Here is a 57,671-nt window from a genome sequence, read left to right on the forward strand (position 1 = left end):
CCGCATCGACACGACCGCGATGACCGCCGACGAAGCGGCCGACGCGATCATCGCAAGGCTGATCCCGTGAGCGCGGCCGGCATCGACCTCGGCGACGATGTCGCGCTGGCGCGGCACATTGCAGACACCGCCGGAGAGCTGCTGCTGACGCTGCAGCGCTCCGGCCTGTTCGAGGGCAAGGCGCTGGGCCGCGCGGGCGATCGCACCGCCAATGCCTTCATAATCGAGGCGCTGCGGCAGAATCGGCCCGACGACGCTATCCTTTCCGAAGAGGAAAAGGATAGCGACGCGCGTCTGTCCGCCAGCCGCGTGTGGATCGTCGATCCGCTCGACGGTACGCGCGAATATGGCGAGGCGCGGGCCGACTGGGCGGTGCATATCGCGCTGGCGGTGGACGGGGTCGCGACGATCGGCGCGGTGGCGCTGCCGGGCGTGCCGGTGACGCTCTGTTCCGGGCGGCCGCAGCCGGTGCCGCCCGCGCCTGAGAAGCTGCGCATGCTGGTCAGCCGCACGCGCCCCGCCAAGGAAGCGGTGGCGGTGGCCGAGGCGCTGGGGGCCGAGCTGGTGCCGATGGGATCGGCCGGTGCCAAGGCGATGGCGGTGCTGCGGGGCGAGGCGGACATCTACCTCCACACGGGCGGGCAATATGAGTGGGACAATTGCGCCCCCGCCGCCGTTGCGCTCGCCGCCGGGCTGCATGCCAGCCGGGTGGACGGCACGCCGCTCGTTTACAACCAGGCGGACACCTACCTGCCCGACCTGCTGATCTGCCGGCGCGACATGGCGGACAAGGTGCTCGCGCTAATCGCAGGACAGTCGAACAAAGCCGGTTGAACAGCGACGGGTGCTGCTCAGCCGGTGGTCTGGCCGCCGTCTATAGTGAGCACCGTACCCGTCGCGTAGCGCGCATCGTCGGACGCCAAATAAGCGATTGCAACGGCGATCTCCTCGGGCGTGCAGGCCTCGACACCGGCAAGCTTCGGCATATTGCGCGCGGACGCTTCTGCCAGCACGGCCATATCGAAATCTGCGGCGCTCATCGTCTTCTCGTGCATCGGAGTCGCGACCCCGCCGGGGCAAACTACGTTCGCGCGCACACCGTGCCGACCCATCTCCAAGGCTGTGCTCTTTGTAAGCGCGATCACCCCCGCTTTTGCAACGCCGTAGGCTACCGTTCCATAGACCGGATGGTGACCGCCGGCGGACGAAACGTTGACGATGCAGCCGCGGCTCTCGACCAAAATCGGTATGGCGGCTTGCGTGAGATAGAAGACCGCACTCAAGTCGATGTCGAGCGTGCGTTGCCAACTCGCAACGCTGGTGTCCTCGACCCGTCCCCAAGTCATGATCCCTGCAATGTTTAGCAGGACATCGATTCCGCCGAGGATCGTGCTGCACCGCTCGACAAGCGTCTTGCCCGCGGCTGGATCGCTTGCATCATAGAAGACGTGATGGCCGCCCAGCATTGCTGCGACTTTACTGGCTCCTGCCTCGTCGATATCACCGATAACAACGCGCGCGCCCTCCGCGGCAAAACGCTTTGCTGTCGCACGGCCAATCCCCGATGCGCCGCCAGTAAGCAGGACACGCTTTCCTTCGAACCGCTTGTTCATCACCATTCCTAGCCTAACACCGAAGCACGCACAGCCGCCGCTGGTCGCAAAATGATCAGCAAACCGCCGATCACTAGGATGATAGCGCCCAGCGCAACGAACGAGGCGGAGACGCCGAACCATGCACGGAGCGGCGCCATCACGAGCGGGTTGACGAACTGACCGGCGTTCAACGCGCTGACGATCAGCCCCATCGCGACGGCGTGCACGTAAGCCGGCGTGCGATCAAAAACGATCGAGGCAATGGCCGGCTCGGACATGCCAGCCCCGATCCCGACGAGCGCACACCCCAGCAATGTGCCGCCGGCACCGGGCAGTATCGCAACCGCCAATATGCCGCAGCCCATGCAGAGCGCATCGATGATGAGGAAGCTCTGCGTATCAATCCAGCGGCGCAATGGGCCATAAAGCCCGGCCGACACCATCGCGACCACTGACGTCACGGCGACGATCATTCCCTGGGTCTGCGCACTGGTGACACCCCGTTCTTCCAGCAGGAACGGCACCTGGATCGCGGGCGTGAACATCGCCACAGTGAGCAGCATCAGCAGCAGGTAATATGGTGCGACACCTGCAAGCGGTGACAGATCTGGTCTCGATCGGCTGACTGGCACAGACGACGTCGATGATGTGCGCCCGATGGCACACCAGCCAACCCCGAACACTGGGAGCGCGAACATGTAGAGTGCGAACGGCGCACGCCAGCCGGCCGCATCGACCAAGCTGCCGCCAAAGACGAGTGCAAGGGCTGCAATCGCCGAGGAGAGCGACGTCGCCAAGCCAAGCACCGTCTCGCGAGCCGCATCCTCGAAATATTCGCCAATCAGCGTCAGCGACGACGTTAGCAGCCCACCCCCAGCCACGCCGAGGAGCAGCCTCAGTGCGATGAGGTGCTCCCGGCTGTCGACGAGCAACACCCCTGCACCGGCGACGACGAACAGCAGGAGAGACAGCAGCAGGGTTGCACGCCTGCCAATCCGCGCAGCAAGCAATCCAGCGAACGGCGAGCTCACGATCAACATGATGGCAGGTGCTGTCATCACCAGTTGAGCGAAGAGCTGCCCGTCACCCCCGGAAGCAAAGCGTGCGGCCATGCTGGGCATTGCGGGTGCCGCCGCCATCGGGATCAACGACACCAGCGCTGGTCCAGCGATGCAAACGCCCGCCACCACCTTGCTGGCGGGCTTCCGCTCCTGGGTCATATTGTCTGAACGGCCAACGCGGCATCGCGCATCGCGCCCTCGATATAGCCGACACCCGTGCAATCGCCCACGGTCGCAACCGGATATCCGAGCCGCTCGATCGCTTCTGCAAGGGAAAGGTCGCCCGTCGCTCCCTTTGCGACAATCACCGTGTCCGCCGCGATCGTGCGCTGCTGCTGATCCTCGTTCGTATAGGTCACGAGATGATCGCCGATGCGGACGTCGGAAACCTGCGTCAGCATCGCGACACCTAGATGGCGACACTCATCGATCACCCTGAAACGCCGCACCAACTGCAGCCCCTTGCCTACCCGTGTTCCTTCCTCGAGGACGGTGACGGTCCGATCTCTTGCGGCCAGGAACTCCGCCAACTCAAGGCCAACCAGCTCGCCCCCGATGATCACCACCCTCTTGCCGATCGGCATCCAGACCTTGGAAGCACGGCGCAGGACCTCAAGCTTGCCTGTAGCACCGGTGATGGCCCCCATTTTCATCGCGGTGCGTGTGATACCGGACGTCTTTCCACGCAGGCTCTCAAGGTTCTGGCCCAACACCAGATTGCGCATGTCGTCACCCGAGAAGACGAAATCTCGATTTCCACCCGGAATCGCTGGCATTGTCCGCTTTGCACCAGTGGCGACGATCACCTGATCCGGTTTGAGTGACGCGATCAGCTCAGGCGTGACCCGGGCATTGAGCCTCACATCGATGTCGGCCCTGGCGACCTCATTCTTGAGCCAGTCGACAATCCGCTGGTTCGGCTCGTAGGCAACAGACGCGAACTGAGCAGTTCCTCCAAGGCGGCTGGACGCCTCGCAGAGGATTACCTTGTGGCCCTTGTTGGCCAGCAGGCGCGCGGATTCTAAGCCTCCAGGCCCACCGCCGACGACGACTATCGTCTTGCGGCGCTCCGCCGGGTACTGAGCGCGCTCCCTTTCGTATCCGGTAAGCGGATTTACCGCACAGATGACGTGCTTCGAGTTGAAGATGTTACTGATGCACGTATAGCAGTAGATGCACGGACGCACCTTGTCGGGCGTGCCCGCAGCCAGCTTGTTCGGAAGATGTGGGTCGGCCAGCAGCTTTCGGCCCATAGTCACAAAGTCGAGCTTGCCCTCCGCAATAAAGCGATCCGCGTCTTCCGGCTCGATCCGCCCCGGACAGATGACTGGAATGGATATCGCCGCTTTGATTGCAGCAGCATTGGCGACGAAGCCGTTGCGAATGTCTGTCGCATGGCCGGTGGAGTATGTAGCGCCACGATTGCCGTCACCGTGAGCGCTGACGTGAATAGCGTCCAACCCAGCGCGCTCCGCCAGCAGGGCAACGGCCTTGGCATCCTCGACCGTGATGCCGTTGTCCATCAGGAACTCCTGACTGTCGAACCGCATCCAGACCGGATAGTTCGGACCAACAGCCGCGCGGATCGCTTTGATGGTGTCGAGAAGAAAGCGCGCGCGGTTCTCGACGCTGCCGCCATATTCGTCCGTGCGCCGATTGTAAGCGGGAGACAGAAAGCTGGAGAAAATGTAGCCGTGTCCCGCATGAACTTCGACAGCATCGACACCCGCGCGCTTTGCGCGATCGGCTGCGTCGGCGAACATCTGGACGATGCGCTCGATCTGCTGTGCGCTCAATGCATCATACTTCACCTCGCCCATCGTCGCATACGGCTCGAAGAAGCGGGCCTGCTCTTCCTCCAACATTACATCTACGAAGTCGCCACTGTCCTTCGAAGCTTGTGGAGGCGAGGGACATGCTAGCGGTCGCCCCTCGAGCATGTCGTGCATGGCAAGAAGACCGGCGTGATGCAGTTGCACCGCCAGCTTTGCACCATGCGCGTGCACGGCATCGGCAATGGCCCGGATGCCTGGTATGTAGCGGTCGTCCGAAATGGCTTCCTGCCGCCAATTGCTGGCGCCTTCGGGGTAACCGATCGACACCGACCCCATCGTTATCAGCGCTGCACCGCCGCGGGCGCGCTCCTCGTAATAGTCCTTCAACTTCTCGCCCGAGAAGCCGCCCTCTTCTGCGAGGTTCGACCCCATTGGCGTGAAGAAGATGCGATTACGCAAGGTCATGCCGTTGATCCGGCCAGGACTCAGCAGGTGACGAAAGGCGGGCATATGGCGTCCGTATGATAGAGCTGAGACAGGATCAGTCGGCATGCCGCGGGCTTACACACCGCCGTAGCGACCACGTGATCGCGCGCGGAGCAAGCTCCTCTCGTTCAATCATCAGCCTCTCCTAGACAGCGCGCCGCCGCTTATGCGATTCGGCAAATCGTGTGATTGACGGTGGCTTTTGACGCTTTGCGTACGACAGCGCAACCAGGAACACGCATAACAGCCACCGTCGCCAGAGGGGCGCCCCTATGCGGTAGGGGGCAATTCCGCCCCTCATGCCACACTACCTACATCTCTGCCGAAACTTAGCGGCGACAGCTCGTATGCCGCTCCGCAGCGCCAGAGACCTACGCATTTCGACACTATGAGTTGACACTTTCGGTGATTGCGTAGCACTATCTACCGCAATCGTGGAATTCGCCGAAGCCCATACGTCCATCTCGCCCCATGACTCCCGTACGTGCTGTTGCGCAGGATGAGGATCAAACGCCGATGACCGTTACACCACACACGGCGAGCAAGCGTGATCTGCGCTTCGTCATCATCGGTGCCGGCATGGCTGGCCTGCTGGCCGGGCTCAAGCTGCAGAGTTCAGGCACACAGAGTTTCACGATCTACGAAAAGGGTGCAACGGTAGGGGGCACCTGGCGCGAGAACCGGTACCCAGGTTTGACTTGCGACGTTCCGGCGCATGCCTACACCTACTCGTTCGAGCCAAATCCCGACTGGTCTCGCTTCTACGCACCGGGTCCTGAGATTCAGCGCTACTTCGAAACTGTCGTCGATCGGCACAAGCTCCGCAATAGGATCCGCTTCAATACGGAGGTGACAGGCTGTCATTGGGATGGCCTCCGATGGAGGCTAACGACGGCGGGCGGGGGCGAGGACGTCGCAGACGTCCTAATCGCGGCCACCGGTGTTCTGCACCACCCCAATATTCCAGCTATCCTCGGCCTAGAGTGTTTCGCTGGTGAGACGCTGCACAGTGCGCGATGGAACGACGATGTGGTGGTAGATGGCCGCAGATTGGGCGTGATCGGCAACGGCTCCACTGGCGTCCAGATCGTGGTTGCCTTGGCCGAGCGCGCGCGCGAACTGGTTCACTTCCAACGTTCACCGCAGTGGATCATGCCGGTGAATGACTTCGCTTACTCAGACGAGGAACGAGAGGCCTTTCGAGAGGATCAGGCGAGGATAGACGCCATACGCTTCGGTGAGGATTATTGGTCCGGGATCCGACGCTTCAATGAGGCAATCATCGAGCCGGACTCCCCGGCCATGAAGGAAATCGAGCGGATCGTCCTTGAAAACCTTGAGCGGAATGTGGCAGATCCCGCACTTCGCGAGCAGCTCAGACCGGATTACAAGCCCGCTTGCAAGCGGCTTGTTTACTCCCCCAGTTATTATCAAGCCGTCCAGAAGCCCGGTGTCAGGGTCGAGCGGGACCGCATAGCGCAGGTCGAGAGAAGCGGCGTGCGCATGGAGCACGGCGGTATTCATCCCCTTGATGTGCTGGTTTTAGCCACCGGATTTCAGACCGATCGATTCGTTCGACCAATCAAGATCGAGGGCCGGAACCACGCAACGCTTGACGAGGCGTGGCGAGTTCGGCCGACCGCCTATTACGCGATCTCCATACCGGATTTTCCGAACTTCTTTATGCTCAATGGGCCGACCGCACCCGTCGGCAACTTCTCCTTGATCGATATCGCGGAAAAGCAGTGGGCCTATATCGAACAGCTCCTCGCACCACTACGCGATGGGCGGGCGACAAGCGTGTCGGCTCGCCACGATGCGCTCGCGGAGTACGAGTCGCGGCGGATAGCAAAGGCGCGCACCACGGTGTTCGGCTCAGGTTGCACAAGCTGGTACCTAGATGCGGAGGGCGTCCCGCAGACATGGCCATGGACGTACGACCAGTTCGCCGATGCCATGCTCCAGCCAGACATGGCGGCATACGACATCCGCTAGCGACCATGGACTGCCAACACCGCGCAATGGGCATTAAACCGACCGCGTTTTTGCATTATCATGACCTTCTACTGTGTACGCATAGGCGGTTTTATCCGCCTTGCTTTCCTGTTTTGCGTGATCCATACGCGGCTTCGAGCCGGGAGCGAACTCGGCCAAGCTGATCGCAAGTTCGGGGAGAGACGTATGAGGTTTCGTTGCGCGCTGCTCGCTTGCTCGGCGACCGCTGCCATGTTACCGACCGTCGCCCTTGCACAAGCTGACACAGCGACTCCGGGCACCACAGTCACGAGCAACACGTCAGCTCAACCGACCGGCGGGATTCAGGACATTGTGGTGACGGCTCGCCGTACCGAGGAGCGTTTGCAGAACGTTCCAGTCGCCGTCACGGGCTTCAGCGCATTGCAGGTGCAGGCGCTCGGCATCACCAACTTCGGCGACATTGCTAAGGGCATCCCGAACTTGGAAGCGCAGCGCCAGTTCGGCTCCGCGAGCTCGCCACAGTTCTACCTTCGCGGCGTGGCCACCGGCACGCTGAAGTTCGAAGCGGATGCGGGCATCGGCCTCTATATCGACGGCGTGTATCTGGGCCGTCCAGCGGGCGCCGCCTTCGACCTCGCCGACATCCAGCGCGTTGAAGTCCTCCGCGGACCGCAGGCCACCTTGTTCGGTCGCAACTCAACTGGAGGCGCAATCAACTATATAACATCATCACCACGCGGAGAGCTGGGCGTCAGAGTCGATGGCACTCTCGCCAACTATGATCGCCGGAAGGGCAAGATCTCGATAGACCTTCCCGCGCTCGGCCCGCTCTCTGCGCGGATCAGCTATCTACACGACGAGTTTGACGGCTTCGTTCGCAATCTAACGCCTAGCCGCAGCTTCCAGTTTACCGAGCCCTTTGGGACAATCCGGTCAGCGAAGTCATTCGGCGGCGAGAATACCGACGCTGTAACAGCTGCGCTCCGACTTGATCTCGCTGCGCTCGTGGTGGATTACAAGTTCGATTACACCAACAAGGTATCTACTCAGCTCGGTCAACAGTTGCTAGGCTTCAATCCCACGTTCGCGCCGACCGGCTCGCTCATAGTCAACACGCCCGGCGCTGTGGTTGTGGGGCCGTCGACGCGACGCCAGAAGGCGCTCGCACTCGACTTTACGACGCCCTCGCACCTGAAGATTCAGGGACACAGTGTGACGGCGAAGTACGAGATGACAGACGACGTCTCGGTCAAGAGTATCACAGGCTTCCGCAAGCTGGACGAAAACGTCGGTGGCAACGACATCGACGGTGGTGCGTTGGTCGATCCATTCACGGGATCGGGCGCGCCGTTCACCTACATCTCCTCAGTCGAGGACCGTCATCAGAAGCAGTTCAGTCAGGAACTGCAGCTGCTTGGAAGGATCAGCAGTCTCGATTTTGTGCTTGGCGGGTTCTTTTTTCGGGAAACCGGCCGAGATAACAATCCCGTCTTCGTCGGCTCGCTGCTCCCGACAAGTGGCGTGATTACACCCAGTACTGGGCCGGGCACGGGAAGTACGATCAACCTGTTCGGCGTGCCGAGCGACTATCTGGCAGGCTCCAATGTTACAGTTCGCAACCGCTCAGTCGCGGGTTACGGGCACCTTGCCTATAAGGCCCAACGCTTCGAACTTGCCGGCGGCATCCGTTACAGCAAGGACAACCGGCGCGAGAACTTGCTCGCTGCCGGCTTGGTCCCATTCGTGACCCCGTCGCAGGTGTACAAGGTGACGAACGACCACTGGGACTTCGACGCCACCTCCACGTTCATTTTCAATCCTAATGTCCGCGCATATGCTCGCTTCGCGACCGGGTATATTTCCGGCGGCGTGCTCGGCGGCATCGCTTTCAAGTCGGAGACGATCAAGAGCTATGAAGTCGGCTTCAAGGGCGATTTCTTAGATCGCACAGTCCGCCTCAACCTCGCAGCCTTTCACTCGGATCGCCGCAACGTCCAGACACTTAGTTTCAGCGCGGCGTCCGGCACCTTCATCGTGTCGTCCCCTAAGGCCAGCGAGAACGGCCTTGAGGTAGAGGCTACTTTGGCGCCCACCGGAGGCCTCACATTCACAGGCTCGTTCGGCTATCTTGACGCGAGCCTGGCCGACGATCCGGTCTCGGGTGCGCCCGTACGCTCGCTCGCACCCCGGTATACTGCCGGAGTCTCTGGTCAATACGAGTTCCCGAAGTTTGGCAACGAGAGCTTCGTAACCGCCCGAGTGGACGGCTTCTTCAAGGGCAAGCGCGCCAGTGACCCGCTCGTGAACGCTTCGACACAAGCCCTGACCGAGTTGCCGTCGCGCTTCGACGTCAACGCGCGGATCTCGCTGGTCGACCTGCCTATCGGAGGCACGAAGGTCCGCGTGTCGGCGTGGGCCCAGAACCTGACCTACAACAAAAAGCTTGAGTTCGCGCGCGACCTCTCGACTGCTGTCATCGGCGTGTTCCAGGTTCCCCGCACCTACGGCATAGATCTGGGTTTCGCTTTCTGAGTAGCGGCCGTCCATGACCGAGGTCGGCAACCTTCGCGGAGCACGGCGCCAGGTCTGCCTGGCGGCGCTAGCCCAGAACGTCGCGACAGGCCTAACGTTCGGGACTTTCGGTACGCTGGTGTTGGCGATCGAACGCGATCTCGGTATGAGCCGCACCGCCTCGGCACTGACTATGTCGGCCATGGTGCTGACGCTTTCCTTGGTCGCTGCGGCGCTCGGTCGCCTTCTTGAGCGCTACTCTCTTCGCGCGACGATGCTATCAGGCTCGCTAGCCGGCATCTGCGGCTTCTTCGTGCTGTCGCTCGTGAAAGAGCCAGCGCTCCTAGTGGTCATATACGCCCTGGTCCTTGGACCCGCTACCGCGATGCTGGGGGTACTGCCCTCCAACACGCTCGCCACCCGATGGGCACCGGCCGAGTGGCGGGGGCGAGCGCTTGGCCTTGTGAACACCCCCGTCCTTGTGATGGTCGCTCCGCTCGCGGCTGGTTGGATGCTTTCGAACTACGGGCTACGCGCGACATTCCTGACGCTTGCCCTTGCGCAGCTATGCATAACCCCGTTCTTTCTTGCCGTTCGGGACGGCGATGAGGGGCAATTGGCCAGTCCTGACCCGACGCAAAGCACCCTGAAACATCCGGCCATCCTCTCTCGGCCCGCCTTCTGGATCATGATTGTTGCGACGGGCCTGATCGTCGGGGCGGGCACGATGAAGATAGCTCATCTCGTCCCGCTTTTGACCGAGCAGAAGCGGACCTTCGCGGAAGCCAACCTGCTGCTCGCGTTGTCGGGTGGCGCCGGGCTGCTCGGATCGTTGACCTTTGGCACGCTTGCCGACCGATTTGGCGCGGCGCCCGCGCTAATAGCCAACGCTCTACTCCAAGCCGGGATGTGGACAATTTTTCTTGCTCCGGTCGGCCTCGGGTGGCTGATCGCCGACGCTGTTGTGGTGGGAGCCTGTGGTGGCGGCGTACAAAGCGCCTTCGGCGTGCTGTTGAGTAACCTTTTCGGTCGCGAGGCTTTCGGCCGGGCTTTCGGATTGGCTTCACTGTTCACCTTGCCATTCCTCTTCGGCCTTTCCCCGCTCGCCGGGCTGCTGCGCGAACGAACGGGCGATTACCACCTTCCGATCGGCGTCATCGTTGGAGGCTTTATCGTGGCCGGGCTTTTGCTGGCCGCCCTTGTCCGCAGCGAGCGGCATGGCCGCTCGCTGATTATTCAGAGGAGGCATGAAGATGCTTGAGCAGAACTGTTTAGATGCTTCGGCGAAAGAGCCACACACAAACCGAACGATCAGTGGTCGATGGTAAGCCGCTATGCGTAACGTGAAGCTGCGCGCTGGTGTTTTCCTCGCGCCATTCCACCCACTCGATGAAAGCCCTACGCTCGCGTTCGAACGCGATCTCGAACTGGCAGAATATGCCGACCAACTCGGCCTTGCGGAGTTCTGGTATGGCGAGCACCATACAGGCGGGTACGAGAATAGCGCATCCCCAGAACTAATGATTGCCGCCGCTGCGCAGCGGACGAAGCGCATCAGATTAGGTACCGGCGTCGTATCGCTGCCCTACCATAATCCGCTGATGACCGCGAATCGCGTCGCCCAGCTTGATCACCTCACCTTCGGTCGGCTGATATTCGGCGCAGGACCGGGCCTGCTGGTGAGCGATGCGCACATGCTCGGGCTCGACGCCCGTTTATCTCGCGACAAGCTGGATAGCGGCCTATCCCTCATCACCCGTCTTCTGCGTGGTGAGTGGGTGACGGAGGCGCATCCGGGCTGGTACGACCTGCACGATGCCCACTGCCAGGTCCTGCCGTACCAGCAGGAGCTGGAAGTGTGCGTCGCGAGCACCTTCTCCCCAAACGGAGGCGTGCTGGCGGCAAAGTACCGGGCGGGCATGCTCTGCCTCGCGTCCACGATGATGGGCGGCTTCGACGCGCTCTCGACCAACTGGAAGATCGCGTGCGAAGAAGCGGCGTCAGAGGGCTGGCGGATGAACCCCTCAGGCATTCGTTGCGCCACCGACATCCACATCGCTGAAACACGAGACAAGGCGATGGATCAGGTCCGCCGCGGTTATGAGCGGTATCTTCTCTACATCAAGAACCAGTCGGAACAGCTCAAGGAATCGCCTGCGCACAAGACGTTGGAGGAGCTCATCGAGGCGAACGAGATCGTAGTCGGCACACCGGACGATGCGATTGCACAGATAGGACGACTGGACCAGAAGGTACCTGATTTCGGCTGCTTACTGGTGCTCGACAAAAACTGGGCGGATACGCCGGACAAGAAGCGCTCGCTTGAGATGCTCGCCCGCTACGTTCTGCCCGAGGTCAACGGCGAAAACACGAACAGGATGAGGTCGTTCGACTGGGCGCGAGAGAATCGGGACGGCTTTATCGACGTGATTCGGACATCGACGCAACGCGCCTTCGACAAGCACGCCGCAAACAAGCCAACGTCAGCCACTGTCGGACAGGAGGGGTGAGCATGCGTACTGCGAACTATATCCGGCCAGGGGCTATCGAGTTTCGTGAGGACGCGACGTGCCCGACGCCCGCGGCGGGCGAGGTCCTCGTGACGGTCGAAGCTTGCGGCATCTGTGGGTCGGATCTGCACATGTATCGCAACGACACTTATCGGGAGAGCCTCGTACGCTCGACACCCGAGGGTTACGAAGTTCCGGGACACGAGTTTGCGGGACGCATTGCCGCTCTTGGCGAAGGCGTCACGGAATGGACGATTGGCGAGCGGGTCGTCGGCGTAACGGGGCTCGGGGGCGGCATGGCCGAGCTCGTCGCTGTGCCAGTAAACCCGTTCCAGCTGGTCCGCATCCCGTCGGAGGTCAGCGCGCCGGAAGCGGCAACGACGGAACCGCTAGCCGATGCTCTGCAGATGGTCCGCAAGGCAGAGATTAAATCTGGGGAGAACATCCTCGTCTTTGGTGCGGGCATCATCGGCCTTGGCGTCATCCAGGCGATCCGCGCAAAGGGAATAGAGGTCGGCAGAGTCGTCGCAGTCGATGTGCACGATCGTCGCTTGGAAAAAGCGCTGGAAGTCGGGGCGACGGACGTCCTCAATCCGAAAACGTGCGATGTATTCGAAGCTGCGGCGGCGATCTGCGGCCGAGAAGATGATTATCGCGGCGAATCGGCGAACGTCTCCGTCGTGTTCGACTGTGCCGGCTACATCAAGCACATACCCGGACCGCCACCGCTCGAAGTCGCGCTACATCTGATCGCCAACCGTGATGGGAGGATCATTTGCTTTGGCGGCTACGAGGATCGCATGCTGATTGATTTCGGATACATGATTCAGAAAGAGCCCGTCATCATAGGCTCTAACGGCTATGCCGCGGAGGAGCTCGTCGAGGCATTGGAATTGATGCGGACAGGCGCAGTCGACCGGCGCACGCTGATCTCCCACCGGTTTCCCCTGGATCAGGTGAGTGAAGCGTTCGAAGCGCAGGGCCGGCCTGATGCAGTGAAGGTGATGCTGACGGTCACTCCTGAGGCGGCGGTGGCGCGTTGACGCGCCGCCGCCGCCCTGGCTGTCTCAGGGGGCCATCCACTCGCCGCCATTCACATCCAGCACCGCACCGCTGACCATCTTTGTATAATCCGACACGAACATCAGGACCGACTTGGCGCACTCCTCCTCCGGTGGAATCACGCCCAGCGCGATGCCTGCGGAAACGCCGGCTACCAGCTCGTCCATCGAGGTTCCGTTGGCTGCTGCGATCCCCTGAAGGGCGTTTCGCACCGGCTCGCCCCAAAGCCACCCCATGCGCGTGGCATTGACCCTGATGTTGTGCTGCCCGAGTTCCGCAGCGAGCTGCCGTGATGCTGTCACGAGCGCTCCCTTGGCGATGGCGTAGGAGAGCGAGCCGCCCGGCAGATGCTTCTGCGCCTGCATCGTGGCCACGTTCACGATTGCACCGCCGCCATTGGCCTTCATGTGTGGCAGTACCGCTTGCGCCATGCGAGCCGAACCGAGACACGCCACGTCGATGGTGTTCGCCCACCCTTCGACATCCGCATCCTCGAAGGCGCCGTTCTCACCCGGCGCGTACGCGCTGTTGACGAGTCCGTCGATCCGGCCAAACCGTTCCGCCGTCGCGTTCGCCAACGCGACGCACTGATCGGACTTGGTCACGTCGGTCGACAGCGCGATGGCCTCTCCGCCGGCGTCCGTGATCTGACGAGCGACCCCGTCTATATAAGCCTGGTTGCGCGCGCCCAGTGCCACCTTTGCACCCTCTCTTGCAGCAATGATCGCCATCGCCTGCCCCATGCCAGGCCCGACACCGACGACGATCACCACCTTGTCTTTAAGAAGCACCAGCTATCCTCCCTCTGCTAAGCGTGTGCGCCGCCTGCCTCTACCCGCCCGGACCAAGACCTTGCGGGACCTACTCGGCGGCGACTTGGGCACTCGGGTGCGGTGCCACGCCTACTGTGGCATGCACCCCGTCGGCGCGCGCCTGATAATCGCCCGCGCGCGCGCGTGGATTATAGAATTGGCGATACCAAGTGCGGCTTCTGTGGAACGGCCCGTCGGTCGGCAATCGCAGGATAGTGATGGCTGCCTCCTTGGTGCGCCAAATCTCAAAATCCTGCGAGAAGGCGGCAAGCCCCACGTCATGGTAGCCTTGCTGAACCGCAACGTCCTCCGCCGTCGGGGGGCTGTTGCGCGCCTTCGTCAACAATCCGTGCCAAATCTGGGTGACGCCGTCTTCCTTGGGCGTATGCAGGACGATCTGTACCGCGTCAGTCGTGCCGGCATAGCGCGCGACGAGGATACCAGGACCAGTGTAAAAGGCGTCGACGTCCATCACGCTGTCGCCGACCGCCATCGTCTCGTGACCTCCGCCGGATCGCTGCCGGCCGATCACACCATCGAACGTGGTATCGAAATAGACCAGCCTCTGCCCGTGGATCGGACCGAAGTGCTGCGTGTCGCCAAGATTGTCGATGATCTCCTGCGGATGCACCGCGATCGCGCCGAGATCGTCATACTCGCCCCGCAGCCACTGCGGGTCGTCCCACTCGGGGAGGCTGGGCAAGTCATAGTCCGGTGCGCCCTCCTCCGTATCATGCCAGACGAAGATACAGCCGAACCTCTCTTCCACAGGGTAAGCGCGGACGCGGGCGGCATGCGGGATCGGTCCGTCGAAATACGGCACGTGATCGCACCGTCCATCGGGACCGAAACGCCAGGCATGATAGGGGCAGCGGATCGCGTCGCCCTCGATCCGCTTGGCGGCAGCCTCGTCGCTCTGCGGTGCAGCGAAATGCGCGCGCATGTGCGGGCAATAGGCATCCAGCAGCACCGCCCGCCCCGATTGTCCGCGATAGAGAACAAGATCGCGGCCCAGCATGCGGAGTGCCACAGGCACTTTGCCGATGTCGGTCGAGCGCGCCACCATGAACCAGCCGCGTGGGAAGGTGAACTCGCCCAAACCGTAGCTCGCCGTCGTCGCCACAGCCAAACTCCTCCGATATGCTCTGCGGGCATGCCGGTGGGGACCGCACCCGGCAACCGGACTGTTAGAGAATCCTTCACCTCGTGATAGAGATCAATCGTGTGATGATATGGGCTGAGGCATGATCGAACCGCGGCATTCAAGCGTGCTCGCCATCGTGAGCAACCTGAAGCGCGAACTGAAAGCGCGCGGCGTCAGGGTACGGCAACTCGCCGAAGAGCTGGGCGTCGCCGAGCCGACGGTTTGGCGTTGGTTGCGCGGCGAAGGTCTAACCCTGGTGAATTTGGATGCGATCTGCACAGTTGCAGGGCTGGACCTGCGCGACGTGGTCGCGCGGGGCAGCAGCGACTTGCAAGACAGCTTCACGCCTACGCAGGAGAGGGTTCTCGCTGCGGATCGCGGATTAGCGCTGGTCTTCTTCTCGATCGTCAACGGAGCGCAGCGCGAACAGATCACGCGGGAGTTCGGGCTTGCGGCCGATCGGGTGGGCTCACACCTCGATCGGCTCGTCCGCTTAGGCCTCATCGACGTAACAGCGAATGGCAGAATCCGGCCGCGCACCTCGCGCTTGGTTCGCTGGCGCCGCGGCGGGCCACTTGCGACGGCCTTCGAGAAGACTGTGAAGTCGCTGTTCTTGTCCATGGATTTCAGCAGCTCGGACGCGCGCTACGTGTCGGACATGGTCTCCTTGACCGAGACCGGCCTCGCCCGCGTACACGCGCTGTTCGAGGCGCTGCGGGAGGACGTTCACCTGATCGGCCGCGAGGAGGAGGCCGCAGGGCTGTCGGATCGCGTCTGGAGCGGCGTTCTGATGATGGTGCACCCTTTGCAGATGAGCGAAGTGACGAATGGTCTGGTGCCCGGCGCTGAATAGCAGGCTCGGCGTTACTTTTCCGCTCCCTATCACCTGACGATAGATGGCCCATCGCGTGCCGATTGGGTCTACGACAGTCAGATTGACGCTTGCGGCTAGAGCGAGGCAGCGGCGGGCGGACGCGATTATGATCCTGCCGCGCCCGACAGATGGAGCTTGCATGACCGATATTTTCCCCGAGGGCGCGGCGCTGATATTCGGTGGTAGCGGCGGCATCGGCCAAGGCGTGACCATGGAGTTTGCGAAGGCCGGCACAGATGTGGCGATCTGCTATCGCTCCAAGCGGGACGCAGCCGAGAAGACGGCGGAAGCGGTACGGGCCGAAGGGGTCAATGCATCGATCCATCAGGTCGATGTGCGCGACCCCGCGCAGGTCAAGGCAGCTGTTGCTGCGGCAGTCGCGGGGCACGACCGGATCCACAGCATGATCTGGGGAGCCGGGCCGCTGGTTCCGCAGATCCACATTTCTGACTGGACGCCCGATCATTATCGCAACGCGATCGAAGTCGAGGTTCTCGGCTTCTTCAACGCGGTTCAGGCGCTACTCCCCCACTTCCGCACCTCAGGAGGCGGCTCATTCGTCCATCTCGGCTCGGCAGGACATGATTGGTGGCCGGCCATGGACGGCCTGTCGGTGGCGCCGAAGGCGGCGAACGAGGCCCTGATCAAGGGGATCGCGAAGGAAGAAGGCAAATACGAGATCCGCGCCAATTCGGTGCTGGTGGGCGTGATCGACGCGGGCATGTTCCACGAGCTTTCCAGGCAGGGCGTGTTCGACGAGGCTTGGGTGAACGAAACGCAGAAGCTCCTGGCCTTGAAGCGTTGGGGAGAGGCTGCCGATATCGGACAGGCAGCCGTATATTTCGCGTCAAGCCGAGCACGCTATGTGACCGGTCAGACAATCTCGGTTTCCGGCGGCTTTGGAGTTTGACGATGAGCAACAACAGCGCTCCCTCTCTCCGGGCCCACGCATGGACGCTGCAGGAGATGCTGGATAAATCAGCGCTCGAAGAGCTAGCAATGGCATATTGCCACGCGGTTGACCGACAGGATTACGTACTGCTGCGCAGTCTTTATCACGATGATGCGATCGACGACCACGGCCCCATGTTCTACGGCAGCCCCGACGAGTACGTGGCGTGGCTTCCATCTATGCTTTCCAACTGGTCGGCAACCTCACATCAGCTGTCCAACATGCTGTTCTTGGTGGATGGCGATCGTGCTGAGGGCGAGTTGGCCGTCACCGCCTACCACCGAACCAAAGACGATCGGCGCGAGATGATCGCGCATGGCCGCTACATGGACAGCTACGAGAAGCGGGACGGCATTTGGAAGTTCTTCCGCCGCTCGCTGGCGCTCGACTGGATGGAGGATCGGGCCTTCGTCGAGAGTGAGGGACCGCGGTTCGACGATGGTGTCATGATGGGCGCCTTCGGTGCCGATGACCCGGTTTATGCGCGTTTGCCGATGTTCAAAGCACAGCGAAGCGCGCCCGCTTTGGTGCCCGAGGTGGCACCTCTTTCTCCGGACCATATCCGAAGCGTCTTCGTCCGCTACGGCGAACTCATGACCGCTGGCGACGTGGAAGGGGTGACGGCGCTGTTTGCTCCTCTCGCGCGCCATCGTGATCCGGTAAACGGCCCCCTGCGGATCGGCCGGGACGCCATCCGCGCTTATTATCGCGACAGCATCGACAGCATGGGCGGCGGTATCGAGATGAAGCTGGAGGGATCGGTCCGCATCGCCGGTGCGCACGCCGCAGCCGCGTATATCGCACGCACCATCCATCACTCGCAGCTACTCCGAAGCGAGACATTGGACGTCATGACGTTTGACAATCAAGGTCTGATCGAGAGTTTCGATGCGTACTGGGGTGAAGCCAACTTCACGCCTGATCCGTCAAACTAGTTTGGTCTACAGGTCGGGTTTATGGGCCAGAGCGAAAGGAGGATCGGGCCGGACGCACTTCAAGAGTGCAAATGGAACGTCAGCCTCTATAGAGGCTCGCCTTGATTGCGGACGTCCACCTCCTGACGAAGGCGAACGTCAGCATCCCGCTCGTGACCAATGGTGGCATCGATCAGGACTTGATCTGTGGATTCAACCTGTTCACCAAGCTACCGTAAGCGCGCAGGCCGGACAGGGCGCTTGCCATCGCGAGTACGCCTGCGAACAGAGCGGTTATGGAGAGCGCCGGACCGATCCTTCCCGTGTTCCCGAACAAGGTCTGGTCGAGCGTCGGGATGATCGCCGCGCCGATCGACAATCCGACTAAACTGTTCGCTAGCAGGAACAGGGCCGCATTTGTCGCGCGCACGCCAGGCGGCGTTGCCAACTGGATCGCGGCCACCGAACAACCGAAATACCCGTTGAACAGGAAGGTCGCCACGGCGAACAGCGCGAGGACCGCCAGCGGCAATGGCATGAGGGGTGCAGCCACTGCGGGCAATGTCACCGCTGCGGCAAGCATGGCGACGGTGCGGAGATTGGCGTCGGCATGCCCCCGAAGGGTTAGCCGCTCTGCAAACCGTCCGCCGAACAGCGTTCCCGCGCTGCCGCATACCAAGAGGACGACGCCGAGCGCGCGCCCGGCCTCGCCGGCACCCATGCCGTGCGTGCGGATCAGCAGCGACGGATACCAGGCGCTCATGCCGTAACCCATGATCCCGAGCGCGACCGAACTCGCGTAGATCGCGAAGAAGGACCGCCGCTCCTGCCACAACCAGGCAAGTGTCGCACCGAGGCTGCCGACACGGGTCGGACCTCCATTGACGACTGGGCGCCGTCGCGCGGGCTCCCGCACCGCGGCGACGAGCGCGAGCACCAGGAATCCAGGCGCGGCGACGATGAGGAAGGTGGCCTGCCAGCCCCTCAGCGCCCCGATCACTGCCAGGATCACGCTACCGCTCGCTGACACGGCTTCGATCACCGAGCCGCCGATCATCAACGCCATGCCCCCGCCGATGGTGATGCCAAGCGTGTAGATCGACATCGCCCGTGCGAGGCGTGCGGGCGGGAAAGCATCACTGAGAAAGGAGTGCGCTGCCGGAGAAAGCGTCGCCTCACCCAGGCCGACAAACGCACGTGCCACAAAAAGGTGAGCGAACGTACCCGCCAGGGCACAGGCGCCGGTGGCCAGGCTCCATACGACAACGCCGGCTGCGATCAGCCATTTACGCCCTACCCTGTCTGCCAGCATACCGAGCGGAACGCCTGCGACCGCGTAGAGCAATGCGAAGGCGAAGCCTTGCAATAAGCCCATCTGCACATTGCTGATGCCCAGATCGCGACGGATCGGATCGACCATCAGGCTGAGGATCTGCCGATCCGCGAAGGACAGGATATAGGCCACCAGGAACACGGCCAGAGCAAAGCGCGGACCGCGCCAGCCGGGTGACGACGCGCGCTCCGCCCCGGCCGGTGCAGCGGCCATCAGAAGGCCTGCTTCACGGCAACGGTGATCACGCGGCCACGAGGATCATGCACGATCGGGTCGAAGCCGAGGTTCAGCTGGGCGACGGGCGGATCACGATCGAAGATGTTGATCGCGCCGACATTGATCTCGGTAGCCTTCGATCCGACCAAATCGACGGTCAGCGTATATTGCAAGTCGAAGGTGTTCCACGCCTTGATGCGGCTCTCGGTCGTGCCCGTCCGGTCGTTGCGATAGGCGCTGACGTAGTGGCCGAGGACGTTGATGCGGTGCGCACCGGTGGCGAAGCTGGTACCATATTCCACGCGGTCCTGCGGCAGGGAGCGGCCGAGATTGTTGAAGTTGACGCTGCCGAGGCCGCTGATCGGCGCCGCGCCGGCCGCCAGCTGAATCGAGTATTTTGAGAAGTGCGTCCATGCGGCGGACGCCTCAACCGTGCCAATGTCTGTCTCAACGGTGTAGCGGCCTGACACGTCGAGGCCCTGCGTCTTCACCGAGGATGCGTTGATGAAGTTAAGCCGCACGCCTTGCAGCCCGCCGCTGATATCGCGCGTGACGCGCTGCTGCGCCGGCGTGCCGGTACGCCCCGCAAGCGTATCGGCGATCGCCTGATCGATAATCGGCTGGGGGTTCTCCTTGACGATCAGATCCTTGTAATCGAACGAGAAGAAGTCGGCCGACAGCTCCAGCCCACGCACGGGCCGCAGTGTGGCGCCCAGATTGTAGTTGGTCGACTTTTCCGGCCGGAGATCCGGATTGCCGAAGGTCTGCGTGTTGGCGAAGACGAAGGCGCCGCCATCGTTGACCGAGGGCTGCGCCGATTGGACGGCGACCAGCTGATAGACGGAGGGAGCGCGAAAGGCCTTGCCCCACGACGCGCGAACCGACAGCTCGTCGAAGGGCCGTGCCAGCACCGCCACCTTGGGGCTGAAATTGCCGAAACTGTCGAGATACTTTTCGTAGCGGCCCGATAGCTGCACCTCGACACGTTCTCCGGCCGGCACCTTGAGCTCGCCGAAGATCGACAGGTTCTCCTGCTTGCCCGAGAAATCGGGCGCCTGGCCGAGGTTGATGAGCTCGCCCGCATTCACCAGGTCGCCCCAGTCATGCCGGAACGTGCTGCGGCGATATTGCACGCCGAGTGCGGCAAGCACGGTGCCGCCGCCATATTGGAAGAGCTCGCCGCTGGTCAGACCGTCAAGCGTGACAAGCGACGTCTTGCCGTGAAGGTCGGTGTATCCGATGAGGCTGTTGATCAGCTCAGGGCTGTTCTGGGTGCCGGTGCCAAGCCGCGCGGAGCCGAACGGGTTGAAATAGCGGCAGGCACCCACGCCCGGCCGCCCGGTCGCCGGATCGCAGCCGGGCCCACCGAGGCCGCGCAGCGCATTCGTGAGAGGCGTCAGAAGTGCATCGGGCTTGTTGTAGCGGGCGAGCTGCTGGCTGTAGGTCGCGTTCGTGCTCCAGGTCCACGTACCCGCCAGGGGCCCGCTCAGCCCGCCTGCGACGCGGAACGTGTCATAGTTGAAGGTCGCGATCGAAGGCCCGTAATCCGATCCGAGCAGCCGCCCCCTGAAACGGACATCCTCGCCGAACGGATTGTCAGGATGACCAGCGGGCACCACCGGCGAGATGGCGAGGATCGGGAAAGACGGCGACGCTGCCGTTTTCGAGTAGGTGTTGGCGTAACCAGCCTCCAGATTGAGGTCGATGTCGTCACCGAGCTCGGCATTGAAAGTCGCAAAGACCTGCGCACGACGCTCCTTCGGGATAAGGTCAAAAAATTCAGAGAAGTCATAGCGACAGAAGGTGTCCGCGGGCGACGTCTTGAAACTATCGGGGAAGGCCGCGTTCAGGCAGTTCGGATCGGGCCGGAACGCGCGCAGGCTCGGCACGAAGTAGGAGCCCGGCTGGCCATAGCTGGACACCGAATGCCACGCCGGGCGGCCGAACGTGCTGGCGCGGGAGAAGCTGCGCTCGCCGGTCGCAAGCCGCGAACTGCCGTAATAGGAGGCAGCGAGGACCAGATCGCCGCCCAGCAGCTTCGTGCCCACAATCCCTTCCAGATCGATCTGGCGGGCACCGTCGAGGAAATTATAGCGTCCGGACACCTCCGCGCCGTCCACTCGTCGCCGCGTGATGAAGTTCACCACACCCGCGACCGCATCGGAGCCGTAGGTGGCGGCGGCGCCGTCCTTCACGACGTCGATCCGCTGCAACGCAATCAGCGGCATGATCGAGTTGATGTCGGTAAAGGTGCTGCCGTCGCCTGCCGCCACGGCGCTCAGCGTCTGCCGCCGTCCGTTGACCAGCACCAACGTTGAGCCGAGGCCCAGATTGCGGAGGTTGAACTGCGCGGTGCCCGAGGTGAGCGGCTGATTGAGCTGATCGACCTGCGCCTCCGAGCCAGCATTGCCGGGAAGCGCGCGCACCAGTTCGCTCGGATTCGAGATCGCCCGTGCGGCCAACGTTGCGAAGCCAATCACATCGATGGGCGACGCAAGCGACGATTGCTTGATCAGCGACCCGGTGACGACGATCTCGCTCTCGGGGACAGCGGCAGCGGCTTCATCAGCCACGACAGCTGGCAGAGGCGCGGATTGGGAGGGCGCGACAGACGGCTGGTCCGGTTGCGCATAGTTCATGGCGATCACACGCGGCGCGCGGCGAATGACAGCCGAGTCCGGCCCGGTGGGCACCGCATGTAGCCCGCTCCGATCGAGCAGCTGACGGAGCGCGTTGGCACCCGTCATCTCGCCCTTGACCGCGTTGCCCCGCAAACCCGCAACATCGTCATGGGCGAAAAGCAGCTGCAGCCCCGTCTTGCGCGCGACATCCTTCAACGAGAGCTTCAAGGCCTGCGCCGGGATCGTGAAAGTCTGTGGAGCGCTCAAAGCCTGCGCAGGTGCGGCTCGGGGGCAAACTGCGACAGCGATTGGTAGAACGTGCGCGGCCACAAGCAGGCGCTTTTTCAAACCAGACATCGAAACCCTCCCCACCGGAGCACCGGTCACTTGCCGGAGCTCTCAATAGGGAAGACGTGCCAGCCACACCGATCCGCAATGCCAACGAACAAATTTCTTCTTGTCGCTCAATTGACAGCAGGTAGGGCACGCGCGGATCACTGCTTGTAGAACGGATCTGAGGGGGCCTGACGGGTGGGCAAGCCAGCTGCAGCGGCAGCGCCACCGGGTGTGGAGGGAGCACTTCACGCCTATGACAGCATCGTCCGCTTTGTGCGCGCACGCTTCCGCCGTACGGACGAAGCGCAAGACGTGGTACAGGACGCTTTTCTGCGCCTAACCATAGCGTCACGGCGCGACGATATACGCGATCCGGTAGCGTTTCTGCGCACGACGGCGGCCAACCTCATCCGGGATCGCGTGCGGGCTGATGGTGTGCGTGCGATCATCACCGAAGATGACCAAACAGGTCATATCGCGTGCCCGAATCCCTCTGCCGAGCGGCACATTATCGGCCACCAAGCTGTAGCGATCGTCGAGGCCGCCCTCGCGGAGCTCCCTATGAAGCGCCGTGCGGCCGTGGTCCTGTCGCGGATCGATGGCGTCGACCACCGCACCATCGCAGCGCAGCTGGGTATCAGTATGTCGATGGTGGAGAAGCATGTGCGGCTCGGCCTCGATCACATTAGGCGCCACCTAGCGGAAGCCGAGGAGCGGCCATGAGCATCGCACCCGCATCTCCGACGCGAGAGGACGAGCTTGCGGCGAGCCTGGCCGCGCTGAGCGATAGCCCGATCGCTCAAGAAGCTCGTGCATATGCCGAGACGTTGGCGACCCGACGCGAGCAACGCAGACGGGCAGCTAAAGCGGCCGCTCCACTGGGTGCCGCCTTGACCCTGCTCCTGGTGGTGAGCGGTACAGTCGGCCTGCGCCATCAGACTTCCGCCGCCGCAGAGCCGACCATCTATGCGTCACGCACGGGCCAAATTCGCACTCTGCTGCTGGAGGATGGCTCGACGCTGACGCTCGATACCGCCAGCCGCGTTGCCGTACGCATGGAGGCCGGCGCCCGACGGCTCAGCCTGATAGAGGGGCGAGCGGCGTTCGACGTTGCTCATGACGCGAACCGGCCGTTCAGCGTCACCGCAGGGAACATGACGGTCACCGCACTCGGAACCCGTTTCTCCGTAACGGCGCTCCCGAGCGATACCGCCGTTACGCTGGTGCGCGGCCGGGTCCGCGTCGCCGCCGTGCGAGCGGGGGAGGTCACGCTCACGCCCGGACAGAGCACGGAATTGCGCAAGGACAAGAGCTTGGCGCCTCCACATGCGACGGTGTCGGGAGACGCACTCGCTTGGCAAAAGGGAGAACTTGATTTTCGCAACGTGCCTGTTGCGGCAGCGCTGGAACAGGCCAACCGTTATTTCGGCGTGAAGATCGCCTTGTCCGATCCGCACATCGGTCAGCGGCGGATAGACGGCCTGTTCCGCGCCGGCGACTCCAGAGCACTGATCGCGACGCTCTGCTCATATTTCGACCTCAAGGTCATCTCCCGGCGTGAGAACCTTGTCACACTGGGCTAGGCAGTTGATGTCGCGAGGCGAACTGGGAAGCCGAGCTGAGCGGAGGCGAGTTCGCCACCTTCCACAACTATCGTAACGAGTTCCGGGCGCAGGAACGCGTGAGGGAGCGTTCGCTTCACCTGAACGGGCTTGATTCCTTCACGCGCGGCTAGTGCTGCAAGCGAGGGGACAGCACCCGATCGCAAATCTTCAAACCAGCTTCGCGCGCGAGCAACGAGCGCGATCATGGCCGCGTCAGGCTGCGCGTCTCGCTTGTCTCCGACGATGAGTGCGAGGCTGGCCTTGCGCCGGCCAATCGTGGCGGGCGCAAGGATGGTGAGCGTCTCATGGTTCAAGCCTTCGTCGATCGCAGTCAATCGCAGCTCGATCGTGACACTACCTTCTCCGATAGTGAGGCGGTTGATGAGGTTGGTCGCCAGCGCGCGCTTGCTGACCGGATCACCTCGCCGCAGCTTCGCTACCAGCATCGCGGCGGATGCGAGCGCAGCCGGTAGATCCTCGCAGCCGATCAGGTCACCAGCGATTGCCTCTGCAGTGCCGAGCTTGTCGACGATGGTGCCGACAACCAGCTTTTCCAACTCAGCCGCTGGCACCCGCATGCGCTGCGGCTCGGGCGTGCCGACAGGCGTCGCATAGTAGCGGTAGGTCCGCTTGCCCTTCCGGGTGTGGGTTGAGGTGAACCGAACGCCGTCTGCGGTGTAGACCAGCCCGGCCAGCATGGCCGAAGGGCCAGCCTTGCTGCCGTCGATGGTCTTGCGCCGGTTGGCGGTGAGCACCGCCTGCACCTGGTCGTAGAGCTTGCGCTCGACGATGGCGGGGTGCTGCCCCGCATAGCGTTTGCGGCCGTGCGGGATCTCACCGACGTAGAGCGGACTTGAGAGGATGCGGTACATGGAGCCGCGGGTGATCTTGCCCTTTCCCCCGCCCGCCCGCTGCTTGCTGCGGAGGCCCGCGGCATAGGCATCTTCCACCAACGCGTCGACAGCCTTCAGCTTCAGGTAGCGCTGATAGAGCCAGCGCACCTGCTCGGCTTGCGCCTCGTTCACAGTGAGCGTACGACCCGCCGGCTCGTAGCCGAGCGGCACCTGCCCACCCATCCACAGTCCCTTGGCCTTGGATGCCGCGATCTTGTCGCGGATGCGCTCGCCAGTCACCTCGCGCTCAAACTGCGCGAAGTACAGAAGCACGTTGAGCGTTAGCCGGCCCATGCTGCTGGTCGTGTTGAACGCCTGCGTCACGCTGACGAACGACGTGCTTTTGGCATCGAACAGCTCGACCATCTTGGCAAAGTCGGCGAGGCTCCGGGTCAGCCGATCGACCTTGTAGACGACGATGATATCAACCAGGCCGGCGCCAACGTCTGCTAGCAGCTGCTTCAGGCCCGGTCGCTCCATCGACCCGCCCGACCAGCCGCCATCGTCGTAGGCCGTCGGCACCAGCTGCCAGCCCTCATGCTTCTGGCTGAGAACGTAGGCCTCGCACGCTTCACGCTGCGCATGAAGCGAGTTGAAGCTCTGCTCCAACCCTTCCTCGCTCGACTTGCGGGTATAGACGGCGCAACGCAGCAGCTTGCCGCCTCGATCATGCATGGCGAACAGCCTTGGCGCGACTCGTTCGTGCGTCACGCACATTCGAGCTGGCGGCGGCTCGCTCGTGCCGCGGCTTCACGCGGCGGGTGCGGAGACCGAAGAAGAGCAGGCCGTTCCAATGGGTGCCGGTGATCGCCTTGGCCACCGCTGAGAGCGAGGCGTAGCTTTCGCCGTTCCAGCTGAAGCTGCCCTCCCCTACCTCCACGACGTAGGTCGTGCCCTGATAGACCTTCACCAGCTTGGCGCCGGGCACGAGGCGCGTGGAGGCAGGCAGGTCGGCGGCCGATGCGCTCGCAGCAGCGGAGTGGACGACGCCGCGCTTACGGTCGCGCTCGGTGCGCGCGATCACCTGCAGATCGCGCGCCAAGGCAGGCGAGATGTCACCATGCTGGTCGACATGCTCCTTCCAGCCGATCGCAAGCTTCAGGAGGGCCACGGTCATGTCCGGCGGTGCCGGCACGCTGAACAGCTCGACCCAGCGTTCCCGCAACGCCACGAGCTCACGCGTCACGCGCATGCGAGCAGCGCCTCCGCCATGGTGGTGATGCGCGGCGCCCATGCGAGCTTGGCCAGCCAGTCTTGAGGGATGCCGCTCGGACCGTAAAGCGCACCGGCGAGCTGACCCGCGATCGCTGCCGTCGTATCCGCATCGTCCCCTAAGTTGGCAGCGGTCAGCACGGCCGAGCGGAAGTCGCCGGTGCGACCGACACACCAGAACGCCGCTTCCAGCGAGTGCGCCACGTAGCCGGAAGACTTGATCTCATCGCGTGCCTTGCCACGCCAGCTGCCGCGGACGATGCCGGCGATCACCGGATCAAGCGTCACATCACGCCTGCGCATCACCTCGCTGCGCGGTTGGCCTTCGATCGCATCGGCAAGGATGTCGGCATAGGCGATGCAGGCATCCACCGCCTGAGGCGCCGCATGCGTTGTTCGGCTCTGCTCGGCAGCCACGCCCCGCAGCATCGCTCGGTCGCGGAAGTGGCGAACAGCAACCGGTGCCAGCCGCATCAGTGAGCCGTTGCCCGCGCTCATCGGATCGGTGGAACCTGCAAGAGGATTGCCGCTGCGCTGGTAGCGCGCGAGCGCCTGCCGGGTGGTCACACCGATGTCGAAGCAGGTGCCGGTGCAGCTATAGGTGCCGAGCTCATGCCAGCTGACGAACCGGTTCATCAGGTCGGTCGCATCAAACTCAGGATGCTCGATGAGGCTATCGGCGAGCGCCAGCGCCATGGCGGTATCGTCGGTCCACTCGCCCGCCTTGAGCTTGAACGGGCCGCCCCCGACCATGTCGGTGAGGAGCGGCTTGCTGTCGCGCCGGGCAAACTCAAGCGTTGTGCCCACCGCGTCACCAACCGCCAAGCCGACAAGCGCTCCAACGGCCCGATCCCGCACAGCAACGTCGCCTTGTTCCGGTGCCATCTCACGCACGGGCTTGAGCCTCTGCACATAGCCTTCCTGACCGTAGGTCTCGATCGCGCCTGGCCGTGCGTCCCGCACGAGTGAGATGGCGACATTAGGCGTGACGCCCAGTTCGATCAGCAACCGAGCCGCGATCGTTCCTGCCCGGCCGAGCCCTCCCTTGCAGTGAGCGACCACGTCGAACCCATCGCGGATGCGAGCGCGGAGTCCCTCCCCTACCCGCACCCATGCGGCCTCGAAGTCAGGTCCTGGCACCGACACATCCTCGATCGGCAGGTGCAGCCAGTCCATGTGTCTGCCGACCACCTCCTGCCCAAGATTGTTCACACCCAGCGCCTCAAGCTCGTGTGCTTCGACAAGCGTGACGACCGCTGACGCACCCCAGGCCCGCACCGCATCGAGATCCACTCCAAGGTCACGGTCCCATGCGCCGGTCATGGCACGCGGCTGCTTCTTGCCGGGGCAGAAGGTGATGCCGATGCGGCCCATGTTCTTGCCGGTGGAGACACTGGCGATTGCAAGCGGGTGCGTGTGACTGGTTCTGAGCATATGATCCACGAATCGGAAGATGTTGGCGGAGAAGCGTGGACATAGCGCGTCCAAGTCGTTTGTACAGATGACGCTATCGTCAGCGCTCGGAAGTCCTCAAAGAGGAGGCATCCTCCACTGTGCATGATCCATCAAGGAGATTGCTGGGCGCGTGATAACAGACACCAAACCGTTTCCATAACCTATAGACGCTTCCATGCCGGAGTGATCCAGGACACTCCGCTGAGATCAGCAACAGTTCGCACGATCACTTTTGCACTTGCAATCTGCCGCACGTCCGACGAACGTAGCTGCACTCCTGAGATACGCAGGAGTGGGGCGTGGAAACCTCAACGAATGAACTCGGTCGCGGACACAAGTCCGAGGCCGGGTGGCATGCGCGCATGTCCAGCCGGCTTGCCGGTAAAGGCGCATGCGCCTGTACATTCGTCAGGTTTCCAACATCCGGCTTCGGCCGTCGCCCCGAGAGGAACATAGGGGCGACTGGATCGAGCTGATCAGGTCCCCCGAACAGGGGGAAACATGACCTACAAGAATGAATTCAAGGAGGTACTCGCCCTGGTGGTTGAGCACGCCAGTCCGCTGATGTCCACGAAGGCAGGCACCTCTACCACGCCGGCGAAGAAGGCTGCGAAGCGATGATCAGCGGCCCATTCATCCGGGAGAAGACGTGGGCCGTCTTCGAGAACCCCGCCAACGGCTACCGGGAGGCGATACCACGGCGTGCATGGCTTTGGATGCTGCTGTTCGGAGTCTTTTACCTGATGATCAGGCAGTCTTGGAAGCAAGCTGGCGCCATCCTGGCTATTGCCTTCGTTGCAACATTCATATGCGTGTATCTGGGCGTCTTCGGAGCGATCCTCTGGCCACTAATCATGATCAGCATATGGATCTTCTACACCACCAATATCCGCACGCTGCTCGCACAAGATTATCTTCGGCGCGGGTGGAGCGAGGTCGACCTCGAGGAAGCCACCATCGAACTCCCCTACTGAATTGATCCGCACTCAAGCCGATGAGTCTCAGGCGATGGAAATACTCTGATGATGGCACATCTGCTTGTTTAGCTTCTCACGCACACCTCGGATGGCCCATACCAAGGCGAACTTGCTGAGCACCCAGCTGAGCCGGCGCGTGCAGAATTCAGGAGCGCCGATAAGCCCTACGATCTTGAACTCTGCGCTACCGACACCTTGTCGGTGGTCCGTAGAGCAGCATGATTGCTAGCTGGGGAGCGGCCCCGCAACGCGGAAGCTGTCGATCAGGGCATCGAAGATGGCGATGTCGGACCTGCTGCGCGCCAGGATCTGGGCGCCAGCCACAGCCGCGTAGATCGCGCGGGCTCTGGCCTCGACGCTTTCAGGCGGGCCGATTCCCGCGGCGGCAAGCTGCGTGCCCAACCACGCCACGTTGACGTCGGCAAAGGCCTGCACCTCCTTCAGCACCGGCGCGGGCAGCTCGTCATGCTCCGCTGCCATGAAGCTGCTGAGGCAGATCCGGTTGTCGCGCTCCAGCGACGCTCGGAAGATGCTGGGGTACCGCCGCAACGCGTCGGTCGGCGAGGCGGCGTTCGCCGAAATCGCGTCGAGATCGCGCGCGATGTCCTCCCAGTAGCGGCGCGCGACCGCCTCCCCGAGCAGCGCCTTGTTGGCGAAATAATAGTTGATGCTCGCCGCCTTTATGCCGACCGTCGCCGCGAGGTCGCGAAAGTTGATGCCGCCATAGCCGCGCGCCATCGCCGCCTCTCGCGCGGCCAGCAGGATCGCCTCCCGCGCATTCTCCTTATTCGTGATTGCCATCGCTCCACCTCCACCTGCCATATGACAGGCAGGGATTGACAAGCAAGTTTACCGGCGCATTCGGCAGCCTGTCATCTGGCAGGCAGGTGATGCGATCGATGAAAGCGAGATCTCCGATGGCCGATAAGCTGACGCTCTTTACTTCCCCCTCCGCCTTCCCCAACCCGCAGCGGCTACGCATCTTCATGCACGAGAAGGGCATCGCCGACCGGTTCGCCGAGACGGTGTACGATATGTCGCCCATCGGCGAGCAGCGCGGGTGGCGGCACCTGAAGATGAACCCTTGGGGCGAAACGTCCACGCTGGCGCTGGCGGACGGGTCATTCCTTAGTGAGACTTCCGCCATCGCGCGCTACCTCGACGACAGCTTCCAAGGCCGCAAGATCATGGGCGAGACTGCGCACGAGCGTGGCCTCGACCAAATGTGGGACAACCGGGTGTGGGTGCACATCCTCTACCCGATCGTCACCGCGTTCCATGTCCTGCACCAGGGTCTCGGACCCAAGCTGGAACTGACGCACAATCCTGCATGGGGGGAGCATTCACGTAAGGTGGCGCTGGCGCATGCAGCGCTGGTTGATCGACATCTTTCAGACGGGCGCTCGTGGCTGCTCGGCGGTGATCAGCCGACCTTCTCGGACATTACGCTCGCCACCGCGATCGCGTTCTCGAAGTTCCCGGTCAACGCCACACCCCTCGACGAGCGCTTCGAGCACATCGACGCCTTCTGGCAACGCTGGCAGACGCGGCCGGCGTTCCTCACCGCCTATGCCGACGGGCAGAGCGGCGTGCCGGAACTCGACGATCGGGTCTGACCCGCCCCGTTGATGACCGACCCCTTCGATCTCAGGAGCGGCGGAGACATATCGCCGCTGCTCTCTCTTCTGAAAAAGAATACAACATGACCCACTTGCGGACATTTTCAGGGGCTTCGGCTCTCCCTGAAAGGAGACGCTCATTCATCTCAGTTCTACTTGAGCTGAAGCTGTCGAACGGTCCGGAAGGTTGCCCACCAAAGGCCTGGATCACCGCTAAGCTGCCAGCATCGCCTCACGAGTAAGCAGCGCGACGAGATCCGCGGCCGGCATTGTGCGACTGAGCGGCGCGCCCTGTCCCGCCCACTGCGCCCCGAACCCGTTCTCGCCTGCGGCTTTGGCTGCAGCGTTCAGCGCTTTGCCGGCGTCATATGCGACGGGGTAGTCGGGCACCTCGGCCGGTGCGCTCGCTTCCCATTCGGTGAACCGGTTCGCCAGGCACCGCACCGGGCGGCCCGAGATCACACGGGTCATGGCCGTGTGGCTCGCGCCTGGCCCCGCAAGAGCTTCACGGTATGCCGCGTCAGCGCTGCTTTCCGGACAGGCGATGAAAGCGGTGCCAAGCTGTGCCGCTACCGCGCCGAGCGCGAGCGCCGCCCGGATGCCCGCCCCGTCCATGATGCCCCCCGCCGCGATGACCGGCAACGCAGTTTGCTCAACGACGAGGCGAACCAAAGCCATTGTGCCGAGCTGATCATCGGGCGCGGCCGGATCGAACACGCCTCGATGGCCGCCCGCTTCCCAGCCCTGCGCAACCACCATGTCGATGCCTGCTTTCTCGGCCGCGCGTGCCTCGGCCAGGCTCGTCGCTGTGGCTAGCAGGACGCAGCCGGCCTGTTTCAAGGCCGCGATCCGATCGACAGCCAGCAAACCAAAGTGGAAACTGATCACGGGTGGGGCCGCCTGCACCAGCATGGCCAGCATCTCGTCGTCATCGGCGAAGCTTTTGTAGATCGTCCGGAGAACTGTCGGGGGCTCGGCGTCGAAGCGCTCGAACAGAGGACGCATCGCATCAAGCCATGCCTGCTCCCGTGCAGGGCTTGCCTGGGCGGTCGCGTGCACAAACAAGTTCACGTTGAACGGGCGATCCGTGCGTGCGCGCGTCGCCTCGACCATCGTGAGGGCGCCGGCTGCGTCCGTCGCGCCGACACCGATCGAGCCCAGTCCGCCCGCGTTCGACACGGCCGCCGCCATCTCCGGCGTCGAAACGCCCGCCATTGGCGCCTGCACGATCGGGATTGTCACTCCAAGCTGCTCGAGCGGCGTCATAGCGCAGCCATGCTCCTGGTCACCTCCCGCCGCAATCGCCCGGTACCTACGTCGGGCTCGTGCACTCAATCATACGGCCGCAGGTCCGACGCCCGACGCACAGCGATCGTTCCTTGCTTGCTCGTCTCCTCCCGCCCCGTACGGCTAGGCTAGCACGACCCACTTGCGGCCGTTCATGCCGCCTTTCCCGCTTCCCGAAACCGGTCAGTCGTTCATGTGAGCGTTTCGCCCGCTCGCAGGGCCACGGCTAGCCGCTCGGGACGGCGTGGACGGGGACATTCCTGCCGTTCGCGGGTCTGAAGACGAAAGTCTGCTTTCGGCGCAACCGGCCTTGCCTACGCAGTTAGCTGCTGCTTTTGCTCCAAATCTGCGACAAGGATCCTGCGCCACTCAGGAGCATCACCCGGTAATGGGGTGGTGCGGTGCTCGTCATGTCCGTTCATATCGGCGGGGATCGGCGCGAGCTCGCCAATCGGGGGAGAAGAGCGTGCATCTGGCGCAGCTGACGATCAAGAATTTTAGACGCGTCGCCGAGGCGGTCTTGCTCTTCCGGCCAGGCCTCAACGTTATCGTCGGGCCCAACAATATCGGCAAAACTGCGGTGGTAGACGGTCTGCGTGCGCTGCTCGCTGGCGCCGACGACCCCTATCCTCGCTTCACGCTGGACGACATTCATCTGCCTAAGGGTGGCACGGCATCCGGCGAGATACGCTTCGAATATGTCTTCCGCGGGCTCAGTCTGGATGACGAGGCGGAGTTCATCCACGCACTGCGCGAGCGTGACGACGGTACAACCGAAGCCGTGATGGGTGTGACCTACGGCGATGCCGATAAGTCCGGTCGCCTCAAGCCGCGGCGCTGGTGCGGCGACTTCAACGAAATCGCAATGACCTCCGCGATGCTAGAAAACCTGCGGAGCGTCTATCTCCAGCCACTGCGCGATGCCGAGCTTGGCCTGAGGCCCAGCCGCAACAGCCAGTTGTCGCGGCTGCTGCATCTGCTGTCCGACGATGCCGGCAAGGACGCGATCGCAACGGCACTCCGCCAGCTCGACGTCACGTTGCGTGGCCATAAGCCGATCATGGATACGCACGCAGCGATCACCAGCCGGCATGGCGCAATGTTGGGTCCAAAGCTCGCCCAGGCGGTCGAAGTCGGGCTTGCCGGGACCGATTTCAGCAAGCTCGCAGCGCGCCTGTCGCTCGTCGTCGACACGTTCGAGATTGAGCGCAACGGTCTCGGCTACAACAATCTGATCTACATGGCGGTGGTGCTGAGCGAACTCACCAAGAATGCCGACGCCGCCTTTCGCAGCTTAATTGTCGAGGAGCCCGAAGCGCACCTCCATCCCCAGCTTCAGGCCGTGCTGCTGCGCTATCTTGCCGAGATCGATTCGAGTTCGAAGGGCGAACATCCCGTCCAGGTGTTTGTCACCAGTCACTCGCCGAATTTCGCCAGCATCGCCGATCTCGACTCGGTCGTCTGCCTGGTCGAAGCGGGCGGCACCGCGACCGCCTTTCACCCCCGCACCGTGCCGTTCGGCAAGGGCAAGCGCGAAAAGCTCGCCCGCTATCTCGATGTCACCCGAGCAGAGCTTTTCTTCGCGCGACGCGCGCTGTTCGTCGAAGGCGCCGCCGAATTGCTGCTCGTCAGCGTGCTGGCGAACGTCCTCGGGCACGACCTACGCGACCACGGGGTCAGCCTGATCAGCGTGGAGGGGCTGAACTTCGACTGCTTCATGCCGCTGTTCGGCGACAAGGCCATCGCCATCCCTGTCGCGGTCCTCACCGATGCCGATCCGAGCATCAAGGTTCCTAAGCCTGGAACCAAGCCAGGTGAGAAAGTGAAGTACGACACGGTCGCGCTCTATCCCACGCTCACCGAAGTCATCGAACCTTCGGTCACCGCGCAATCGATGCTGGCGTTGCAGGACAGTTTGGTGAAGGTGTTCCACGGTCAAAAAACCTTCGAGTATGATCTAGCGCTCATCGCCGGGAACCGCCCAACGATGTTGGCGGCGCTCAAAGACCTTCATCCTCAAATTGCCGAAGATCTCGCGGCCGAGGTCCATGCTACGGTCGGCGAGGCCGAAAAGGCGAAGGTCTTGTTCAAGGGCATGTTCGAGCGCGACAGCGGTAACGTGTCGAAGGGGCGCTTCGCGCAGGCGTTGGCATCGCAGATCCAGGACAACAAACTCGCGATCACCGCGCCGGCCTATATCCGCGACGCGATCGAGCATGTCTGCCAATGACCGTGTTGCTGTCGGACGAGCAGGCCGGAATCGTCGCGCTGCCGCTTGGCCCGCTCGCGGTCTCGGCCTGTGCGGGCAGCGGCAAGACGCGCACCGCTGTCCACCGGCTCGCCGCGATGCGCCGGCTGTACGAGGGCAGAGGGATCGTTGCCTTGCTGTCCTTCTCGAACGTCGCGGTCGACACCTTCAGCAAGGAGTATGGGACCCTTCTGCGCGACATGCCGGTGATCGGACGCTCTGCTACCGTCGAGATCGACACGATGGACGGGTTCATCACCACCAACATCCTCCGTCCACACGGCCACCGCGTTATGAAATGCCCGCGCGCGCCTTTTTTGGTCGATGGCACGGAACCGTTTCTGAACAGCTTCACCGTATGGGACGGCAGCCGACCAAGGCCGACCACCGAGATCGATTTCGCCTGCGACGGCGCAAATTTCAAATTCTTGATCGGCAAGAACAAGGCAGAGCTCCCTGCCAACTGGGCCGCACCCGCGGTCGCCAGCCTTGGCAAAACCGGTGCCTATACCCACAATGCTGGACGTTATTGGGTCCTTCGCGTGCTACGCGAAAAGCCCTTCGTTCTGCGCGCGCTCGCGCGCCGCTATCCCCATATCCTTGTCGACGAGGCTCAGGATATTGGGCCTGAGCATCAAGCGGTCCTCGAACTGCTAATCGAGGCAGGCTCGCAGCTGTCGCTGATCGGGGATCCACATCAGGGCATCTTCGACTTCGCGCGCGCCAAGGGCGCATTCCTCAAGGCTTATAGCGACCGCGCAGACATCGCGGCGCGGAGCCTCACCGTGAACTACCGCTCGCTGCCGGGGATCGTCTCCGTCGCGAACAGGCTGATCGGCGCGCGCGACACCGCGGCCAGGGTCACCACCACCGAGCGGCCTTCGGCCTTTTACATGCCGTACAAGGCTGCGTCGCGCGACGCGGCGCTGGACTCGTTCCGCAGTCTGCTCGTTGCTGCGGGCGTCGATCCCGCAAAGGGCGTGGTCTTGTGCCGCTCGAACGATCTGACGGCCGAGTGGCGCGGTGAGATGTACGCGCAGGGCGTCGGCGTCGTCCGCTGCCTGGCAGAGGCCGCAATCAGCCGCGAACGTCGCGACTTCCTGCGTGCGTACCAGCAGACCTGTCTTGGACTGATGGGCCTGCTCGCGCCGAAACACGGTTCGCTCGCGATCGACCTCGCGCGGCCTGCCGACGAGACGATGCGGCTCCTGCGCCAACGCATCTGGGCGTTCGTGCGCGATCCTGTGTCCGGGCTGCCCGCAGCGACCTTGGTTGCCGATACCGGCTGGCACTCTGCGCTGAAGGCGCGCGTTACCGGCTTGATCGCAGTGCTCGGTGCCGAGTTCGGGTTGCAGGCCGCTGAAAATCTCGGTCAACGCCTAGCCAAGAAACAACTTGCCAATGCACCGCTGCTCGCAGCCCCGATCCTGACGGCGGCCGCCGAGCCTTCGTTCCGTACCTCGACCGTACACCGGGTAAAAGGCGAAAGCCTTGATGCCGTCCTCTACGTCGCCAAAAAGTCGCACGTCCGCGCTCTGCTCGACGGCACCGACACCGAAGACGGGCGGATCGGCTACGTCGCGCTGACACGTGCCAAGGACCTGTTCGTTCTGGCGGTGCCGGACACGGCCTTGCACGCATTCGAGCCGGAGCTGCAGGCTTCTGGCCTGGTGCGTGCGTAACGACTGTCCGCCGACGCCGGATCGCTCGCCGCGACCAGTGATGCCTTGAGCGCGAGGAGGGCGCTGCGATGGACAGCGTTCAGGTCGTTCACCAAATCACTAAGGTGCAAGCCCGTCCGGCTGCTCGAATTCGTGCTACGGCCGGCTCCGGCCCGACCGGACGATTACCCGTACAGCGCGGTATGACTCGCACTGGTCGTTAGCCGTTGGGCAGCTTTCGGCGGTCATGACCCACATTCAGACATCCACGGCATCACGGGCACTCCCAGCTTCTGCCGTTCATTCATGTTGTCAGCGACAGCACACTTGAGGGCCTCTGCGGTATTGGCGAATAGATGAATGCAGAAAAGCCATCAGACCTAGCGGGCTCGAGCACCTCGGACGGTGCGGCCCCGAGGAGCGGATGCTCTAGCAACGAGCAGACGTACGGTGCCGGCTTGCGGCTGCCCTCAATCGCTGAACGGCTCAATCTGCGCCCATTTCATGCGCCGCCAAGGGGTGCACCACTGGCCAGTTCGGTACGCGCGCACAAACACCCAGCGCGGGTGAGCAGCGCCGCCGTCATCGACGACATGGACGTCGCTTGAGCAGCTGTCGCGAAACCGCTGACATTGGCGCCGCTTGCGAGCAGGGATAAGGCGGCGGGCCAGTCGTTCGTCGAGGCTCTCGGACTCTCGCCAACCGCGCTTTCGTCGCCGCTCGCGAAGGGCCTCGCGTGCGGTCGCCGCCCGGTGCAGCGGCACGCGAACCGCAGCCGCCGGTCGCGGCAAGACGGTTATCGGCGGGACGTCGTTTACTCCAACATCCCGCCTATCGGCTTCCTCAATGATCCTCGCGCGCGTCTCTAGCGGAAGGTCATTCCAAAACTTGTTCTCCATGAACCAATGGTCCGTACCGTAGAGGAGAAAGCGCTCAATCAGCGCGATTAAGGCATCGGGGTCGGCCTCCTCGCCCGACCGCAACAGATCGCTTTGCTTCAGATAGGCGTCGAGCAGCGGCCCCTGCTCGGCGGGTGATGCGATCAATACCTGCGTGCGGCCGGCCTCCGGCACGACGACCAGTAGCACCACAACTCGGTGTGTATCCGGTCCCAGCATCATCTTGAGCACGCTCTGGCCGGACAGGGTGATCGGCAGGCGCTGAGGCAGGATGAAGCGGTGGAAATGCGCGCCCATCATGCCCTGGTCCATCGCCACCATCGCTTGGCTGAGATGGACGATCATCTCGCGGATCGTGTCGCGGTCCTGTCGAGCCTCGTCGCGCCACCGGTTGAAGCGGTCATCCTTATCACTCGGCGCGCTGATCTGGTACGCGGCAAGGATTGGATGCTGATCGACCAGAGCAGCCGCTTCAGCGTGAACGAGCACGCGCAGCTTCTCGTCATAGAGCTGCTCGAACTGCTCCCTAGACCGGGTGTGCTGCCGGACGTCGAACTCCAGCCGCACCGCCTCGCGGCAGGCCGATCGGTAGAGCTGCAGCACCACGTCGCGCGTCGTCGTCAGCGTCGCCCGCGACTCAAAGACATCGAAGATCGCCTCGTGCTTCGAGCAGAAGCCCGGGAAGGTGCTGGCGAGATCGAGCCCCTTGCGGCCGGCGACAAGGCGCTCGGTCCGATGATCGATCTCGAGTGTCGTCACGTGCCCGTCTTGGCCGCGCAGCTCGGTCAGCGGACCGCCGCGCTGCAACGTGTGCGACCGCGCGATGCTGCGATTGCGGCAACCGGGGTATTGGCACTTGCCTGGTTTGTCCCAGTTCTTGAACACCGCGGCACGGCTGGCGAAAAACAGCCGGCGGTGCTCGTTTTCGGGAACGACGACGCACGTGCCGCTCGCAATCCGCGCGCTCACCCGCTCGGCGCCTTTAAGAAAGGCCGCCTCCACCGCTGGTGGCGCGGCAAGGACAACCATGTCAGGGCCGCCTTCGGGCCAGCGGAGTTCAACCGTCATCATCTCGTACCCGCGACCCTCGTCGGGCCTTCATTGTTGTTTGGTGCTGGCGGACCGCGGCATCGGCCGCCGCGCCGAGCGGGCCGCCGGGCTGATCGCGCCGGCCCTTACACGTTCAGCAGCGTCAAAAAAAGTCTGCTCTCCTACGATCCTGTTCGGCAACGGGACCCAAAAGGCGACATTCAGCCGTCGTTGCCCGCTCCCCAACTTCAGACATCCGTTCATGTCCGTTCGATGCCTCGACGAGCAGCCGTGGAATGACAAAAAGGGGGACAATCCTGCCGTTCCACAACGATAGTTCGAACGGCAGCTCTCGCCAGGAACGGGCATGACGCGGTTGCGCGACCGGCATCGCAGGTCGACAGAAGATAGGCCGGCTGCGGATTGGCAGCTTCCACACGCCAAATTGCGAAAACGAACGTGCCCGGCACCTATCCGGTTGATCCTGGGTTCGCCGACGTCAGCGCCGACGGGTCTCCTCAACGAGCCAGCCCTCTAGGTCGCCAAGTAGGTTGGTCGCCCAGCTGCCGAGTATCGGATGCGTGGCCCAAGCCGCCAGCGGCTCCAGGAAGCGCCGGAGATGGTCTTCGAGCGATCCGCTATACGAACTGGGCAGGATGCGGGCGCGCAGCGCCGCACGGAAGGGCTTGAGCGTCCCGTAGAGGTCAGCAAGCTTTTCGGTCGCGGGGTGCCAGTGCCAGCTTTCGCCGTTTTGGCCGAGCATCGGATAGAAGCTCATCGGATAAGCGACGCGGTTGGCGGGATCATCCGCAACCCAGTCGAGGATGGCGGGCTCGGGCACGTTGAACAGCGCGCCGGCCCCGGTGCGGTCGCTATTGTTGAACGCGAACATCTTGGTGGAGGCGGTGATCATGTTGAGGCGCTCGCGTTCAGCGCGCGTCGCCACGTCGTAGAAGCCGGTGAGCACGGCCCAGACCTCGAGCGGCGCTTGGTCGACAACAATCGGGAGACCGGCGCGCAGCGCCTCGGTCGGGCGGTTATGATAGCCGCCGACCGACCGGCAGGCGCGCTCGATCAGCTGGGCAAAGCCGGTGCCGAAGACGCCGTCGATGGCCCCGGAGGCGCCGAGCAGCTTGATAAGCCGATCGAAGCCATGCTCGGCATGGGACGGATTAATCGTGCTGCCCTCGGCGATCGCCGGCGACAGTAAGGCGAGCGCGCATAGCGCCGCCAGATCTGGCCCGACGGTCTTCATCCCATAGGTGACCATGTTCAGGATCTCGATCGCCGCCCAGGCGCCACCGTCCTTGGTGCGGCCGACCAGTGCCGCGATCAGCTCGCCTAGGACCGGCACCGGGACGGCGGCGAGCCCGCGCCCGTAGGAGAGCGGCACGACCGAGCCGACATCGACCGTTCCGGCGCGGACCTGCGCTGCGATGTCCGCAACCCGCGCGTCGGTCATGTCCAGCGCGCTGTAGATGTCCATTGGCCGTTCGGAGAGCGTCGCCGAGCCTTCGGCGAGCGCGACCAGTGCCTTTTGCCGGCCGGCATCGCCCGTTAGCCGGCGATCGAAGCTGCCGAGCAGCGCGCGGACGAACTGGACGCCGGCCCTCGTGCCGCTTGTGTCGAGCGCTTTGATCGCGGCGGTGAAGACCGCCAGCGGGTCCTCGACCTCCTGCGCTAGCGTCTGCGCGAACGGCCAGGGCGCATTGAGCTCCTGGCTGGCGAAGGCCGCGACCGCGCGATCCAGCTGGTCGGGGTCCTTCGCGATGGCCTTGGCGAGCGCCTGTGCCACCCGCCCCGAATATTCATGGTCGTCATCGTTTATGCCATCGGCGGCGTAGCGCTTGTCCGGATTGCGCAGGTCGGCGGCCCAAAAGCGGCTGTAGAGCAAGGCAAGGTCGACGGAGTCAGTGGGGAGCGTCGCATCGTAGAGCGTGCGCATTGCGCGTGAGCCGTCATCATCCGCGGCGGGCCGGTCGAAATAGAGCCAGTCGCCGATGCCCTTGGTCGCCTGTCCCCAATGACCGCGTGCGTTGACCACGTCGCGGACGAACGCCTCGACGACGTCGAGCAGGTCGAAGTCGAGCAATGTGCGCAGATCGCTGGCGACGATCGCTTCGATGCGATCCCGGAAATCGGGATTGTCGCGCCAAAGCTCGCGCAGCCGCTCGAGCGCCCAGCGGAAATAGTCGACCGCGACCTCATGCGTTTCGGGTGACCATTCGGTGCGATAGTCTTCACCGGCGATCTGATCGAAGTCGCCCAACCGGGTCATATGGGTGGTGAGCATAGCGCCCAGCGCCTCGACCACAGCGCGGTGGATGCGCGGATCCTCCTCTTCGAGCGCCTTCAGCAGGCTGTCGCGGCGGTGCTTGTCGTCGGCTTCGGTGCCGGCGAGCGCAACCTGGTAGAGCTGACGCAGCAGCTGCACGACCGGCGAGCCGTCGGAATAGTCCGTGACGGCGGTGAGGCGCAGCATCAGGCCAGCGGTCAGGCGGAACGTGCTGCTGCGCGCCGCGAGAAGGCGCAGCGCGTCGAGCAACTCCTGCGAGATGTCGAGCGCCGCCAGATCATCGAGCGAGGTACGGATTAGCGCAAAATGCAGCGCGCGCATCATCGTGTCGGGTTCAGCATGGACGAACGCGGCGAGATAGGGCGCGGCGTCGGGCCCGAGTAGCGTCGTATCTTCGCGCAGCCAGCCACGATTGACGACGCGACGGACCACCTCGGCGAGCGTGTCCGAACGCTCACGAAACGCGCCCCAGCGCGCGAGCATCGCGTTGCGGCGATTGGGCTCGGCACCCGCGAGGAAGGCGGTGATCGTCGAAGGGCGCAGATAGGCGAAGCGCCTAAGGGCCAGATAATTGGCGATCGGCAGCGGCTGCGCGGTCATGCGTCCGTGGCTGCGCTCGACCAGATGCTGCTCGGCGGCGCGGACGAGATGCTCATAGGCCAGCTCGCCCTTCATATGGGCGAGCAGCTCGGCGAGTTGGTCGAAGCCTTGGGGCTCGGCGTCAGGCTCGAGATGGTCGAATAGCGAGAGCAGTTCGAGCGCGCGCACCGTCTCCTCGCCGACGCCGGCCGCGTTCAGGATTTGCTCGGCGACCTCATTGGTCGATTTGCGGATGCTGGCGGCGCTGCCGAACGCCTTGGCGGCGAGCACGGCGATGCGCGGAAAGCCGTCGCACTGCGCCGCGACGAAGTCGATTTCGTCGGCACGCGCCTTGATCGCCTGTACGAGAATGCCGCGGATCGTGTCGCGATCAGCCTTGAGCGGCCGGATCATCAGGCAGTCCTCGACCTGATCCTGCCCGTCGGCGCCGAGTGTGATGACGCGCAGCGCACTGTCCTCGGCGCGGGCCAGCTGGTTGAGGCGCTTGGCCTCCTCCCACGGACAGGAATCGACCACCAGCACGGCGGCAAGCCCGGCATTCTTGATCTGGTTGGCGACGTTCCAGATCTCGCCCGAGACTTCGGGATAATCGCAGAAGATGAAGTTCGCGGCGGTGAGCTCACGCAGTTCGCCGGTGCTGGTGCTGAGCGCTTGATGGAGCGCGCGCGTCTTGCCGATGCCCGACGCGCCCCAGAGCCGCGCGACTGCCCCCGGTTCGGAGAGATGGTCGACCACGCGCGCGGCGAGCCGATCGAAACCCAGTTCGTCGAACGTGTCGGCGCTGAGCGCGAAGCGCCGCGTCTCGCTCGCCACATAGGGCGGCGTACTGATCTCGGCGCGTTTCCCCCATTGGTCGAGCGTCGCGAAGCCGGAGAGCGCATAGCCGGCCTGGCGCTCCTTAACCCAGAGCGCGACCGCCGGATGGTTGGTCGCCCACATGGCGAGCTTGTTGCTGTCATAGAGCTGGACCGAGGCGAGTTTGGTGGGATCGCCGCCTGCCTCCCGGCTGCCCTTGCGGATCGCCTCGGCGCGTTCGTCGGGCTTGGTGCCGACCAGCGCGGTCGCGGTCACCCCGATATAGGCGCCGCCGGCGGCGAGCATCGCCGCGATCGCGGGGTTGAGCTCCCGCTTCTTTTTCTTGCCCTGCGACGCCTTGGTCCAGACCTCCTTGGTCCAGGCCGCATCGCCGCCGTCGCTGGCCTTGCACTGGAAGACGGTGTCGCGTCCGGGAAAATAGTCTGTCGAGGCCCTGCCGCCCTGCCAGTGGACGGTTGCGTCGCGCCCGCCGTCGGCGACGGTGATCTGGAGGGGCACGTCGACATTCCGCATCGGGATGTCGGACTTGCGCGCCTCGGCATGGACGAGCATGCGCAGCAGCTCGACCAGCTGGAGGCCGTCGAGATTTTTGAGTTCGTCAGGATGGACGGTGAACATGCTCGCCTTCTGCCGTCGCCGCTCCGCGCAGGAAAGTGGGAACACACTCCCTTGGTTCTCTGTGGTGAACCAAAACAGCCTCGAAGACCGTCGCCGATTCTGCGAGAAGCAACGCCATGACAAGCAAATTCCCTTTTGGCGTGACGGGCCCCCTCGATGACATGATGAAGCGCCAGCGCGAACAGTCGGATCTGATTAAGCAGGCCCTGGGCCCGAGCTTTGCTCTTCAAGAACTGACGCGTAAACTTCCGACAGGCCTTGCCGCGATCGAGGCAGCCGAACGTAGTGGCATCCTTAAGACCGCCGCTTTGATGCGGGGCACGCGCATCGGGGAGGTGATGGCGGCGAGCGAGGCTCTGCGACTGAGCAGAATCTCGGTGCTGAAACCATATGCGACGCTCAACTGGATGATGGCGCTGCAAAAAACCGGCTTCGCCATCAATCGGGATCCTACCGGCATTCTGGCAAAGCAGCATGCTCTGGTCGGCTCGACAGTCGCCGACTTGGCAAAGCTGGGCGACTTGGTCGGCACAAATCGGTCGCTAATCGGTAAGCTGATGGCGGTCCCGAGCATCGGTGCGCAATTCAGGGCGATGAGCGAGGCACTCAGTCCTCAGCTCGGCATCCTGAAATTGGCGGCCGACCGCGCGCGCATGATCGACATGATGACCCTGCGCGCGACCGGCAGGGCGGTGGCAACTAGCAGCGCGGTCGCGATGGCCGAGCAGGTGATCGAGGCGCAGCGGATTGTTGAGGCGATCGGCCATACGGACGATCCGACGCAGGCGACCGATCTGATCGTAGCATTCATCACTTTGATGAGCGCGATGTTCTCGATGTTCGGTGAGAACACCGTAAAGGAACTGCGCAATCTAGGCGCGCTCGCGCTCCTTGGGCTCCTCTTGAATTTTCAGACAATTTACAAGGAGGTCACGCCGCAGGATCTGACCCCGGCGGAACAACACGCCCATGGCGAGGTGGTCGGTCGCATGAACACGATAGAAGAGAAGCTCGATGAGATACTTGCGGCCGACCACGCCGCGGATCAGGCTTATGTCGAGACACATCCGCGCGGCGAACTGAAGCGCATCGCGCCGATTCGTCGGGACCCGCAAGGTAAGGCACAAATCCTGATGCGCGGAGACGCCGGGATGGAGATTGCGGTCAAGGAAAGCCGCGGCAAATGGCGACTGGTGATCTACCGTGACCCATTGACTGAGCAGTTGTCAGAAGGCTGGATATTTGCACCGGCGATTGCCATGTATGTTGTTCCGGAGGGCGAATGACCTTCACATTCAGCCGATCACAACGCAATTCAATGGACTGGTAGAAGAACCATATACAAGCGCAACGAACCTGCGAACTGGCGATTAATTTCAGATCAAGGGCTCGATGACAAACCTCTAGGCAGGACGGGCCCGTGTCAAACTTGACCGCCAATCAGCATCACGTTTGGCAATATTATCTCAAGGCATGGGCCAACAAAAAGGATCAGGTCTGGTGCCTCCAGAAAGGTAAGCCTGCGCCTTTTATCAGTCATACACGCAACGTCGGCAGCGAACGCTTCTTCTACGAGTTTCAGGAGCTTTCTGAGCCTGACGAGCAGTATCTCGAATATATCATCAACCAGTCTAAGAATGAGAGCCTCCGCAAGCTCAATCGCGGCTGGGTGGATTCCCTCCAAACGCCATTCACTCTTCGAAGAATGCTGGCGAACTTTCCGCTTTCTGATGAGAACAAGGCCCAGGTCGAAAGGCTGCTGGATGAGACTGGAAAGACGCTTGGTGAGCAATATCACGGCACGATGGAGGAACAAGGCAAGCCAATGCTCGATAGTCTTCGTGCAGGCGATTCCAGCTTTTACAGGAACGATGATCAGCAGCAGATGACCTTCATCCAGTTCATCAGCTATCAGTATTTTAGAACAGCGAAAATCCGGAACGGCTACCGAGCCATTTCGCTCAAACTCCCGCATGATCGCGATAGGACTTGGCCGATTGAAGCCTTCATCTATGCGACCAATCTGGGAACAAGCCCCTACGCCCAACGCCATGAATACGAAATTGTGATGATCGACAATCGGAGTGACAAACCCTTCATCAATGGCGATCAGCCAGTCATAAATCTGCTCGGCTTGAGCGACCAAGAGGTTGAACTTTTCTATCCACTGACCCCTCGACGAGCCATGATCCTCTCAGCCAGCAAAGAGCGTTATCCTAGCAGCCAAAAGGACGCGGGTTTGATTGAGGTAGAGGGCTACAATTTCCAGATGTACCAGAAGTCAGACACCCAGCTTTACGGCAGCGACAAGGACTACTTGGCCACCTTTGAGGGCCTGCCGAAAGGTGATTTGAGCGGCTAAGAACGAGAGGTGGCACTTGAGCATGATGGCAGGTTCCGGGAGAAGCAGCCATCCCCGCCCCTTTGGGTTAAACGGCGCGTTTGGTCGATATCTTCCGAAGGCAGAACCCACGAATGGCGGCTCAAGAGGTGTTTGCCGTTTCCCGGAAGCAGCCGCATAACATGGGCAGCGCATGGACACGCTGATGCAAATGAACCTTGACGAGGATCACCGCGACGACCTGCCGTATGTCTGGTGACGGCCTCCGTCTTCAGCACCTCTTGAACAAATCTAGAACGTCCAACATTATGGCTATCGGACCATCCTCCAAATGAGATGGCTATTGGAGCGAACGGGCGATGCGGCTGCTGCGATATAGGGTGACGAACTTCCGGTCGGTTGAGGACAGCGGCTGGATAGACGCCGACGATGTGACGGCGCTGATCGGGGTCAACGAGTCCGGCAAGTCCAACCTCCTCCTCCCGCTGTGGAAGCTGAAGCCTGCCCGCGAAGGCGAAATCCGGCCGACGTCGGACTATCCGAAGACGATGTTCGCCGAGATCCGCGAGAACCCCGCCCGGTTCCGCTTCATCTCGGCCGAATTCGCCACCGGCCCGCTCGGCCCGCGCATTGCCACGCTGGCCGGCATCGGACCGGAAGAGGCGGAGGTCGTCCGTGTCGACCGCTACTTCGACGGCGGCTACGTCTTCAGCTTCCCCGATCACGAGCACGCAACGACCGCGTCACCGGAGGACGTCGCGGCCATCCTCCAGGCGGCAACGTCCGAGATCGGCGGGATGCCCGCGCTCGCCAAGGAGGAGGCGCAGAAGGCCGAGCTCATCGCGGGGCTCCAGTCGGCCGCGCTCGAACTTCCCGACGCCCCGATGTCGGCGGACGCGCTGGCGGCGCTAGCCGAGGACCTCCGCGCCCTCGCCCCGACAGCGCCCGCGAAGACCAGCAGCATCTTCCCCCGCCTCGAGGCACTCGCGGCAAGCGTAGACGAGCTCCAGACGCGCGTGTCGGCCCCAGACCCGGGCGCGGTCGAGGCGGTCCGAACCGCCATCCTGAAGCGCGTGCCGCGCTTCGTCTACTATTCGAACTACGGCAACCTCGACTCCGAGATCTACCTGCCGCACGTCGTGGACAACCTCGAACGGGAGGATCTCGGCGAGAAGGAAGCGGCCAAGGCGCGCACGCTGCGTGTGCTGTTCAGCTTCGTGCGGCTCGAGCCAAGCGAGATCCTGGAACTCGGCAAGGACGAGACGCCCGTCAACTCGCGCCGACCGACCGAGGCCGAGATCGCAGAGGTGGCCGAACGCAAGCGCGAGCGCTCCATCCTGCTCCAGTCGGCGGGCACAACGCTTACCTCCCGCTTCAAGGACTGGTGGAAGCAGGGAGACTACCGTTTCCGCTTCGAGGCGGACGGCAACCACTTCCGCATCTGGGTCGCCGACGACCGACGGCCAGCCGAGGTCGAACTCGAGGGCCGCAGCACCGGTCTCCAGTGGTTCCTGAGCTTCTATCTCGTCTTCCTCGTCGAGAGCGCCGGAGAGGGCGAGCACGAGAACGCGATCCTGCTGCTCGACGAGCCCGGCCTATCGCTCCACCCGCTGGCGCAATACGACTTGTCGAAGTTCTTCGACAACCTGGCGGCGACGAACCAGCTCATCTTCACCACCCACTCCCCCTTCCTGGTTCATGCCGACCGGCTGGACCGCGCACGCAAGGTCTACGTCGACGAGAAGGGCACAACCAAGGCTACGTCTGACCTGCGCAAGGGCGCGGAACTGCAGCCCGGCGCCGCCTACGCCGTGCACTCGGCACTTGGACTAAGCGTCGCCGACAGCCTGATGCTAGGCTGCCAGCCCGTGATCGTCGAGGGAAGCTCGGACCAGCACTACCTTACCGCGGTCAAGACCCTGCTCGTCGCTTCCGGCCGCCTGAAGCCGGTGAGGGAGTTCGTATTCCCGCCAGCCGGCGGGACCAAGAACACCCGCATGGTAGCAAGCATCCTGACTGGCCGCGACGAAGCGCTGCCCTTCATGATCCTCGACGGGGACATGATGGGCAGGAAGCTCGCCAAGGAGCTTGGCACCAGCCTCTACCAGGATCATGCCGACCGCCTCATCGGCGTCGACGACCACACGGCAATTGAAGGCTCGGAGATCGAGGACCTGATCCCGCCCGACGTGATGGCCGCCGTCATCGACCGCATGTACCGCAACGCCGACACCGAGTTCGCCGACGTGCTTGTGGCCGGAAAGCCGATCCTCGGCCAGATCGAGGCGTGGGCGGCGGCGCAGAAGGTCGACCTCGAGGCAGGCTGGAAGGTCGAGCTCTCGAAGAGGGTCAAGCAGCACCTCCTCACCAAGGGAATGGCCGTGGTGAAACAGGAATACGGCGACCGCTGGCAGCGGCTGTTCGACATCCTCGGTTCGACAATCGCTCCAGCCTGACCGCTCGCCCCATCGGCTCCACCCGATGGTTGTTGCCCGCAGCGGAGTCGGGCTGTGGATGAAGACATCCGTTCGAAGATCACTTCCCCCCTGCGTAACGCTACCCCGAACCCCCATGCTCGTAGCCGGTGGCGCTAGCGCTCCCCGCCGCCGCGGCGTCAGCTCCGGCTGATGCCGGGTTTTGCGTTTCCACCCCTTCAGGTGGCTGAGCCTGCCCATCTTCCGGGGATTTGGGAAGCACGCCCCAGCCGCGGAGCCTATCCTCGCGCATCCGCGAGCGCGAAGCGATCCGCCCGAGAGCCTCGTCGAGGGACGCCCTCAGGTTCTCGGCACCCGGCTGCGCGGCAAGGCGGTCGGCCCACTCCATCATGCCCTTGACGTCGTCCGCTGCGTGGTCGTCGAACAGCCGGACGATCTCGTCGGCGCTCAGACGGGAGAGCCGCGCGGCATCCTCCGCGGGATTGTATCCCCCCGACTTCGCCATCTGCTTAAGCATGTCGGCGGGGTCCCGCGCATCGACGATCTCGGCGCGCCCCGCCTCCATCGCGGCCAGCAGCTCGGCATCGACCGGATCGTTCGCGAAGAACCGGTTCCAGCGATCGAAGAACCCCTCCTTGCCGCGGTTCGCCTCGATCCACCTCGCAAGGATGTCCGAAGCCTGCGCGTCGCGGCCATAGCGCCGCAGGAAGCTCAGGGTGCCGTTCATGTTGGTCGGCGTGATCTCAGCCAGATTCTCTAGGGCGCCGGCCTGCATCGCATCCAAGATCACGTCATCGTCCGTCGTCAGGCTGTCGTGATAGAGCCGCCATGCCCGGGAGAAGCTGTCGTCGCGGCCTTCCCGCCTCCGACGCTCCTCGACGGAACGCGCCGCCTCACGCAGGACGTTGCCCCGGAAGTAACCCAGCGCCACTCCATCGAGGATCGGCTCGTCCAGCTCGTCCGTCGAGCCATATCCGTATCGCCCCAGGAGCTCGCGCCAGCCCTTCTCGTCCGCCGGCTCCTCCTTACGTCCGAACAGACCACTCATCGGATTGAACCCCCTGACGAAGTCGAGGCTGGGCGCTAGATCGCGCTGGAGGAAGCACCAGCCTCCCAGCACCACCGTGGCCGTCGCCTGTGCAAGCGTCGCGGCGTCGAACCCCCGGAGCTCCGTCTCGACCAGCCTTGCCCACCGCTCGACCTTCTTCATCACCCGCATGTTGGTGACGTCCAGCGCGACCAGGCGATCGCGCAACGCCACCGCAACTGGATCGTCGCCCCCGATCGCGATCGCCGCAGCCTCCGCGCTCGTCGGCTCGAAGATCAGGAAGGTGTCCACCACCTTCTCGAGCTGGCGGTCGAGCTCCTCCGCCTGCTTCGCCTCCGCCTGCTCCTTGTTGAGCAGCAGCACGACCTTGCAGCCCCTCTGCTCCCGCAGCAACGATGCAAGCCCCAGCACGTCGCGCATCTCGAGCGACTTGCCGGCGCGTTCGAGGTCGTCGAAGCATACGAGCTGCCCTTGCACCGTCAGGAAGGCGGCGCGATACAATGCGTCGCCGGCATCCTTCATCCGGAAGAACCCGGCGGCCACCTCCAGCGCGGGCCGGCTCCTCCGTGCGAACCGCTCACCCTCGCGCAGCATGCCGTGGAGGCTCGACGCGTCGGGCAGTGACGACCTGCCCGCCACCACCGTGTTCTCCACTATGGCGCTGCGGAGCTCGCCGAGGCTGTTCAAGCCGAAAAGGGACACGTAGGCGTGGCGGTCCACGCCGAGCCGACCCGCGGTCTCCTCCTCGCGCAAGAAGGTCTGCCAGGAGTAGGTCTTACCCACCCCCCACCGACCAGAGATGCAGAGCACCTCAGGAGACGGTGATCTCAGAAAACGCTCGATCTCGGCACGAACGATCGCATAGGACATGAGCGGGTTCTCGCACCGGGCTCGATCACTGTCGATCCCGTCGGCGGCCCTCTCAAGCATCCGTGGAGTCCTCGCCAGCGCACCTTGACCGTTGTCAAACCCGGGTAGCGGGCGCTTTCGTCGACATCATCGGGCATGCTCCGGCTCTTGGAGGCGTCGACATCGAGCTGGGCGACGTTAATGGTGGTAGTCTGTGTGAACGAACGTACGCTTACCGGGCGTGGTCGGCGGAAAGCGGCCTTTCCGCTCTCCCCCCAAAATCAGTCTAAACTTCTGCGGCGGACAGGTGCGACCGATATCTCAGTGCTCACTCGTCCTCGCCGGGACGAACTTGATGAGGCTCAAACGCGATGCGCCTTGGATCACCACAGGGGCAAGCGCTGAAGCTGTGGCGCTGCTCGCCCAGGCTTGCAACGATGATGTGCGCTTCAGCGCTGAGACCGAGTTGGGCCAGCGGGAATCGAGCAAGGTGCGCGTCCTGTCGAAGTCAGCACAGGGAAGCCTGCTCTGATTGGCTCACGTAGCGGTTCCTTCACCCGCTGCCGAGAGGGCGACAATCACCTCGCCCTGCGTACAGCCTTCGTAGCCGATCGTATAGACGCGCATGAACTGCCTCTCAGTCGAGCGCTCTGCGCCAAGTACCACGATGGGCCGCGGCGCCGATCTCAGCACCGCGGCCGCTTGAGCTAGGCCGCCACGGCGACGTCTCGGTTCAACTCAGCGAGTTGATCCTTCAACGCCAGCTTTAGCTTCTTCAGCCGCGCAATCTCCCGATTGTCAGGGAAGCGAGCCGCGTGATGGCGGGCGATATCCGCCTCAAGGCGTGCGTGCTCGCGCTTGAGATAATCGAGGTACCGGTTGGACATCGTACACTCCTCTGCAAAAGTGGACCATGTTCACGCGCCGGTGACCGGCGCCTCGCCTACGTAGGCGCAACGGCATCGCTGCTGAACTGGCAGCACGACGAGCTGACGCCCGGCGGCGGCGAGCCGTTCTACAGCGATGCAATCGGTCTTCAGACGGGCGCCCCTTGAGCCACAGCCTAACAGCGTGCGCCTTAGCCGCTTCTCGTCCTCGGCATGAAATGGATACCGAATAATACCCACCAACCGTATCATACCTGCGCTACTAGTACGACCTTACACTCTAGATTAACACGATCATCGCACCACTTATGGAGTTCATTGTGGAAGCCGACCTCAAGACACTCACAGCTGATATCGTTACCGCTCACCTCGCCAACAACGAAGTCGCCGCTGCCGACATCGCTAGCCTGATCACCTCTGTGCATGACGCACTGGCCGGACTTGGTCAGGAGGCGACGGGGCCGGAAGTGCCGTTCCCGATCAAGGTCGAGGGGAAGGTCTCGGTCCGCAAGTCGCTCGCCGACCCGGACAAGATCATCTCGATGATCGATGGCAAGGGTTATTCGAGCCTGAAGCGCCACCTCACCAGCAACGGATATACACCCGAAACGTATCGCGCGGCATTCGGCCTCAAAGCGGATTATCCGATGGTGGCACCGGGATATAGCGAACGCCGCCGCGAAGTCGCCAAGACACTCGGCTTGGGGAAGCGGAAGGCCGCGCCAGAGGCGGCAGAGCAGCCCAGCAAGGGTCGCCGGACGCTCAAGGCCGCTTTCGGCAAGGCCAGGGAGCACCTCGGCACAGCCGAGTGACGGGACTTGCGAGCCGCTTTGGAGCGGCTCGCATCCAAATTGCCGGGCAAGCACATCTGCTATCAGGCTCATCCGACCGACCATCGGCGATCAAATAGCGCTTCTGCCACTTCCCCTGCCCTCATCTTGAGGCGCCCGCGGTAGTTGGCGAGCAAGGGGTGCTGGGCCGCCAGGTGCTTACGGATCGCTGCCTCCTCCGATCTGAAGAGAGCGGAGATGAGGTCCTGATCGTCATCAATCACGTCCACGGTCAGCACCAGCTCGCTCGCTTCAACCGTCGCTACAACCGGCCGCAGGTTGGCGCCGTCAACGGCAGCGTCCCACAGCTCCATCGATCCAGCCCATGAAGCACGGTACGTGGCGCACGTGGTCCCCAGCTCCTCGTCGCGGCGGAGCTCTGCCAGTGACCACGGCCGGATCGACACCTCCCCCGTCCTCGCCAGGCGGATTGGCTGGATGTCAGCCTCTTGCTGGATGCGTTGCCTGACCGCCGCCTTGGTCATGATCCGCATGTTGGGCTGTGACCATGTTGCCGCGGCGCTTGCGAAGCGCCGCTCGAGGAACGGCTCCAACCAGCCTGCCGAGAACAACCGCCCACCGAGCATCCGCATCAGCGGTCAGCCCCGAGCTGTAGGCCAGCATAAGGCGCCAAGCGCCCGGCATGCCATTCCTCCTTGATGATGTCAGCATATCCGGCGTGAGCCAAGACCGGGTTGGGTCCTTCCGACATCCGCAGCTCGACAAGCTCGGTTCGGAGAAGATCATAGCGACGCTGCTGCATGTGCCGCGGCCGCCCACGCCCGATCAGCTTTTCAAGCTCAGTCAGGCGCTCGCCGCGGCGCGCGGCTGTTCCGATCAGCATCGAGCGGTTCACGAGGAAGTTACACTTTGCGCAAGCCCAACTAGCGATATGGTAGACCAGAGCCCCGACACGATCCCCACAGGCTGGACACAAGAAGAACGCACGCTGCCTGCTCGTGTTCGGTGCGATATATTCCATGTTGAGCTTGACAATATCATGTGAGGACTTGTAATAGCTGCCAGCATATATGAGGTACTCGGCACCATATAGCAGCGTAGATGTAGAGTGGATGTTTGCACGTCCGACAATTGCACCCTGGTTGCGCCAGATCAGGATGGGTCGCCCTCGCTGCCAGTTGCTCACCACGCCTTGCGCAAACAGCCGCGGATACGCCTCAACATACCGCGGCCCTGGCGATGCAAGCGCTTCTTCCGGATCTCGCTCCACCTTGCATCTCCGCTCACTGCCTCGCGCACGCGCTTTTTCTAAGGCGCTTCCAGAGCATTGTAGCAGCTTCTCCAAATCATGGGAGAAGTTCACGAATTTGCAAGCGATTCAGCTGCGATAGACGCACCGGCCCGTAGACCGGCCGAAAGTCGCTTCCGGCACGCGTCTAGAGACGCGCCGGGCGGCAGCTAAGCTACTGAGAGATTATCGATAACGCGCCAGCTCGACCGGCACTTTCAGGTTCGAACCCGACGCGTTGGCTGGGGCGGGAGGATTCGAACCTCCGAATGCCGGTACCAAAAACCGGTGCCTTACCGCTTGGCGACGCCCCAGCAGCGGGCTGCCGCCCGCGGGCGCGCGCTTTAGCGCGGGTGGGGGCGGCGGGAAAGCCCTGCTTTTGACGGTCCAAAGCCTGGCTGGTCCACCATCCGCTTAACCCTGCCCTGCCGCTGCCGTTAACACAGACGGACCGCGGGGGATTTCGGCGCCATGACCACCATTGCCAATGCGCTGGGCATCGGATCCGGCATCGATACCACCGCGCTCGTCAGCTCGCTGACGGCGGCGGCACGCGATCCGAAGAATGCGGCGCTGACTGCTCGCGAAACGGCGAACAGCGCCAAGGTTTCCGCGCTGGCGCAGGCGACCAGTGCGATCGACAGCTTCGCAACTTCGCTCGGCGCTTTGATCTCCGGGGGCACCCTCTTCACCCAGCCGACGGTCTCTGATGAAAAGGTGCTGACGGCGACGGCGCTGCCGGGTGCACGGATCGACGGATTGAGCGCGTCCATCACCGTCAGCCGCCTGGCGCAAGGGCAGACCAACGCTTCCGCAACGCTCGCTAGCGCCACCGCCAAGGTCGGCGAAGGGAGGCTCAATCTGAATGTCGGCGGCAAGACGCTGGCGATCGACATCACTTCGGCCAATGACAGCCTGAACGGCCTGGCAACGGCGATAAACGCCCAGAAGGCAGGTGTCACGGCGAGCGTCGTGACGGACACGACGGGTGCCCGCTTGGTGCTGAGGGGTGCGACCGGTGCCGCCAATGCCTTCACGCTGACGCTGCCGGACGGCACTGGCGATGGCACCTACACCGATGGCCTCGCCCGCTTCGCTGTCAATGCCGATGGCACCGGGGGACTGTCGCAGACGCAGGCTGCGCTTGATGCCAAGATCAACATCGACGGCGTGGAGACAACGCGCGGAACGAACAGCGTGGCGGACCTGATCCCCGGCGTCCAACTGACGCTGGTCAAGACGAGCGACCAGCCGGTGACCCTGGGGACGCAGCGCCCGACCGCCAGCATTCGCTCCGCCGTTCAGGATTTCGTCTCCGCCTACAACACGCTGGACGAACTGCTCGACGGCATGACCGCGACTGCCGGCACGGACGGCAGCGCCGCCGGCGCACTGGCGGGTGAGGCAAGCATACGCGCGATGCGGCGCGCAATGACGGGGCTGACCTCGACCGCACTCAGCTCTGGCAGCGGGCCGAAAACCTTGTCCGAGATCGGCGTGCGCACCCAGCGCGATGGCACGCTGACCCTCGACACGGCGACACTCGACGCCAAGCTGGCGCAGGATCCGGCAGGCGTGGAGGCGCTGTTCAATCCGGGGCAGACGAGCAGCACCCCCCTCGTTTCCGTCGTCAGCGCCTATGGCAAGACGAAGCCCGGCACCTATAAGCTCACCGATCTGGTGCCCGCCGCCGGCACCAACGGCGCGCAGGGAAAGATTGCGGGCATGGCGGGAAGCGGCAGTGGGGATCTGCTGACGGCGTTCATCACCTCCGACGCAGCCGGGCTGGTCGTTCGGGTGAGCGGACCGGTGGACGAAGCGACAGTGACGATCGATGCCGGGCTCGGCGGCGCGCTGCAGGCGATCCGCGACTCGCTGCGTGGCACGAGTGGTGCGCTGACCACCGCATCCACCCGCTTTGCGGCGGAGGCCAAGGCGATCGCGGCCGACCGGACCAAGATGGAATCGCGCATCGCCACCTACAAGGCGCAGCTCGAAACCTCCTTCACTGCGATGGAATCGCGCATGTCGCTGCTCAACGCGACCAAGACGCAACTGACCAACCAGATCGCCCAGTGGAACAAGAGCGACAGCTGAGGCCGCCACCATGTACCAGACCCGTCTCGCCCCCGCCGCCGAAGCCTATCGCTCGGTCGATCTCACCAGCCGGATCGAGAGCGCCTCGCCGCACGGCCTCGTCACCATCCTCTACGAGGAGCTGCTCGGCGCGCTGGGCGTGGTCCGCGCCGCCGTTCGTGCGGGCACGAGCGCGAGCCGGGCGGACGGGCTGCCGCGGGCGCTGACCATCCTCCAGGCGCTGGAGAATGGCCTCGACCATGACAAGGGCGGCGCAGTGGCGGGGACGCTGGCGCAGGTCTATCGCGGTATCCGCGCGCAGGTGAGCAAGGCCGCCGGCGCGGGCGACCTGCCCGCACTCGACGAGGCGCGGCGGATGGTGGCGGATCTGGCGCTCGCGTGGGGGCAGATTGGCAAGTAGCCCCGCGTCAGGCGACGCCGTGAGCGCGGAAGAAGGCGAGCAGCCGCTTCCACCCGTCCGTCGCCGCGGCAGGCGTGTAGCTGTCCCGATAGTCGGCATGGAAGCCGTGCGGGGCACCGGGATAGACGACGATCTCGCCGGGGCGCTTGGCCGCCTTCACTGCGGCGCGCATCGCCTCGACGTCGGTCAGCGGGATGCCCTTGTCCTCACCGCCATAGAGACCGAGGACGGGGGCTCGCAGCTCGGCGGCGCGCGGAATCACGGGCGCCAGCCGGCCATACCAGGCGACGCCGGCGCGGATGTCGCCATTGGTCATCGCGGCGCGCCAGACGACGGTGCCGCCCCAGCAATAGCCGGTGATGCCGATCGCGGCGGGCTTCACGAAGCGCTGGCTCTTCAGCCAGGCCGTGGTCGCGCGGACATCGCCGTCGACCTGAGGCTCGGAGGCCTGACCGACCACCGCCATGATCTTGGCCCGGTCGGGCTCGTTCGGCAGGTCGACGCCGGAGCGGTAGAAGAAGTCGGGCGCGACGGCGACGTAGCCGGCCTTGGCGAGGCGGCGGCACACGTCCTTGATGTACTCGTGCAGGCCGAAGATCTCGTTGATGACGACGATCGCGCCGTGGCGGGCGGTGCCGGCAGGGCGGGCGACATAAGCGGGCAGACCCTCGGCGGTGCCGTTGGGCAGGCGCGGCTCGTCGATGACGAGGCCCTCGGCGGGCGTCTGCACAGGCTTGGCCTCGGCGGACAGGGCCGCGACGGCATAGCCGCCGACGAGCAGCGAGGCGGCGGCGCGGCGGGTGAGGTGGAGATCCTCGGCCAGCGTGCCCTCGGGGCGGGTGAGGTGATCCATCCGGAGGCTCCTGTGCTGCTGTCCCGAGCGAGGCTAGGCGGCGGCGCGGCGCCGGGCAAGCGGGCTTAGGTTGACGAAGTTGACACTCAGAGGCCCTATTCCTATAGGTCCGGATCGGTCCTATTCAGCCGCCGCCGTGCTTAGCCGGGTAAGCGGGCGCACCGCCGTCTCGACCGGCGCGAGCGGATCGAGCGTCCTGCCGCCAGTATCGACCTTCAGCGCTTCGAACCGGCGGGCCTGCGTCAGCACTTGCGATTCAAGCGAGCCGATCATCTGGTTGTAGGCGCCCGCCGCCTGCTCGAGATTGCGGCCGAGCTTCGTCACATGGCCGCCCATCGTGGCCAACCGGCGGTAAAGCTCCTTCCCCGCCTCCGCCACCTCCTGAGCCTGTGCGGCGAGCGCTTCCTGCCGCCACATGCCGGCCATGACCTTGGCCAGCGCCAGCATGTTGATGGTGGAGGCAAGGATGACGCCCTGGCGGAACCCCGCCTCGATCAGATCGGGCGCGCGCTCGGCCGCGGCGGCGAGGAAATGTTCGCCCGGCACGAACATGATGACGAAATCGGGCGCGCGGTCGAACTGCTTCCAATACGCCTTGCGCCCGAGATCATTGGCATAGGCCTTCAGCGCATTGGCGTGCTGGAGCAGCAAGCCCGCGCGGACGCCCTCATCCTCCTCGTCATAGGCCGCCTCGAAATGGACGAGCGGGCATTTGACATCGACCACGATGGAGCGGCCGCCCGGCAGGTGGATGACGCAATCGGGCCTGAGCTGGCGATCCCCGTCCGCCACCGTCGTCTGAAGCGAGAAATCGACATTCTCGGCCAGCCCCGCCTGTTCGAGGATGTTGCGTAGCTGCTCCTCACCCCAGCGGCCGCGCGCCTTGGGGCTGGAGCGCAGCACGTTGGTGAGCCGCGCCGTCTCCCGCCGGACGACCTCATTGCCCTGCGCCAGCTGCGTCACCGCCTCGCGCAGGCCCTCGTAGGAGCCGACGCGCGCGCGCTCGATCTCACCGAGTTTCTCGTCATAGCGCTTGAGCGTATCCTGCACGGGCGTGAGCAGCGCTTTCAGCTGGCCTTCGCTCCGCTCCGCCTGCTGGCCGAGCCGTTCGTCCGCGCGGGCGAGGAAGCGGGTCTGCGCCGTCTCCAGCGCCTGCCCGGCGAGCAGGCCGAACCGCTCCTGCAGCCGTGCCTCCATATCCTGCAATCCGGCGACCTGCGCGGCGTGCAGCCGATCCCGCTCGTCCAGCTGCGCGGCGAAGGCGCGCTCGCGCTCCTCCAGCCCGCTCTCCAGCGCGGCGAGGCGGCGCTCGGCGGCATGACGCGCCTCCTCCGCCGCGATCACGCGCGCCTCCAGCGTATCCGCCTGCGCGCCGCGGATGCTGGCGCCGGCCAGCTCGGCCAGCGCGCGCGTCGCTTTCTCCTGCCAGCCGTCCCGCTCGGCCCGCAGCGTGGCGGCGCCTCGTGCAGCCGCCATCCAGCCGAGCACGAGGCCGCCTGCCAGCGCGACGAGAATCAGCAGCAGCGCCCACGCATCCATCGGTTCGCCTCACCGGAACATTCCGCGAACCAGTGGCGCGGCAGAAGTGGTTTGGCAAGGCCGCCCGGCTGGGTTAGGCCGCCGCCATGGCCGACACGCTGGACGACATCCTCGCCGAATATGAGTTCCTCGACGCGGACGATCGCTATCGCCTGCTGATCGATCTCGGCCGCGCGCTGGAGCCGATGCCGGACGCGCTGAAGACGGACGCGACGCTGGTGCGCGGCTGTTCCGCATCGGTGTGGGTCTATCCGGTGCGGCAGGAGGATGGGCGGCTGCACTTCCTCGCCGACTCCAATGCGGCGATCACGAAGGGGATCATCGCGCTCGTCCTCCAGACGGTGCAGGACCGGACGCCCGGCGAGATCGTCGCCGGCGACATTGCGGGTGCGCTGGCGCCGTTCGGGCTGGAAAAGCAGTTGAGCTCCAACCGCACGCAGGGCATCCCCAACATGATCGCGCTGATCCGCGCGACGGCGGAGCGCATGGCATGACGAAGCGGCTTTCCTTCCTGTTCGCCCCTGCCCTGCTGCTGGCGGCAAGCCCGGCGGCCGCGGAGCTGACGGTGGGCGCGATCACCTTCACGCATGGCGACGTGCTCGACGCGCGCGCGCTGCCCGAGCCTGATGCGCCTCCCGTCATCATGGTGACGCTGGCGGATGCGGGCATGGCCAAGCTGGTCCGCGCGACGACAATCGAGGGCGGCGGCACCACGCCGATCCCGGTCAAGGTGGATGCGACGGCGCTGAACGAACTGCTCGTCACCGCCCCGCTCGACAATCCGGTGCTGACGCTGACGGGTGCGAAGGATCTGAAGAGCGCTGAAGCGCTGGCGAAGTCGATCGCGGGGAAGGACCCGCTGCCGGACGAGATCGGGGAGGAGTGAGGGCGCGGGTGGCGCGCGATGAAGGCATCTTGCCCTCCGCCCCGTTGGGCCTGAGCCTGTCGAAGGCCTGCCCTTCCATCTTGCCGCACCGGTGAGCTTCTGGACCTACATGCTCCATTGCTCCGGCGGCGTCTTCTACGTCGGGCACACCGACCATCTCGAACGACGCATTGCGGAGCATGAGAGCGGTGCGGTTCAGGGGTTCACGCGGGATCGTCTGCCCGTTCGCCTCGTCTGGTCGCAGACGTTTGCCAGCCGGATCGAAGCCTTGGAGGCGGAACGCCGCATCAAAGGCTGGAGCAGGGCGAAGAAGCTGGCGCTGATCCGCGGCGACTGGGCGGAAATTCAGCGTCTCGCCCGAAGCAAGACCGGGCCTTCGACAGGCTCAGGCCGAACGGAAGAGGGCTGAGAGTCCAGCCAGTGAGGTTTGACGGCCCCGCCCTCATTTCCGCCCGAACAGCTTCTCAATGTCGCCATGCGCCAGCTTCACCCAGGTCGGGCGGCCGTGATTGCATTGGCCGGAGTGGGGCGTCACCTCCATCTCGCGGAGCAGCGCGTTCATCTCGGGGACCGACAGCATGCGCCCGGCGCGGACCGAGCCGTGGCAGGCCATGGTCGCGACGACATGGTCGAGCCGCTCGCGGAGGGTAAGGCCCGTGCCGTAGGCGGCAATCTCGTCCGCCAGGTCGCGGACGAGGCCGGTGGCATCGGCGCGGCCGAGCGGCGCGGGGGTGGCGCGGACGAGCATGGCGGCGGGGCCGAAGCGTTCGAGATCGAGGCCGAGCGATGACAGCTCGGCCAGGTGCGGCTCCAGCCGGTCGCAGGCGGGCTCGTCCAGCTCGACCACCTCGGGCAGGAGCAACG

General features: G+C 63.8%; 46 protein-coding genes and 1 tRNA gene (1 of these 47 running past the window's edge). 26 read left to right on the forward strand and 21 right to left on the reverse strand.

Translation table 11 applies throughout. The features are described from left to right. Positions 1–66 precede the first annotated feature (66 nt). Positions 67–834, forward strand: coding sequence for a 3'(2'),5'-bisphosphate nucleotidase CysQ (locus BM360_RS15740; protein ID WP_093316095.1), 768 nt, complete (start codon positions 67–69; stop codon positions 832–834). A 17-nt stretch (positions 835–851) separates the two neighbouring features. Here BM360_RS15740 and BM360_RS15745 read toward each other — a convergent pair whose 3' ends face one another. Genes BM360_RS15745 through BM360_RS15755 form a run of 3 tightly spaced genes read right to left on the reverse strand, consistent with a single transcriptional unit; the run spans position 852 to position 4,983 of the window. Further along, complete coding sequence (locus tag BM360_RS15745; RefSeq protein WP_093317335.1) at positions 852–1,613, reverse strand: SDR family NAD(P)-dependent oxidoreductase; 762 nt, start codon at positions 1,611–1,613, stop codon at positions 852–854. Positions 1,614–1,621: 8 nt separating this feature from the next. After that, positions 1,622–2,815 carry an MFS transporter gene (locus BM360_RS15750; RefSeq protein WP_093316096.1) on the reverse strand — a complete coding sequence of 398 codons (1,194 nt, stop codon included), beginning with the start codon at positions 2,813–2,815 and terminating at the stop codon, positions 1,622–1,624. Further along, positions 2,812–4,983 carry an oxidoreductase gene (locus tag BM360_RS15755; protein ID WP_341350610.1) on the reverse strand — a complete coding sequence of 724 codons (2,172 nt, stop codon included), beginning with the start codon at positions 4,981–4,983 and terminating at the stop codon, positions 2,812–2,814. Before BM360_RS15755 ends, BM360_RS15750 begins: the two co-directional genes overlap by 4 nt. 450 nt (positions 4,984–5,433) lie before the next feature. Here BM360_RS15755 and BM360_RS15760 point away from each other — a divergent pair, with 450 nt between their 5' ends. From BM360_RS15760 to BM360_RS15780, 5 genes are all read left to right on the forward strand, one after another. Continuing rightward, positions 5,434–6,912, forward strand: coding sequence for a flavin-containing monooxygenase (locus tag BM360_RS15760; RefSeq protein ID WP_093316098.1), 1,479 nt, complete (start codon positions 5,434–5,436; stop codon positions 6,910–6,912). Between the two features lie 60 nt (positions 6,913–6,972). Continuing rightward, positions 6,973–9,426, forward strand: coding sequence for a TonB-dependent receptor (locus BM360_RS15765; RefSeq protein WP_242653524.1), 2,454 nt, complete (start codon positions 6,973–6,975; stop codon positions 9,424–9,426). 13 nt (positions 9,427–9,439) lie between these two features. Continuing rightward, the gene (locus BM360_RS15770; RefSeq protein ID WP_093316099.1) at positions 9,440–10,666 is read left to right on the forward strand and encodes an MFS transporter; all 1,227 of its coding nucleotides are present in this window, start codon (positions 9,440–9,442) and stop codon (positions 10,664–10,666) included. Between the two features lie 73 nt (positions 10,667–10,739). Then, positions 10,740–11,915 carry an LLM class flavin-dependent oxidoreductase gene (locus BM360_RS15775; RefSeq protein WP_093316100.1) on the forward strand — a complete coding sequence of 392 codons (1,176 nt, stop codon included), beginning with the start codon at positions 10,740–10,742 and terminating at the stop codon, positions 11,913–11,915. Between the two features lie 2 nt (positions 11,916–11,917). Then, on the forward strand, positions 11,918–12,958 hold the full coding sequence (locus tag BM360_RS15780; protein ID WP_093316101.1) for a zinc-dependent alcohol dehydrogenase: 1,041 nt from the start codon (positions 11,918–11,920) through the stop codon (positions 12,956–12,958). A gap of 24 nt (positions 12,959–12,982) precedes the next feature. Here the strand turns inward: BM360_RS15780 and BM360_RS15785 are convergent, their stop codons facing one another. Both BM360_RS15785 and BM360_RS15790 read right to left on the reverse strand, forming a co-directional pair. Then, positions 12,983–13,768, reverse strand: a complete 786-nt coding sequence (locus BM360_RS15785) for an SDR family oxidoreductase (RefSeq protein ID WP_093316102.1) — start codon at positions 13,766–13,768, stop codon at positions 12,983–12,985. Between the two features lie 70 nt (positions 13,769–13,838). After that, entirely contained in the window at positions 13,839–14,912 is a 1,074-nt protein-coding gene (locus BM360_RS15790) for a Rieske 2Fe-2S domain-containing protein (RefSeq protein WP_093316103.1), read from the reverse strand. A 121-nt stretch (positions 14,913–15,033) separates the two neighbouring features. On the opposite strand from BM360_RS15790, the gene BM360_RS15795 reads away from it, so the two are divergent. The 3 genes from BM360_RS15795 (at position 15,034) to BM360_RS19645 (ending at position 17,694) form a co-directional block, all read left to right on the forward strand. After that, the gene (locus tag BM360_RS15795) at positions 15,034–15,786 is read left to right on the forward strand and encodes a helix-turn-helix domain-containing protein (protein WP_093316104.1); all 753 of its coding nucleotides are present in this window, start codon (positions 15,034–15,036) and stop codon (positions 15,784–15,786) included. A 160-nt stretch (positions 15,787–15,946) separates the two neighbouring features. After that, complete coding sequence (locus BM360_RS15800) at positions 15,947–16,717, forward strand: SDR family NAD(P)-dependent oxidoreductase (RefSeq protein WP_093316105.1); 771 nt, start codon at positions 15,947–15,949, stop codon at positions 16,715–16,717. A 2-nt stretch (positions 16,718–16,719) separates the two neighbouring features. Further along, the gene (locus BM360_RS19645) at positions 16,720–17,694 is read left to right on the forward strand and encodes a nuclear transport factor 2 family protein (protein WP_165611323.1); all 975 of its coding nucleotides are present in this window, start codon (positions 16,720–16,722) and stop codon (positions 17,692–17,694) included. A gap of 172 nt (positions 17,695–17,866) precedes the next feature. Here the strand turns inward: BM360_RS19645 and BM360_RS15810 are convergent, their stop codons facing one another. Then, positions 17,867–19,219: a spinster family MFS transporter gene (locus tag BM360_RS15810; RefSeq protein WP_093316106.1), complete on the reverse strand. Its 1,353-nt coding sequence runs from the start codon at positions 19,217–19,219 to the stop codon at positions 17,867–17,869. Beyond that, complete coding sequence (locus BM360_RS15815) at positions 19,219–22,071, reverse strand: TonB-dependent receptor (protein ID WP_165611324.1); 2,853 nt, start codon at positions 22,069–22,071, stop codon at positions 19,219–19,221. Before BM360_RS15815 ends, BM360_RS15810 begins: the two co-directional genes overlap by 1 nt. A 381-nt stretch (positions 22,072–22,452) precedes the next feature. Between BM360_RS15815 and BM360_RS20135 the strand changes: the two genes are divergently transcribed. Both BM360_RS20135 and BM360_RS15825 read left to right on the forward strand, forming a co-directional pair. Beyond that, complete coding sequence (locus BM360_RS20135; protein WP_423228921.1) at positions 22,453–22,902, forward strand: RNA polymerase sigma factor; 450 nt, start codon at positions 22,453–22,455, stop codon at positions 22,900–22,902. Next, entirely contained in the window at positions 22,899–23,762 is an 864-nt protein-coding gene (locus BM360_RS15825) for a FecR family protein (RefSeq protein WP_093316109.1), read from the forward strand. Before BM360_RS20135 ends, BM360_RS15825 begins: the two co-directional genes overlap by 4 nt. On the opposite strand, the gene BM360_RS15830 is transcribed toward BM360_RS15825, so the two are convergent. Genes BM360_RS15830 through BM360_RS15840 form a run of 3 tightly spaced genes read right to left on the reverse strand, consistent with a single transcriptional unit; the run spans position 23,759 to position 27,262 of the window. Beyond that, positions 23,759–25,351: a recombinase family protein gene (locus tag BM360_RS15830; protein WP_165611325.1), complete on the reverse strand. Its 1,593-nt coding sequence runs from the start codon at positions 25,349–25,351 to the stop codon at positions 23,759–23,761. The two genes, BM360_RS15825 and BM360_RS15830, sit on opposite strands and share 4 nt — an antisense overlap. Beyond that, positions 25,344–25,868 (reverse strand): DUF2924 domain-containing protein, encoded by a 525-nt coding sequence (locus BM360_RS15835; RefSeq protein ID WP_165611326.1) that lies wholly within the window; start codon positions 25,866–25,868, stop codon positions 25,344–25,346. Before BM360_RS15835 ends, BM360_RS15830 begins: the two co-directional genes overlap by 8 nt. Beyond that, a complete protein-coding gene (locus tag BM360_RS15840) occupies positions 25,859–27,262 on the reverse strand; it encodes an ADP-ribosylglycohydrolase family protein (protein ID WP_242653526.1) in 1,404 nt (467 codons plus the stop codon). The genes BM360_RS15835 and BM360_RS15840 overlap by 10 nt, the downstream gene beginning before the upstream one ends. Positions 27,263–27,960: 698 nt before the next feature. On the opposite strand from BM360_RS15840, the gene BM360_RS15845 reads away from it, so the two are divergent. Further along, positions 27,961–28,317 (forward strand): hypothetical protein, encoded by a 357-nt coding sequence (locus BM360_RS15845; protein ID WP_093316113.1) that lies wholly within the window; start codon positions 27,961–27,963, stop codon positions 28,315–28,317. A gap of 228 nt (positions 28,318–28,545) precedes the next feature. On the opposite strand, the gene BM360_RS15850 is transcribed toward BM360_RS15845, so the two are convergent. Continuing rightward, entirely contained in the window at positions 28,546–29,121 is a 576-nt protein-coding gene (locus BM360_RS15850; RefSeq protein WP_093316114.1) for a TetR/AcrR family transcriptional regulator, read from the reverse strand. A gap of 116 nt (positions 29,122–29,237) precedes the next feature. On the opposite strand from BM360_RS15850, the gene BM360_RS15855 reads away from it, so the two are divergent. Continuing rightward, on the forward strand, positions 29,238–29,936 hold the full coding sequence (locus tag BM360_RS15855; RefSeq protein ID WP_093316115.1) for a glutathione S-transferase family protein: 699 nt from the start codon (positions 29,238–29,240) through the stop codon (positions 29,934–29,936). Positions 29,937–30,152: 216 nt separating this feature from the next. Here BM360_RS15855 and BM360_RS15860 read toward each other — a convergent pair whose 3' ends face one another. After that, on the reverse strand, positions 30,153–31,205 hold the full coding sequence (locus BM360_RS15860; RefSeq protein ID WP_093316116.1) for an NAD(P)H-dependent flavin oxidoreductase: 1,053 nt from the start codon (positions 31,203–31,205) through the stop codon (positions 30,153–30,155). Between the two features lie 487 nt (positions 31,206–31,692). On the opposite strand from BM360_RS15860, the gene BM360_RS15865 reads away from it, so the two are divergent. Further along, positions 31,693–33,456: an ATP-dependent nuclease gene (locus tag BM360_RS15865; RefSeq protein ID WP_093316117.1), complete on the forward strand. Its 1,764-nt coding sequence runs from the start codon at positions 31,693–31,695 to the stop codon at positions 33,454–33,456. Continuing rightward, complete coding sequence (locus BM360_RS15870) at positions 33,453–35,156, forward strand: UvrD-helicase domain-containing protein (protein WP_093316118.1); 1,704 nt, start codon at positions 33,453–33,455, stop codon at positions 35,154–35,156. The genes BM360_RS15865 and BM360_RS15870 overlap by 4 nt, the downstream gene beginning before the upstream one ends. Before the next feature lie 449 nt (positions 35,157–35,605). Here the strand turns inward: BM360_RS15870 and BM360_RS15875 are convergent, their stop codons facing one another. Together BM360_RS15875 and BM360_RS15880 are read right to left on the reverse strand one after the other, a co-directional pair. Then, positions 35,606–37,063, reverse strand: coding sequence for a hypothetical protein (locus tag BM360_RS15875; protein WP_093316119.1), 1,458 nt, complete (start codon positions 37,061–37,063; stop codon positions 35,606–35,608). 499 nt (positions 37,064–37,562) lie between these two features. Next, positions 37,563–41,393, reverse strand: a complete 3,831-nt coding sequence (locus BM360_RS15880) for a hypothetical protein (RefSeq protein WP_093316120.1) — start codon at positions 41,391–41,393, stop codon at positions 37,563–37,565. Between the two features lie 116 nt (positions 41,394–41,509). On the opposite strand from BM360_RS15880, the gene BM360_RS15885 reads away from it, so the two are divergent. From BM360_RS15885 to BM360_RS15895, 3 genes are all read left to right on the forward strand, one after another. After that, on the forward strand, positions 41,510–42,679 hold the full coding sequence (locus BM360_RS15885) for an SH3 domain-containing protein (protein WP_093316121.1): 1,170 nt from the start codon (positions 41,510–41,512) through the stop codon (positions 42,677–42,679). 134 nt (positions 42,680–42,813) lie between these two features. Continuing rightward, positions 42,814–43,755, forward strand: a complete 942-nt coding sequence (locus BM360_RS15890) for a DUF4238 domain-containing protein (RefSeq protein ID WP_093316122.1) — start codon at positions 42,814–42,816, stop codon at positions 43,753–43,755. Between the two features lie 410 nt (positions 43,756–44,165). Then, positions 44,166–46,190 (forward strand): ATP-dependent nuclease, encoded by a 2,025-nt coding sequence (locus tag BM360_RS15895; RefSeq protein WP_207544629.1) that lies wholly within the window; start codon positions 44,166–44,168, stop codon positions 46,188–46,190. A gap of 100 nt (positions 46,191–46,290) precedes the next feature. Here BM360_RS15895 and BM360_RS15900 read toward each other — a convergent pair whose 3' ends face one another. Then, complete coding sequence (locus BM360_RS15900; protein WP_131819280.1) at positions 46,291–48,087, reverse strand: hypothetical protein; 1,797 nt, start codon at positions 48,085–48,087, stop codon at positions 46,291–46,293. Between the two features lie 334 nt (positions 48,088–48,421). On the opposite strand from BM360_RS15900, the gene BM360_RS19650 reads away from it, so the two are divergent. Continuing rightward, positions 48,422–48,598, forward strand: coding sequence for a hypothetical protein (locus BM360_RS19650; RefSeq protein WP_165611327.1), 177 nt, complete (start codon positions 48,422–48,424; stop codon positions 48,596–48,598). Between the two features lie 175 nt (positions 48,599–48,773). Here the strand turns inward: BM360_RS19650 and BM360_RS15905 are convergent, their stop codons facing one another. Continuing rightward, on the reverse strand, positions 48,774–48,953 hold the full coding sequence (locus BM360_RS15905; protein WP_093316125.1) for a DUF465 domain-containing protein: 180 nt from the start codon (positions 48,951–48,953) through the stop codon (positions 48,774–48,776). 320 nt (positions 48,954–49,273) lie between these two features. On the opposite strand from BM360_RS15905, the gene BM360_RS15910 reads away from it, so the two are divergent. After that, complete coding sequence (locus BM360_RS15910; protein ID WP_242653527.1) at positions 49,274–49,765, forward strand: Ros/MucR family transcriptional regulator; 492 nt, start codon at positions 49,274–49,276, stop codon at positions 49,763–49,765. A 68-nt stretch (positions 49,766–49,833) separates the two neighbouring features. Here the strand turns inward: BM360_RS15910 and BM360_RS15915 are convergent, their stop codons facing one another. Then, positions 49,834–50,376 (reverse strand): hypothetical protein, encoded by a 543-nt coding sequence (locus BM360_RS15915; RefSeq protein ID WP_093316127.1) that lies wholly within the window; start codon positions 50,374–50,376, stop codon positions 49,834–49,836. 50 nt (positions 50,377–50,426) lie between these two features. Here BM360_RS15915 and BM360_RS19380 point away from each other — a divergent pair, with 50 nt between their 5' ends. Further along, positions 50,427–50,789, forward strand: a complete 363-nt coding sequence (locus BM360_RS19380) for a hypothetical protein (protein WP_131819281.1) — start codon at positions 50,427–50,429, stop codon at positions 50,787–50,789. 482 nt (positions 50,790–51,271) lie between these two features. On the opposite strand, the gene BM360_RS15925 is transcribed toward BM360_RS19380, so the two are convergent. Then, positions 51,272–51,346, reverse strand: a tRNA-Gln gene (locus tag BM360_RS15925). A 157-nt stretch (positions 51,347–51,503) separates the two neighbouring features. Here BM360_RS15925 and fliD point away from each other — a divergent pair. Next, positions 51,504–53,129 carry a flagellar filament capping protein FliD gene (fliD, locus tag BM360_RS15930; RefSeq protein ID WP_242653528.1) on the forward strand — a complete coding sequence of 542 codons (1,626 nt, stop codon included), beginning with the start codon at positions 51,504–51,506 and terminating at the stop codon, positions 53,127–53,129. A gap of 10 nt (positions 53,130–53,139) precedes the next feature. After that, positions 53,140–53,529 (forward strand): flagellar export chaperone FliS, encoded by a 390-nt coding sequence (locus tag BM360_RS15935; protein WP_093316129.1) that lies wholly within the window; start codon positions 53,140–53,142, stop codon positions 53,527–53,529. Between the two features lie 7 nt (positions 53,530–53,536). On the opposite strand, the gene BM360_RS15940 is transcribed toward BM360_RS15935, so the two are convergent. Further along, positions 53,537–54,382: a dienelactone hydrolase family protein gene (locus BM360_RS15940; protein WP_093316130.1), complete on the reverse strand. Its 846-nt coding sequence runs from the start codon at positions 54,380–54,382 to the stop codon at positions 53,537–53,539. A gap of 120 nt (positions 54,383–54,502) precedes the next feature. Continuing rightward, positions 54,503–55,921: a DNA recombination protein RmuC gene (locus BM360_RS15945; RefSeq protein WP_093316131.1), complete on the reverse strand. Its 1,419-nt coding sequence runs from the start codon at positions 55,919–55,921 to the stop codon at positions 54,503–54,505. A gap of 86 nt (positions 55,922–56,007) precedes the next feature. Between BM360_RS15945 and BM360_RS15950 the strand changes: the two genes are divergently transcribed. The 3 genes from BM360_RS15950 to BM360_RS15960 all read left to right on the forward strand — a co-directional run bounded on the left by BM360_RS15950 (position 56,008) and on the right by BM360_RS15960 (position 57,216). Continuing rightward, on the forward strand, positions 56,008–56,415 hold the full coding sequence (locus tag BM360_RS15950; RefSeq protein ID WP_093316132.1) for a SufE family protein: 408 nt from the start codon (positions 56,008–56,010) through the stop codon (positions 56,413–56,415). Then, entirely contained in the window at positions 56,412–56,807 is a 396-nt protein-coding gene (locus BM360_RS15955; protein WP_093316133.1) for a hypothetical protein, read from the forward strand. The genes BM360_RS15950 and BM360_RS15955 overlap by 4 nt, the downstream gene beginning before the upstream one ends. Before the next feature lie 91 nt (positions 56,808–56,898). Beyond that, positions 56,899–57,216, forward strand: a complete 318-nt coding sequence (locus tag BM360_RS15960) for a GIY-YIG nuclease family protein (protein WP_093316134.1) — start codon at positions 56,899–56,901, stop codon at positions 57,214–57,216. 33 nt (positions 57,217–57,249) lie between these two features. Here BM360_RS15960 and mutL read toward each other — a convergent pair whose 3' ends face one another. After that, a protein-coding gene (gene mutL / locus BM360_RS15965) for a DNA mismatch repair endonuclease MutL (RefSeq protein WP_093316135.1) crosses the window boundary here: on the reverse strand, positions 57,250–57,671 show its 3' portion. It continues 1,351 nt past the right edge of the window; the window shows 422 of its 1,773 coding nt (coding positions 1,352–1,773); the start codon falls outside the window, past its right edge; it ends in the stop codon at positions 57,250–57,252.

The organism is Sphingomonas jatrophae (genome assembly GCF_900113315.1).
In the GTDB taxonomy this organism is placed as follows: Bacteria; Pseudomonadota; Alphaproteobacteria; order Sphingomonadales; family Sphingomonadaceae; genus Sphingomonas_P; species Sphingomonas_P jatrophae.

Excerpts from the sequence above, each read along its gene's own strand:
- BM360_RS15745 (WP_093317335.1), bottom strand. The coding sequence starts at position 1,613 with ATGAACAAGCGGTTCGAAGGAAAGCGTGTCCTGCTTACTGGCGGCGCA.
- BM360_RS15750 (WP_093316096.1), bottom strand. The coding sequence starts at position 2,815 with ATGACCCAGGAGCGGAAGCCCGCCAGCAAGGTGGTGGCGGGCGTTTGC.
- BM360_RS15755 (WP_341350610.1), bottom strand. The coding sequence starts at position 4,983 with ATGCCGACTGATCCTGTCTCAGCTCTATCATACGGACGCCATATGCCC.
- BM360_RS15760 (WP_093316098.1), top strand. The coding sequence starts at position 5,434 with ATGACCGTTACACCACACACGGCGAGCAAGCGTGATCTGCGCTTCGTC.
- BM360_RS15765 (WP_242653524.1), top strand. The coding sequence starts at position 6,973 with ATGACCTTCTACTGTGTACGCATAGGCGGTTTTATCCGCCTTGCTTTC.
- BM360_RS15770 (WP_093316099.1), top strand. The coding sequence starts at position 9,440 with ATGACCGAGGTCGGCAACCTTCGCGGAGCACGGCGCCAGGTCTGCCTG.
- BM360_RS15775 (WP_093316100.1), top strand. The coding sequence starts at position 10,740 with ATGCGTAACGTGAAGCTGCGCGCTGGTGTTTTCCTCGCGCCATTCCAC.
- BM360_RS15780 (WP_093316101.1), top strand. The coding sequence starts at position 11,918 with ATGCGTACTGCGAACTATATCCGGCCAGGGGCTATCGAGTTTCGTGAG.
- BM360_RS15795 (WP_093316104.1), top strand. The coding sequence starts at position 15,034 with ATGATCGAACCGCGGCATTCAAGCGTGCTCGCCATCGTGAGCAACCTG.
- BM360_RS15800 (WP_093316105.1), top strand. The coding sequence starts at position 15,947 with ATGACCGATATTTTCCCCGAGGGCGCGGCGCTGATATTCGGTGGTAGC.
- BM360_RS19645 (WP_165611323.1), top strand. The coding sequence starts at position 16,720 with ATGAGCAACAACAGCGCTCCCTCTCTCCGGGCCCACGCATGGACGCTG.
- BM360_RS15810 (WP_093316106.1), bottom strand. The coding sequence starts at position 19,219 with ATGGCCGCTGCACCGGCCGGGGCGGAGCGCGCGTCGTCACCCGGCTGG.
- BM360_RS15825 (WP_093316109.1), top strand. The coding sequence starts at position 22,899 with ATGAGCATCGCACCCGCATCTCCGACGCGAGAGGACGAGCTTGCGGCG.
- BM360_RS15830 (WP_165611325.1), bottom strand. The coding sequence starts at position 25,351 with ATGCATGATCGAGGCGGCAAGCTGCTGCGTTGCGCCGTCTATACCCGC.
- BM360_RS15835 (WP_165611326.1), bottom strand. The coding sequence starts at position 25,868 with ATGCGCGTGACGCGTGAGCTCGTGGCGTTGCGGGAACGCTGGGTCGAG.
- BM360_RS15840 (WP_242653526.1), bottom strand. The coding sequence starts at position 27,262 with ATGGGCCGCATCGGCATCACCTTCTGCCCCGGCAAGAAGCAGCCGCGT.
- BM360_RS15845 (WP_093316113.1), top strand. The coding sequence starts at position 27,961 with ATGATCAGCGGCCCATTCATCCGGGAGAAGACGTGGGCCGTCTTCGAG.
- BM360_RS15850 (WP_093316114.1), bottom strand. The coding sequence starts at position 29,121 with ATGGCAATCACGAATAAGGAGAATGCGCGGGAGGCGATCCTGCTGGCC.
- BM360_RS15855 (WP_093316115.1), top strand. The coding sequence starts at position 29,238 with ATGGCCGATAAGCTGACGCTCTTTACTTCCCCCTCCGCCTTCCCCAAC.
- BM360_RS15860 (WP_093316116.1), bottom strand. The coding sequence starts at position 31,205 with ATGACGCCGCTCGAGCAGCTTGGAGTGACAATCCCGATCGTGCAGGCG.
- BM360_RS15870 (WP_093316118.1), top strand. The coding sequence starts at position 33,453 with ATGACCGTGTTGCTGTCGGACGAGCAGGCCGGAATCGTCGCGCTGCCG.
- BM360_RS15875 (WP_093316119.1), bottom strand. The coding sequence starts at position 37,063 with ATGGTTGTCCTTGCCGCGCCACCAGCGGTGGAGGCGGCCTTTCTTAAA.
- BM360_RS15880 (WP_093316120.1), bottom strand. The coding sequence starts at position 41,393 with ATGTTCACCGTCCATCCTGACGAACTCAAAAATCTCGACGGCCTCCAG.
- BM360_RS15885 (WP_093316121.1), top strand. The coding sequence starts at position 41,510 with ATGACAAGCAAATTCCCTTTTGGCGTGACGGGCCCCCTCGATGACATG.
- BM360_RS15900 (WP_131819280.1), bottom strand. The coding sequence starts at position 48,087 with ATGTCCTATGCGATCGTTCGTGCCGAGATCGAGCGTTTTCTGAGATCA.
- BM360_RS19650 (WP_165611327.1), top strand. The coding sequence starts at position 48,422 with ATGAGGCTCAAACGCGATGCGCCTTGGATCACCACAGGGGCAAGCGCT.
- BM360_RS15905 (WP_093316125.1), bottom strand. The coding sequence starts at position 48,953 with ATGTCCAACCGGTACCTCGATTATCTCAAGCGCGAGCACGCACGCCTT.
- BM360_RS15915 (WP_093316127.1), bottom strand. The coding sequence starts at position 50,376 with ATGCGGATGCTCGGTGGGCGGTTGTTCTCGGCAGGCTGGTTGGAGCCG.
- BM360_RS19380 (WP_131819281.1), top strand. The coding sequence starts at position 50,427 with ATGCCATTCCTCCTTGATGATGTCAGCATATCCGGCGTGAGCCAAGAC.
- fliD (WP_242653528.1), top strand. The coding sequence starts at position 51,504 with ATGACCACCATTGCCAATGCGCTGGGCATCGGATCCGGCATCGATACC.
- BM360_RS15935 (WP_093316129.1), top strand. The coding sequence starts at position 53,140 with ATGTACCAGACCCGTCTCGCCCCCGCCGCCGAAGCCTATCGCTCGGTC.
- BM360_RS15940 (WP_093316130.1), bottom strand. The coding sequence starts at position 54,382 with ATGGATCACCTCACCCGCCCCGAGGGCACGCTGGCCGAGGATCTCCAC.
- BM360_RS15945 (WP_093316131.1), bottom strand. The coding sequence starts at position 55,921 with ATGGATGCGTGGGCGCTGCTGCTGATTCTCGTCGCGCTGGCAGGCGGC.
- BM360_RS15950 (WP_093316132.1), top strand. The coding sequence starts at position 56,008 with ATGGCCGACACGCTGGACGACATCCTCGCCGAATATGAGTTCCTCGAC.
- BM360_RS15955 (WP_093316133.1), top strand. The coding sequence starts at position 56,412 with ATGACGAAGCGGCTTTCCTTCCTGTTCGCCCCTGCCCTGCTGCTGGCG.